This is a genomic window from Paenibacillus sp. J22P15 (genome assembly GCF_056269345.1).
This window is the reverse complement of sequence record NZ_JBWDNT010000008.1, coordinates 166510-214701: the sequence shown is the minus strand read 5'-3', so window position 1 is coordinate 214701 and position 48192 is coordinate 166510. Positions and strand designations below refer to the sequence as shown.

The following is a 48192-nucleotide window of genomic DNA, read 5'->3' as shown; positions in this document are numbered from 1 at the left end:
TCTATGATAAGACATTCTGGGATGTACTTACGGTCTGCGCAGCAATGGGTGAGGATTTTGTATTGGCCACGCACCCATTTGATTTTAGGAACACTATCTTTATGGGCAAGCCATACTTCCCGATCGCCTACGAATACGTCGTCGAAGACGAAAAGCTTGCAGAGGGAAACTATAACAGATTCAAGATGCAGTGGGCTCGTGAAGAAGGTTTATTCATGCTTCGCAAACCTTTCAGGCAAATCCACATGTATGATTCATGGACGAGTATCATAGACAACTCGATTAAGACAACAGAGGAGAACATGTATAATGTGGCTCTTGGCGTCTACTATGACGAGGGGAAGATGGCAACAACTCCACCCATTTATGTAGATACGAATATTTGGCCAGAGAAGCAAAAGACGGTGCAGATTGATACACAGGTAAATGCGCAGGGTGTTCGCTTAATCGAAAACGTTCCACTCGTCGGCCACTTATTAAACAAGCCGTTCAAGTGGTACTTCGATGAAATGACAGCTATTCGCATTGCAGCAGCCGGACTCCGCGACTTCGTGAAAGAGATGTACGATGGCTACTTAGCCGTAGTGGGTGATCCATCTGTGAAGCCTTATGATCAAATCATGATCAATGATACGAAGCTTGATATGAACGGACCAGCAGAAGTGCGGGAAGTGCATCACATCATGAACTTTGATGTCGGCTACATTACCATGATTAAGCCTGATGCTTGCGTCGTAAACAGTGATAAGAGGACTACGAACTTCTGGGTTATGGCTGGACACGCAGCTGCCAGCATATATGTCACCTATGTTTTGCAGGCTATTTTGAGAAATAAGATGAAGTATCAAGGCAACTTCCCAATCATTAATGCACTTTGGTCAAGCACAAAGCGTGTTACTGGGAAGATGACGAGTCGATTCCAAAGCAGCTGGATGGGCGGCAAGATTAGCAATATGGTCGGTAAATGGAAAGCGCAGATGGGAGACAAGATTAGTGACTGGGCAGTCAACAATGGTGTCAAAAAACCATCGGCAAGCTACTTTGAAATTGATCCCTCAACCGGTGAGGTTAGGGAATACGGTCCGCTCTCTACAGAAACAAGAGCTAGATGGAAGAAGTCCGATCTATTGAAGGAACTGCTAAATAATTCGGCTGATTTCACATTAAAAGATGCCGAAAACCTCTTTGATCACATCGATGCAGCTTTATACAATCGCAAGTTTCTCGGGTATCATAAAATTGATATAGGTAAAATCGAGAAAATGAAGCCAGCCATGTCCACGTTTATGGTTCGAGGCATTAAAGGAACCGGAGCTGTTGTTGGCGGTGCAAAGTGGGCGGGCAGAGGAATAAGAGCCATGCTAGGGGCTGGACTCATCATGGCTGGTCCAATAGGCTGGATCGCGTTTGCCATTGAAACGATTATCGTTGAGATTGCAACAGCCTGCATAGGTGAAATGATAGAGCGCTTCTTGTTTACACGTAAAGCTTGCCTTATCGCCCCGCTTCGAAAAGAGGGTGTCGAGTTCGCGGCAGGTATTAATGGACACCTTGGATCGGTTGTTGGCGACTCGCCAGACGCTTGGCAAACAGCGCTGACAGGAGGCATTGGAGGATTCTTCATGGCCATGCTTGGCGCAGACACGGCTAAGTATCGAGCGATGGATCCATCAGCAGCCGACGACCTATATCCAGACTTAAAGATGATGGCTGACGAAGATCCATATGAAGACCCAGCAGAAGACATGCACCTTGTTGTGAGTCGATTCATTCAGGCGCATCGAAAGCCAGTATATGTCGACGATGAAATGATCAGCAACTATGAGAATGAAAAGAAGCTGGCCATGGAAGAGATGGACGGTCATCTCAAGGAAAGAGAAAAAGAACAAAGTCGTGAGGCGGATTACGCAGAAGAGACAAGTGATCTGATCACCAAAGAAGATATATTAGGCAGCACGAGTGGTGGAAATTATTCAGCAGATGGCACAAGCTACGCATCCATGGATCTCAATCAGCCGAGCGGTATCTCTGTCGAGGCCATTGAATCCGCATTTTCCGGAACGCCTCTTGCAGGATTAGGCAAACACTTCGTACAGCTCGAGAAAGGCATCCCACTTGCTGATTCTCCAAAAGGCGAGAACACTTCTTATCAAAATACGTCGAGTGTGATCAATGGGTTATATCTAGCGGCTCACGCTGCATGGGAGACAGGATATGGCAAGTCTCGCATCTATCAGGACAAGAACAATTTGTTTGGCTATGGCGCATATGACAGAGATCCATACACACTTGCCTGGACCTTTGATAGCCCGCAACACTGCATTAACTATGCTGCACATAAAATAAAGCGAGACTACTTGACGAGTGGCGGAGCTTATTTTAATGGAGCTACTCTTCAAGGCATGAACGTGAAATATGCTACAGATAGTTCTTGGGCTGAGGGCATCTCCAGCATCATGGCAAAGATCGCATCCAAAGATCCGAACATGGCTAATCTGAGTGAAATGCCGGCATCGTCAGGTCGTGGTGGGGATCTACCAGCGGTTGTTGGCTCTGAGGGAAGAGTGAAGTATCGCCTCGCTTCAGCTGCACAAGCTGCACAGGTGTGCATTAACTTAAAGGATCAGTCACTCCAGAATGTTAAACTCACACTTGTAACGTCCTCCGTTTTCATTAGAAAGACTACCTATGAACGAGTTGAAATCATGGGTCGTCTGTATAGAGAGCGAACAGGGCAGACGGTAAACATCACTAGTGCCGTACGCATCGGTGATCCAAACTGGCATGGCACTGGCTATGCCGTCGACATCGACACGCCGGATGCTGGGCGAATTAGTGGTAAGGTTCGATTCGTCAAAGGCAGCAAGGCAAAGAGTGACCTGCGGATTCTGATTGATTGTGCAGTAGAAGCGGGATTCAGCGGTATCATTCATGGTGATGTAGATGTCATTGCAGAAATGAAAGCTAAATATCCAAATCGAATGTTTATGCAGATGGACGATCACTTCAATCACTTGCATTTATCGTATCCGGTATAAGGGGGAGGACTTATGGGGGCAATATCAGAAAGTATTAGTAAGCAGGGGTCACAGGGAGCGCTCGATATGAGCTCTCCTGGACTCATTGGCTATGTTGTAAAATACTATGGCAATGATCCAGCCTTCCCAAAAGAAGAGCGGCACACGGTGGATATTGAAGTTCCAACCGGCGGCAAGTCAGTTAACTACTACCGAGTACCATGCTTCGTATACGGGCAGGGTGTGATCGATAAAGGGCTAGAGGTTAACGATCGCGTCTGGGTTCAGTTTATCAACGGTGACCAGAAGCAGCCAATAATCACAGGGTATTACCGAGAGCCTGGTAGTCTCGAATTATTTTTCAACAATCTGCAGTACCGCATATCTGATTTTCTGGGAGGAGTATTCAAATGAAAACATGGATGGATGGACTCAACGATCTCATGTTCTCAGAGGAAAAGAATATCGACCAGATGGCTCAGAAAAACTCATTAGCTAAGACTGACGACATTGGAATGATTAATTCCAAGTCAGGTGCAGGCATTCTTGCACGAGAGGATGGCATGCTTGAAGGGTTTGCGCATTACAATCTAGGTTTTCGTTTCGACCCCAGTCACATGAGCCTATCGCTGTACGCGCCGCGAATCCAGTTGTTCTGTAATGAGTTCAAGGTTCATGACGGAGAGAATCCTGGTAAATTCGACCCTATTAATAAGAGCTATCAAGAGATTCTGGATCTGATAGGAGGCGGCAGTGCATGAAACGATACAATGAAAAGGATCTCTCATTTTATGGGGAAGACATCGTAGGCGATCTTGTTCTAGGAGTTCCCGACGAAAATGGGCTGGTTGATCTCAAGATGACCAAAGGTTTTGAATCTGCAAGGCAGGATATTACGAACAGGGTTCGCACACAGACAAGTGATTGGAGAAGTCACCCTAAAATTGGAGGCGACCTTGAATTGCTTGAGGGTGAGCCTAATACAAGACAGACGGCTACAGTCGGACTCAACCAAATGTTTGAGACTCTGACTTACGATGGGCGATTCCGGCAGCAGGATCTGAATATTCGTCCAGTGCCTGTTGAGCTTGAACAGATCGACTTCTATATCATGCTTGATACTGGTGAAGAGTTGCCAGAGGTTCAAGTGCAGCCATTAAACTTGTAAGGCAGGTGAGCGTATGGCTCTAATTAAACGGACAGTTAATGAGGTCATGAAGGATGCAATGACTCGGCTGCGAGAAAATACACCGATTACCAATATGAATGCAGGCGCTATTGGTCGGGCATTGGCGGAGGCTATGTCGCCTGAAATCCCTAAGCTATATGACTACGGCGAGGAAATTCTCTATGGAGGATGGATCACAAAGGCGAAAGGCGAGTATCTCGACTTGATCGGTGCACTCTTTTCGTATCCTCGGCGTGATGTAACAGTCATCAATCCGAAGACAGGTGTAGAAACAACCGAGAAGCTAGATGACAAAACCTATCGGTATGAGATTAGTAATCGAGTGCTTACTGCAGCCAATGCAAACTATGAATCTGTGCGATTGCGGTGTCTTGCAGTCCCTGGAGTTGCCGACGTGATCGGAAAAGAGTATGCGTATGGTACAGGAAGCTTCAGCATTATTGTGGTTCCTGCATTCGGATTTACGAACTCTTCCATTAAAGCAGGCGTAGAGTCCGCACTTCAAGATGCAAAGTCTTTTGGTGTCAAACCTGGCATATTGTTTCCGGTTCAGATCAAGCTTGATGTGAGGCTACAACTGGTGTTTCACGAATCGGCATCCAATAGTGAGCGGGCATCCATTCGTGCTGACACAAAGACAAAGCTGTATCAATACTTTGGCAGCTTCAAGAGAGGTCAAGGTTTTGTTTTTTACGACTTCATTCAGGAAATCAAAAATGTAAGCGAAAAGATTGCTGACCTAACCATTCAATCTTTCATGCTGAACGGTCAGCCAACACTTCTAACCAATCATGACATTCTCGAAGATGAAATGATTGTTCCAGCATATATAGAAATATTTTAAGGAGGGTTCATCATGGCTACAACAAAAATTCTTAGAGAAGATCTCGATGTAGATTTGCGATCGATTATCAAGCAGGTTGAAGATTCAAAAGGGAAGTCTGCGGATCTTCCTGCTCGCCTCACAGAAATTGAGAAAAGCGTTACTGATACTATCGGTGACATTGAAGCCGTGCAGGAAGAAGTGGATGCTGCAGAGATAGAAATCGCAAACCTAAAATCAGGTCTCGGGATGCTGAGTGAAGAAGGAAACTTCAATGAGGTCTATGCTTACGATGCTTTCGGAAATGTAACCAAGCAAACCGTGACGGGAAGCCAGGCTTATGTTGTCACTTACGTATATGCGGATGCAGCAAACGGAACCTTGAACTACTCAGAGAAGATTTACGCAAAGGATGGCAATACAGTCAAGATTAAAAAGACGTACACGTATGACGGATCTACTGGCAACATTACAGGTGTTGCTACGGTGACAACCAAAACACCAATCACGCCTTAAAGGACGGTGAGTCAATATGGATGCATTATCTTTGGGTAAGGCTGGATCAGCTCTGAATAAGATTAATCAGCTGGACCAGAACATTGTTGCACCTCTTGCCGAAGGTCATTTTCCAACCGTCGATGCACGGTTGGATTGGCTAGAGGGTCAAGCGAGTAAGATTAAAGTCATAGGCAGCAATAAATTGGATCTTTCTAAAGGTACCTTCACGAATACAGAAGAAGTTGGCGGCAAAATAAAGCTTTTAAATGTTAGTTCGAAACAATACCGATTCGATAAATATACAACAAGCTCTCAGTGGGGAAGTGAAAGGATTTCATTTAACGGTGAATCCAATGCAAATATGAGTGGTCCATTCTTTACTAGCTATTCATATACGGCAGAAAGCGGCTACGTAGGAAGTGGCACTTCATATGGAAATATTACTAGCCTGGTCGGAACGTTTCATAGGATAAGTAATACTGAAACCGACAGAACCATGAGGAAGTTTTCAAGAACAAGCGCGTCAAATTTATTTACCGAAGCCGTACATCATAGAGTTTACGAGACACTGAAAGACGTTTTTGTTGAATCATTGTATGGAGGCATGAATGATTACGTTGTTGGAAAAGTTACACCTGAAGGTTTTATCTATGAGCGGTTCGCGCCTCCTGTACAGTACGCCACTTCGGGCACATGGGAGTCTCCTATTATCGATTTAGGAGAAGGATGGCTGGATACGAAGCTGATGGATATCGTAAAACAAGCCACAGGTGCAAACGTCACTAACGCCATTCCAAAAATGACAGGAGATACGACACCAAGCGGGGCTGTATCTTCCACAACGAGTCCATCTGGAACACCAGCCTACTATGCATTTGATAAGAGCACGTCATCTGTGTATTCAATGATTAATCAGTCCACCGGATTTTTGGCCTATGACTTCGGAGCTGCTACTAAGAAAATAGAGAGGTATACGATCGAGATCAACCCTTCGTATCCTTTACGATCACCGAAAATCTGGACATTTGATGGATGGAATGGCACGGCTTGGGTCACCTTGCACAGCGTAACGGGATACAACAATTGGTCTGTATCTTCGAAAAATGATTTTTCGTTTACGAATACTGCCGCTTTCTCTAAGTATCGTATCAATATCACAGCTACCAATGACACTGCCGGCAATGGATTTCAAATTAGAGAAATTGAAATGATGGAAGCTCCGACTGGAACAGCTGCAGATATTCAAATGGCCACATCGCCTGATGGCGCTACATTTACAGGCTATGCTGCTCTCGATCCTGCTAATCCACCAGATGCAAGATACATTAAAATCAAAGCATCCTTGTCGGCAACACCCGAAGCATCCACACCAACGAATCTTGACTTCAATCAATCTGATGCACAGAATACCTTTACATTGGGATCCTATGCAGAAGCAGCTGGGCAGTTAAAATTGAAGACAAGCTACTCTAGTGTAATGACGGACGAGGGTTCAGTTGGTGCCGGCAAGGTTTTCAGTAGCGTAATCGACAAGTCAGCCTTCAAGGCAATAGAGAAGGTAGAGGTGAATTAAGATGCCAGTGCCAGCTACAACGGGAGTCCTGAGAACAAAAGTAAGTGACATGGAAATAGGGGATTATATTATTTACAGATTCGCAGGCAATTCACTTAAGGTATCTGAGCTTGGAGCATCTACAGATAAAGAGATGCCATTAACAGGTATACCACCATCTGATGGAACAGGAAAAACAGCATACTTTGTTAAAGTGGCTAAAGGCTTACTAGTAAGCGATAGGGTTGCTGTTCATAGTTATTCTTGGGATGTATTAAACACGTCTAAGGTGATTCAGGGTATTCCATGGGACTCTGGAAACATCATTCCCACCATGACAAGTAATACTTCTCCTAGTGGGGAGGCGAGTGCGAGTAGTGAAAGAAGTACAAGGCAAGCATATGAAGCTTTTGATAATCTAGTTGTGGATGCAAATGGATGGGCAACCGAGGATGGGATAAAGACGGGCGAGTTGCAATATGACTTCGGAAGAAAACAGCTTGTCAGCAAATACTCGATGAAAATTCAACTTACCAGCTATTTACAATATTCTCCGAGGAACTGGACTTTTGAAGGTAGTAATGATGGCGGTTTAACATGGGTGGTGCTGGATAGTAGGATTAACATAACAGATCACGCTACGCACATTGCAGGTTTTGTTTTAGATAAGCCAGCAAATTTTTCGAGGTACAAAATAAATGTCACACTAAATAATGGTGGTAATTTTATATCTATTCAAGAGTTTATAATGATGGATACAGCAGGTGCAATCCGATCCCTCACAGGTGGAGTGTCTTATGCAGATGCCAATGGGAATAGTTCGACTACAGATCATGGATATGGCGCATTTCCTACCAATAATGAATGGGATAAGTATATTGTGAATTTCCCAACTGATATGATTCAATCTGGAAAGACAGTAGACGATGTATTTCATTGGAAATCGAATACATGTTGGACTCAGGAGACTCCTGTGACATCAATTAATGCTAGCACATACAGGGTGGTTAGAGGAACTAATGGCGCTAATATAGTCAATAGATTTCTTTCAATAGTTAGTAGCACTGTGTCTGCATTAAATGGATTCAGACCAGTCCTAGAATATCAAGAATAGTAAGGAAGTGAGATAAATGGCAGAACCAGCAACTACCGGCCAACTCCGAACAAAGATAAGTGATATGGAAATAGGAGACTATATAAAGACTCACTTTCAACAGACTACTGGCGGTCTTATTGTAGATTTTAAGACCGATGGATTAAGTGAAATACCCCTAAGTGGTGGATCAAACAGCACAACCAATAACGGAGTTCTTTATCTCATTAAGGTTGCAAAAGGACTCCTTGTCTCTGATAGGGTTGCCATCAATAGTATTAGCTGGGATTCCCTAAATGCTGGTCGGGCGATTCAAGGTCTTCCTTGGGATTCAGGAAGCATCATTCCCATTATGACAAGCAATACTTCTCCAAGTGGGGTTGCGAGTGCCAGTGCTGTATTCGATCCGTATCAGCCGTGGATTGCGTTTAATGGTACAGCCACTGGGTATTCGGACAGGTGGCTTGCTGCATTCACTCCGGGGGCATGGATTCAGTATCAACTTGCGGCGCCAGCATTAGTTACTTCTTATAGTCTTACGGCTGTTGTTGGGGATAATGGCAATGGGGCAAAAAGAGCGCCCAGGGATTTCGTTCTTCACGGTTCGAATAACGGTGTTGATTGGGTGGTATTAGATACCCAAATCGGAATTGCAAATTGGGTTGACGGAATGACGAAAACATTCAACTTCTCAAACAAAAATCAATATTCCTTCTACAGAATCACAACTTCTGCGGTAAATGGAGACCCAGCATACATCGAGATAGCTGAAATCAAGTTGCTTGAAGTCGCAGGTGCAATCCGATCCCTAACAGGTGGAGTGGCTTATGCAGATGCCAATGGGAATAGTTCGACTACAGATCATGGATTTGGTGCATGGCCTACTAATAATGAATGGGATAAGTATGTTGTGAATTTTCCTGCCGATAAAATAATATCAGGGAGAACGATTGATGACATATTTCATTGGAATGATGTAGGGACTTTCATTCAGGACACTCCAATACTAGCCATGTCACCAAGTAGTAGCAGAGCAATGCGTGGGAGAAAAGGGTTAAAAGATAGGGCTGTGACAGCCAGCACTACAGCAAGCGTGTACTATGCATTTCGACCAGTCCTAGAATACCAAGAATAACAGGAGGTAATATAGATGGCTACAGTAGGACAAGCTTTAATCGAACCAGAAGCAGGGTGGAAGAGGTTTGATGATTCAGATAGCAATATTACGTATGCTGCTGGAAATTCAGTTGCTGCCGATGCAGGCTCTTATAATGGATCGCACCATAATGATGTAGCGTTAAAAGCACAATTTAACTTTTCTGGTACACGCATTAGGATTATTGGTTTAATGTCTTCAGGAAGGACATCAAATATTACAATCACTATAGATGGCGTACCATATATTTTTTCTGAATACTCGTCTGTGGCTATAAGGCAAGGATTGGCTTTTGAAAAAACAGATTTAGAAAACACGGATCATTTTGTGGTTATAACTTCTGGAGGTTCTGCTACATCCTTAGATGCGATAGACATAGACAGTTCAGGGATATTAAAACCATATAATATTCCAGTCGATGTGGGCAACCCTCTCACAGAACCTGAGACTGGTTGGAAAAGGTATGATAATAATCATACAGGGTTTGTTTATAGTGGATTAGCCAACTCGTCATTTGGCGGGTCGTTAAACAATAATGTTCATTATAGTGGTAATCCTTCTAACGCAAGTGTTAAATTTTCCTTTAAAGGTACAAAAATTAGATATATGTCCGTCAGGGAGACCAACCAAAACACTGAAGTTTCTTTTACTTTAGATGGTGTTACAGAGGTTTTTTCACAAAGAGGAGGCGCGCAACACCAAACACTTTTTTATGAGAAAACGAATCTATCTGATTCGGATCATACCATTGAGATTAAAGTGAAAAATGGTGAAGCTTATGCGTTTGACTGCATTGACATTAACGATACCGGTTATCTAGTAATACCTATTGGCGCTCAGCTAACAGCCCCAGAAGAAGGATGGAAAAGGTATGATGATTCAACAGGAATCATAGCATATGCAGCTACTAAGACCATAGCTACATCGTCTGGATCATATAATGGATCATATACTGAATCAATTGTACAGACCGCAGGTGCAACATGGTTCAAAGTGAATTTTACTGGAACTAGGATTCGCATTATTGCTAGAGCGAATGCAGGGTATGGAAATGGTCGAGTGTTTATAGATGGAATTGATAGCGGCGTTTATACTGAAAGCTATGGTTCGTTGAACACATTGCAAATGTTAGCATTTGAAGCAACTGGATTATTAAATAAAAAGCATTCTCTTGAAGTTAAATTCGAATCAGATGCCAAGCTGCACTTAGATGCTATAGACATCGACTCTGCAGGTCGCCTGTTTCATGTGGACGAAGTGAATGACGTAAAAGATTTAGCTGTAGGCAAGCGCATAAGATGTAATTATCAAGCAGCCAGTAACACAGTAGGCGTGTTTAGTGGACTTGGCAAAGAAACAAAAGACCCCATACCTGTAGTATCATCTGCTACGCCTAATGGTGACTTTTACTTTATCATGGTAGAAGATTGGAATGGGCAAAAACGACTGATTGCTGATAGAAATATTCAGCATAGTATTAGCTGGGATACTTTGAATAGTGCCGGGGTTGCAAGTGGCAGTGGATCTAAAATTGTCAATTTTAATCTCACAGATAACCTCTGTATAAATGGAGAACCATTAAGTGGTGGAGACAATCCTACCACGCCAAAATCAAACGCATTTGATGGTAAGCCAACAACATGGTATTCATCTCAAATAGGTGCTAGTGTGAAAAATACTGGTTGGATAGGATACGACTTTGGCGTAGATAAACATATTCGAGCGATAGGGATATTACAGCAAAATGCGACTAATGGCATAACAAGTGGTATAGTTCAACGGTCAAAAGACGGAAGTAATTGGATAGATGTTCAAGTTGTTTCTATTTTACCTAATGGCTTCTTGCAGATAATTGAACTTATAGAAACACAATCAAGTAGATATTGGAGGATTTTAGCAAACGATAGTCCAGATGGTACAAGTAATGCATGGGTTGTGTATGATGTGCAGATGATGGAGCTTAACGCATTAAGTTTAGCCTTCACAACTCGCCTTCTAACGGGTGGCATATCATCCTCAGACAAAGATAACGAGTGGGATAGGTACATTGTTAACTCTGCCCTTAATGGAGCTATTTCGGCAGGGGATGATAGTGTTTGGAATTGGAGTAGTGCAATATATTCTATTACCAGTACATCATTAGGTACAACAACTGCCAATAAAGCACTAAGAGGATATAACAATATAGGCTATCATGGAAGCACTGCAACAAATTTAGTGGCGGCGACAAGAGGTTTCCGACCTGTCCTCCTAATCGATAAATTGGAAGCTCCTGAAACAATCAAGTATCTCTTTGAAGATAATGGAGAGATAAAGAAATTTATTAAACCTAAATCACCGATTAGTGTAAATGGTGCTATTCCAAAAATGACATCAAATAGTGCGCCAAGCGGCAGGGCTTTTTCCTCTTCGAGATACAATGCGACCTATGATGCATGGTGTGCTTTTGATCAGATTGACAATAATGAAGGGTTTGCCTCAGCCAACGGAAGTGGCGGCGTTGGACACCTTGGGTATGAGTTTCCTACCGCAATTGTTATTGGTAAATATGCAGTGCGAAGTATGTCTGAATCCAGTCACTTATCAAATTTGCCGAAGAATTGGACTTTCGAGGGTAGTATGGATGGATTTCTATGGACTGTGCTCGATACACAAGTTAATCAGACTTGGACGACGACCAACACAGACAAAGAGTATGAGATCCCAAACAAAACCGCATATAATATGTATCGTCTAAATTGGACTGCTAACAATGGATATTTCTATTATACCGATGTCAATGAATTAAAAATGTTTGAGTCGGTAAACACAGCGGGGCGATGGATTTCACTTGGTCCTGCTCCAGCAACCGAAGAATTGTTTCTAACTGAGGGAATGGATAACCTAAATGGATTATTTGGAGAGGAGACTATTCTTGAAGTTCCTTTCACAGGATCAATTCCACTGGGTAGCGGGACTATGAGTAGATCGACTATTCAAAAGAAAGGCATTACAATAACGAAAGGGAGTGTTGAATAATGCCGGTTCCGAATACTGGGGGGTCTTTAAAGACCTCCATTGCTGACATGCAGGTAGGGGATTATATTGCTTGTCATTATTTATTTGGGCAATCAACTATAAATTTTGGACAAGGAAATGGAAATTCGGAGTCATCTGTAGTTGGTCAGTACGATATGTCTAATAAATTTTGGTATATGATCAAGGTTGATAAAGGTCTGTTAATTGCAGATCGTGTAACCTACCTTACTTCTTGGGACACGCTTAATAGCTTAGAATGGATTCAAGGTAAGCCAAATATATTAGATGGAATAAATGGATTTTTACGCTCTCTTGGTGGAGGCAACTCCTATGCAAGTTCTACAGGAACCTCCTCTGCGGCTGAAACAGAATTAGGCGCATGGCCTGTCGATAATGAATACGATCAGTATATCATGAGCAAAGATTATGGAACCGGTGCGGGTCGAGATGATGTATGGCATTTGAATAACATAACAATGTGGTGTCAAGAAACGCCCATAAATGGACTTGCTAGTATGGGCTCCGCAGCCACCAATACTGGAAGAATGGTAAGAGGCTTATACGACCCAGCAAAACAGATGGGTGGTCAGAGGGCTATCACTTTCGGAACATCTTCGCAATCATTTGTAAAAGTAGGATTCAGGCCAGTATTCCAATATGATGAGGTGACTCCATAATGGCCATTAAAACTAGATTAGAAGATATGGTAATAGGGGATAAAATAAGTGCAGACTATTATGGGAAAAATGGGGCAGGAGTGTACGGAGAATTATCAAATCTAGGAAAAGCGACAAAGGTATTTACCACTCCTTCAACCCTTCCAGATATAGCATTTTATTTTATCTATGTAGGAAATGATTTCAAAGGACGCATGTTGTTGATTGCCGAGCGAAACATTCAGCATTCTATTGGTTGGGATGCTCTTAACACTGCAGGGATAGCAACCATATCAGGTGTGGAAATTAAAACATTAGGTCTTGATCCTGCCCTATGGAAAACTAATATACGCCTGCTGACAGGGGGAGTGTCTGATGCATTAAAGGCTAATTCTGAATGGGATAAGTATATAGTGAATGGGGCTGCAGGTAGTGATGACGCTACTTGGAATTGGAGTGAATTATGGTCACTTTCTTCTACGGCCATCTCTGCTAATAATACTCAAAGAGCGATAAGGGGTCGTGGAGCAGCTTCAGAATGGAAGGTGGCTGGAACAACACAAATTCAAAATTCTATAGGATTCCGTCCAGTCCTAGCAGCTGAATCACTTGTGACCTCTACCCCAAATCTCTTCCTAATCGAAGAAGGATCCAACTTGAAAAAGTACGATGGATCGGCTTGGGTGACTGTCGGTGCAAATCCAGCCACGGAGGAATTGTTTCTATCCAATGGTATGGCATCCCTAGATAGCTTGCCGGCTAGTGCATGGAATGCCTTGCAGGACAACGCAAGCGTCTTGCAATATGCAACGGAAGCAGAGAAGTCCAAGCTTGTTTTGGATTGTGATCCCTATGATCCATTTGATTTACTCAGCCAATCACCAAAGTTTCTGATGTATACGAGTTACGCGGATAGGGCAACTGCTACCGCCAATACTACCGCTACTCCAAAAGACCAACTCATCATGCCTGCAGGAGATATTATTATTCCAGGACAAGGCATAGAGGATCTGACAGTAACGGCGACTAGTGTGATAATCATTGCTAGTGTTGACAGTGGATTATCATGGAGCACATGGAGTGGATCGGCATGGTCTACTGTGAATGCATCCGATCTAGCTGCCGTAAAGGCAAGTGGAATGACAGTAGAAGTGTTTAATGGACTCACAGGTGTGGAGTGGGACGCCTTGATAGGACGAAGAGGCAAGATTCGCTTCGCTTACTATTTAGAGCAAGCAGCCTCCACAGATACGGTTAATGTTGACCTGATCAGCTTCACACCAAAATCCGTTGCGACACAAACGCCATCCTTGGATTCAATAAAGGTAACTTATGATGAGTTGACGATCGAAGGCAGACTCAAGGATCTTGAGCTGATTAATGCCATCAATATTGCAAAGCTGAATTTCAAGAGCAACGCTCTTCTTTTGTCAGCTAAATACAGCTTGCATGATCTTGTTGTCGATACGTTCGAGGATACGAGTGGCGTAGTTGTTGCCGAAACAACAGCAGTCTATGATACAATAAATAAAGAATACAAAGGGTCTGGTATTGTTGTAATGTCCGACATTCTACCAATCACAAGAAAGAGAATCATGTTGGTTGCCGATCATACAGGAGCGACATTTGATATCTCCTTGAATGGCGGAGGGGCATGGATAGCATCTACCACAAACACTCTTATTGATCTGAGCAGTGTAGCTGGTGTTGATTTGAAGGTTCGAATCAATTTAGCTGATAGTACAAAGAAGGTAACTGCAATAGCATACACATGGATCTAGGTGGCTTCTGCCACCTTATCCTTACTTCATCTGCGAGGTGAAAGCAATGGAAATTATATCGTTATCAAAAGCTAATAAAGCAAAGAAGGCAATCAAATCATTAAATGATCGCTTAGGTGCTGGAGTACAAGACGTTCATGCGAACGTAAAGACACGACTGGAAGATATCGAGAAAAAAGACCCGAGTGTGGAGCTGCATAATCGAGTGTCTGAATTGGAAGCAAACACAGCGATCAACATCAGTAAGCATAACCTCCGTGTAAGTAGCATTCTTAATAAAAACAATTATAAGCTTACTGATATGGTCATTGACGACTTTGGAGATGCCTCTGGAATCGATTCAATTAAATCATCTGGGTATGTATTTGATGCAGCAGGGAAAAAAGTGAAGATTGCTTCTGGGCAATCACAGGCTGAAATTGTCACCACAGCAGAAGCATTAGATACTGACCCTACCTTGGTTGCTCTGTCTCAGGCCACCAATTCAAAAACAGAAGACACGAGAGTTGTTGACTTTGCTGCCGGCACACTAGTAGATGCAGAAGTGGTTGCAGGAAAGATTCAGTTGGAAGTGGTGGGGGTGCAAGGAGCGGGATATACGACTAATGTGGTTCCAGCTATGACAAGCAATACGGCACCAAGTGGACTTGTAGAATATAGTTCCGCTCAGGATCTTGGGTGGAAATCATTTGATGCCGGCAGTCCTGACATCGGTTGGACATCAGTGAACTTCATAACGACAGCGTGGCTCTCCTATCAATTTGTATCTCCTAAAAAAATTGAAAAATATACTTTTCGACCATACAGTGGGATCGTTGGAGGTGCACCAAAGAATTGGACGTTTGAAGGATGGAGCGAATCTCTATCTTCATGGATTATTTTGGATCAAAGAAACGATGAAACAGGATGGAGTGTTGGAGTGGTCAGGGAATATGTCTTTACCAACTCTACCTTATATTCAAAATATCGAATCAATGTTACTACCGTTGATGGAGGAACTCGCATAGCGCTTGGCCAAGTAGAAATGATGGAGTCTCTTTCTCAAAATCTATATTCCCCAACAGGTTCATATGAGTCACCTATATTAGATTTGGGGAGTAATTATAAGTCCTTTGTGAAACTTGATCAAGTGTCTTCCATACCGATTACGGAATATAAGCTGGCAACGCCAGTTATGACTAGCAATACAGCACCTTCAGGTATTGCTAGTGCCAGCAGTTTTTATAGTGCATCATTTGAATCATTCAGAGCGTTTGATCAAGAGTCAACGACAATTTGGCAAGCAGCAGTAGTTAACGCATGGCTTTCCTACGACTTTACAGCGCCAAAAGTAATAGGGAAATATGCACTTGGCGGATATCTTGGAAAACAAAGAAGAGCACCAAAAAACTGGACATTTGAAGGGTCTATTGATGGTGCCAACTGGACAGTTTTAGATACACAAACCAACCAAACGGGCTGGCTAGATGATGTGAAGAAAGAATATGAGATCATCAACAAAACAGCATATAGTAGCTACCGAATTAACATATCAGGCAATAATGGTGATAGTTCTTGGCTTGCAATCTCGGAGTTTGAATTGTTGGAGCCAATTGAAGAATCATTACCAACGATCGTCACCTCTACTTCGACCTCTATGGATGGCATTACATTTTCACCGTATGCACCACTTAATGCAGATGGTGCGATTGCTTCTCCGCAAGGGCGATACATCAAGATCAAGACAGATATGGTGGCTGGCGGAGAAATAAAAGAGAAGACACTGCATGACTTTACATCTGACGAGTCAACTAAGTTTCAGTCTGATAATCAGATTGTATTTAATGGAAGCCTAAAACTAAAGACAAGTTATTCGGACCAAATGGTAGCTGATCCTAGTTTTGCTGAAGACGGAATGTTATTCAGAAAATCAATCAATAAAAAAATATTCAAGTCTATTGAGAAAGTAGAGGTGAAATAAGATGGCGACAAGTTATGAAAATCCAGGAGGGTCCGGCAATCGAACAGGAACAGTAACTGCCACAGGTAGTCCAAGTAATATGTTTACTGGAAACCTAAATCAATTATTAGATGGACAAAACAAGACTGACGTTTATTTTGGAGGTAGCAGCCTAAATGGAAGTCAATACCTGTTATTTGATTTTAAGATTCCACGTTTGGTTGATGAAGCTATCTTCTCGAGCAGCAGCAGTGCAGCTCATGGCATATGGCAATGGTCAGGAAGCAATGACGGGGTGGTTTTTCAAAATATAGGTTCATCATTTACGCTTCGTAGCGGACCAGATGCTTCTCCGAGTCCAATCACTGCCTTGAATGGGAATACGAATAAATATCGTTATTACAAAATGACAGGATTAAGTGGTTCGACCAGCAGCAGCTCTTTTCTCCATGAAATGAAATTCAAAATTGATATTCCTGTTATAAACAAGTATCTCTTCCAAGATGGAAACGATATAAAGAAATATGCTGCTGGATATACCAGCCTTATTCCTCCGATGACAAGTAATAAGTCAGGTATTATTGAGGTATCCGCATTAAGCTTGGGTGGCGGGATTCAGGCCTTCCACGCCTTTGACGGAATATCACTTGATGTAGTTAAGGGGTATTGGGGGTCAGCGTCTGATGGATTCTTTGGTTGGTTGAAAGTCGATTTCGGTGAGCAAAAGATAGTGGAGAAATATGAGTTGCAACCAAGAGCTCCAGGAACTACCCCTGCACAAGAAGCGCCAAAGAATTGGACATTTGAGGGTTCGAATACAGGAAACTTCACAGGAGAGCAAGTCATTCTCGACACTAGAATAGACCAAGCTCTAGTTGGGTTCAGAGAGTTTGAAATCTCTAATCCACAGTCCTTCCGTTATTATAGAATAAATGTAGCAGCCGTCTATTACTCTGGTGCAAGAAGCACAACCATTGGCGAGTTAAAGTTGTTTCAAAAAAATGAGCCTTGGATTATCGTTGGACAAGCGCCTGTAACTAAGGACATGTTTGATGCGCACGGCATGACCGATCTGCCTACTATGGACAATGCAGCTTTTCAAGCATTAATCTCTGAATCACCAGAGTTATTGTGTTGGACAGATGAAGTTGTAACGACCACTTACACGAGTGACATTACACCAATCATGACAGGATCCAATACGCCATCTCCTTATGTTGTCACAGCCGATGCTTTTGCGGGAGCGGGCAACGATCCATGGAGAGTCTTTGACGGCGACTCTACTTCAACTACTTACTATTGGGCTACATTTGCTGCACGACCTGCTGGCGGTCACTGGATCAAGTTTGACTTTGGATCAGGTAATGCGAGAAAAGTGCGAAAAATGATGATAAGAAGCGCGGAGTCAACGTGGTATCATGCAAAGAATTGGGAACTATATGGTTCTAATGACGACGCTAGTTGGACCAAAATTACATCTGGGACACAAGCGAGCAATCTTAATAAGCAAGAATATACGTTTGCAAATGCAGTGGCCTATCGCTATTACCGCTTAAATCTATTAGATAACTATCATGCGACGGATACACAAGCTAGTGGACTAAGTGAAGTGGAGTTTATGGAGCTGCAATCGGAGACTTCTCCATCCCGCACCATGAACACTATTGCTATTCCTAACAATAAACTTGTTCTTCCAGTAGGGGACTTAACAGTAGGGGCAGTCGACAGCATAAAATTGGATACCACAAGGCAAGGGATTCTAAATGCTGTTCAGCGTATGACTGCAAGTAATGTGCCAGTTCCTTTTGTAGTCTCTGCATCCAATGAATCGAGCAGCACTTATGCTGCATGGAAAGCGTTTGATGGCATTGCAGATAATAGTACAACCTATTGGACTACAGCATCTGGCACTAAAACCGGTTGGCTAAAATTGGATTTTGGATCCCCTAAGATTATCAATCGCTATGTGATTAAAGATCGTGTGCCAGGTGGAAGTAGTGGTACGCCTAAGTCGTGGACTTTTGAAGGAAGTAGCGATAACACGAACTGGACTATTTTGGACACGCAGACTGGACAAGGTTGGAATGCAAGCACAGGTGTAAGATCATTCTCTTTCTATAATGCAACGAGTTATCGATACTATCGATTAAACGTATCTGAGAATAACGGAGCTAATAATTTGGACGTTGGGGAATTAGAGATGTATGAAATGCCATCATCAGATATCAAAGTCCTTGTAAGCGGAGATAGCGGAGTGACATGGAAAGGACAAGACATGACTTCGGTGGATGTAGCGAATCTACCTCAAGTCAAGGAGAAGGGATTCTCGCCAGCACAAATAAACGCACTGACCAAGATCGATTGGGAGTCTATTCTGACAGCAGGCAAAGTTCGCTTCGCCTTCTATCTGGAGCAAGACAAATCCACAGATATTGTCACCGTAGACAAGCTTACGGTAAATGAAATGACGTATACGATGACACCGAGTATTGAAAGCCTATCGGTCTTGTATAATTTACTTGCACCAGCTACTCCGCAGTACTCTGTCTCTCGTGATGATGGGGTTACATGGATGGAAGTAAAGCCGGATCAGTTGGCAAAGCTAGATACCCTACCAGACGGCCGGAGTCTGCGAGTGAAAGCAGTATTAAGAGATGGTCAAGAGCTTCACGGACTATCATACTCTTGGATATAGGAGGAATCGATATGGATGTAATAAGCTATGGAGCTGCAAATCAAGCAGCAAAAAGTGAAAAGCAGACTAGAACAAATGTGCTGGGGGCTGGCGTTGAGGGGTCAGCCTCCAGCGTCAGAGAGCGCATTGATGATCTAGATGCATCGCTGGATAGGGTGGTAGCCAAGGCCAATAAGCTTATAGTGAATGATGCCATCAATATCATGAAAGCTAATGCTAAGCTGAATGTCGTAGCAAAGACAATGCGATACAGGCATCAGAACATGGTGTTCGAGGACTTCTTGGATGCTAGTGGGATTGATGCCGCCAAGAGCAGCGGATACACACTTGATACAATCAATGGATTGGTTAAGGCAAGTGGATCAGGCAGCTATACAATTGTTACGACACAAGAAGTAGCAGATGCGATAGTTGAAAAGGCCGTCCTTGTTGTTGAAAAAGAAGTGATCACTGGCTTTCAGGATATTGTTCCTAAAATGACATCTGGCACCACCCCGGCCCCTTATAGTACATTGGGTTCAAATGGTGCAAGCAGCACCTTTCCGTGGATGATTTTTGATAAGTCCCCCGCCAGCAGCTACCAATCGGCCCAAAAGTACATGACTCCTGGCATCGATTTGGGTGCGGGGAATAAAAAAACAGTCTTCAAATATGCGGTAAGCGTAAATAATACAGCAAAAGCGCCCAAAACATGGGAGCTTAAAGGCTCGAATGATAAAGCAACTTGGGTTGCTGTTGACATCCGATCCAATCAGACAGGATGGATCGTCGATCAAAAGCGGGAGTATGACGTACAAACCCCTGGATCGTATCAGTATTATATGCTTGATGTCTCAGATTCAAATAATAGTTTATCCAGTCAGGTGAACGAATTAGAGCTTTACGAAGCATCGGACGTAGGAGATGTGGAAGAGGAGTATTATATATCTCGTGATGGAGGAGTCACCTTTGAGAAGATAACTCCTGAAACCTTGTTTTATTTTACAGCAAAGTCACCAGTTGAAAAAAAGATTGTCCTAAAGGCTGTACTGCCACCTAGCGTAAAGCAATTAAGCTACGGACTCACTTGGACTTAATTTTATAGTCCTATTGAACTATATGACGTATAGTATTATAATAAAGCAAGGCATTACAAAATGTGACAAATTGGTATTGTAACTCAATCATATTACTCAACTATAAGGAGGCGATTCGCTATGGCAAGAGAGCGAGTTAGCTTAGTTTCAGACGAGGTGCAGCGCGAAACCATTATTCGAGCGCAAATCGCTTCAGGTGAAATGACACCAGAGATTTTTGCGGCACTTGATCCGGAAGATAAGATTATCGTTAATGAAATTCTGTTCAAAATAGCGTCTGAAAAAATAGAGCCGAATCAGGGCATATCTGCAATTGAGTTCATCTTGTTTGCCTTCATGAGAATCACGAAGAAGAGGATGAATGGCATGAGCGTGACTGCTGAAGATATGGAGATCGAGTCTATGCTGGATTCGATCTTGGGTCTTCATGAAATCACGAATGGCGAAAAGCCAAAAGAAGAGTGGTTGTTTGATTACCTTGGGTATGCCTATGTGAAATCTAGCGAGTTTCTAGAAAATCGCAAGGAGCATATTGAGCGAAAGAAAGAGGCAATCGGACAAGTCTAATGGTTTGTTCTGAAATTGTCGATGCTGCCTACAACCACATCGACATAGATCTACTGGCAGAGCGGGATCCGGGCGATGTAACACCTGCCGACTTTGCCAGTAGCAATAAGCTTTACCAAATATTCTAATGGGAGTGAAGTTCAATGTTTTTGGAATCCAATCAGTCTCTTCCAATCATCGCAACTGCAAGTGATCTTCTTGCACCAGCACAAGTCCTGAACCTTGCCTACACAGTTCAACAGGGCAAAGTAATCCTGACTTGGGATCCGGTATCAAAAGACGCCAATGATGAAGTACTAAACGACTTGGCTGGTTACCGTGTATACCGCAAAGCAGTGCTTGGTGATTCATTCGCAGTAATCGCAACAGTTGCAGCAACAACAGGCTCGCAGGTTACAACGCATGAAGATACAACGATGCTAGATGGTGCAAGCTACATCTACGCTGTATCTGCAATCGACGATGAAACTACGCCAAATGAAGGCGCACTGTCTGCTAACCTTTCTGCAAAAACAATTCCTTCTGTACCTGGAAATGTGGCAGCAACTTCTGGCGATGGAAACATCCGTATTTCGTGGGATGCTGTTACTGACGGCGGAACTCCGAAGAAGAACGAAAACCTTGCTGGCTACCGCGTATACCGCAAGCTGACTTCCGATGGTGGCGCACACACCTTCCTTGGTCAAGTCGCTGCAGGTGTTAACTTGTACGATGATGCAACTGTCGCAAATGGATCAGAATACAGCTACTCTGTCACAGCAATCGACAACACGCTGTAATATGAACCACCAAAGAGCATTTCAGCCCATCAGGTTGAAATGCTCTTTATTTATGTCCGCCTTCTGATATAATAGTTTGTAACGCCTTGCAATAACAAATAGGTAAAGGAGCGGATTGTTTTGAGCTACATAACCGATCTTGGCGAGCTGTATCTTTCCAGCGAAAGGCCAGTTACGTCGTCGCGCAGCATTAGGGCAGACATCCAAGACAAGCCCGTCTTCTTAGAAGATAGTAGCTATGCCCACTATCATCCAACAGCGATGCAGTATGTCGTAGACCTCGATGGCTCAGGAAGCACGGATGTGGTTTTTCGATTCACAAACTTCATGACAGCTGTTGAAGTTAGGCACGCTGTCATTTGCATCTACGATGGAGTTAGTCTTTGGCGACAGCTGGATACGCATTTTGATGAAGAGAAAAGAACCTTGAGCTCCACCATGATAACCAGTGGATCTAGCATAATCGGCATCTTCATGAATCATTACTGGTACTCATCCTACACGCAGAGCATGGCTGATGAGTTTCCGACATGGACAGCGATCAGACAAAGCAGAGATAGTACTGGTCAGCAGTTCTTGAATCACTTTGGCATGTCACTGGATGAAGCGAAAGGCATGCTTGACGACATCAGGGATCAGAAGTTCATTGATGAAGTGGATGAAAGAATACTCGACTGGATCTATGTGTACGATCTGCCAAGCATCGATTCCAGTGACACACTGGAGATTACAAACACAGACGGTCCGCTGACAATCGTTACAACACTTCGAGAGTTCTTCTATAATCACGCAGGGGCATCCGGCATCATCGACTATGAGAGGCGCAGGCTATATGCCTTAAAGCAGTTTGGCCCTATAGATGTCAATGTAACGACATACGGGAATCGGCAGCAGTTTCGAAGTGAGGGGCGACCACATCACTTATGGAATGCCTTTGACGAGTTCGGATCACTTTGCGGCACACCTCGCCTCTATCTAGAGAAGAATGACAACTATAGGGAACGTATTAAAGATGTGTTTAGGTACGTTTCTAACTCAGGTGATATCGGATTAACTTATGCCATTGGCAGAGAGCTGAATCTTATCAAGCGCGTTACCTGGCTGGACGATACTAAAATGCTTTGCCTTCGTGGAGCCTATCTCGATCCACGGACAGTTCGCGTAGATGGCACTTCGATTCCGCCAAACGTGATGTCGGTCGACGAGTATGGACACCTATTGATTCAGCCACTAAATCAAAAGACAACGCACACGGTCACAGTCATCAAAGGCATTCAGAAATATGAACTCCATAATAAAGAAGATCAAACATTACATAGCATGATGTTTGAAGAAGATGGACAAGCCAGCCCGAAGTTAATGGAGTGGGTGAACTACATCAATCAAGTGGCTCCAGTTATGTGGGGAGACGTAAACTGGGATGAGGGATTCTGGGATACGATCGACAAGAGCCTTACCGGTCTCGGCTACCTGCCAAACATTTGGGACTCTGACATCTCGACATGGAAGAACTATAAGTTGAAATTAGACATGCGGAGGAGTGAAAGCGTATGGGGATCCTAAATTACGATTATAAAATCAAAGCCGGCATCGTGCCAATCATCACTCTAAATTTCGAATACGAGATCTACATGGATGTCGAGTATGGTGCGGGTCGAAAAAATGAATTGGCTTATGAAGGATTAGGTTGGGTTGACACAACAACAGGCAGCGTAGAAAGCCACCGCGTACTGACGGATGAATCTGTGCTGGAGTTATGCCGAGCAGAGTACGAAAATCTCCTTGCATTTCATCCAGAAGCCATCCTTCATGGATACGTTTTGAGATCCAGAGATCCGCAGGTGCAGATGATGTGTCTTATGGCAGACGGCAGCTCATCTCCGATTGCGTGGAGCAGCAGCCTGATGCGTCCGGAGATCGAAGTGGAAACCGATTGGATTCGCGGCCCGCAACTAAATGATGAACTAGTCAAAGACAGCAGTTCACGCATTCCGCTTTATGAAGGAATGATTGATGACATCCTGATTCGCAATGCAACCATTCCACTGCCACAAGAATGCATGATCACTTCCGTTCATGTTGTTTTCAGTGACGCCAGGATTGTCGCTGAGCTCGAGGAGCGTATTTATGTATACGCTATTCAAGGGGTGCAAGAAGTTATTCGTGAGGCATCAGCAAGCAGCGGAAGCATTCACGTTGTCCGAGGCATGACAGGATTGTTGTCTCTTCAAATTGAATCGTCTCTGCCATCTGGCGTTCAGCCGGATCTCATTCATTGGACACTGGATGAGAGTATTGCTACGGCATCGCTTGAATCAGATAACAAAATTCTGATTACCGGCATTGCAGAGGGCGAAGCTGCTATGCAAATCACTTACAATGGGCGAAATCTCGATCTGGTTACAGTCACGGTCGATCGTCCAAAGGGCCGAATCGAAATTGTGCGGGAAAAGGAACGATTCTTTGTCGGGGATCCTGCTGTCATTCATATTGAAGCGTCTTATGAAAATGATGAGCGATTCGAAATAAATGCCACAAGCCTGGAGATCGTGTCGGGTGCAGCGGTCATAGAGAAGATTAATGAGCTAAGTTATCGCATCACACCGGAGGCTCATGAGGTACTGGAGCTATCTCTATTCGTAGACGGTGAGCATGATGAGATAGATACAACTGTAAAGATAGCGACTTGGAAGAAACAACTGACCCGCTTCCATACAGTGCCAGAGAAGATATCCCTGCTGGCCAATGATAAAGCATCCGTACAGGTTTTCTATCAGCCACTTTATAAAGACATGGGTCACAGCGACGATGATATCAAGTGGAGCATCATTGAAGGATCAGAACTAGCCGAGGTAGATTCATATTCTGGGAAAAGCATTCAGGTGTGGGCTGCCAAAAAAGGTCGTGTCGTTCTTCGGGCCGAAGCTTATGGTGACTATTGCGATACAGTCATCGAGGTGTCTGGAGAAGCTGAACGTGTGCTTCGGCTTATTCCTGAGTCAGTGTCTATTGCACCAGGTGATGTGAAGACAATCTACGCACAGGTCTTGAATGGAGACTCGCCACGGGTGACTTGGGGTGTGCCAGATAACGGAATAGTTAAGGTCATTAAGCAAAGCGATTCCTATATTCAAATCGAGGGTATTGTGAACGGCTCGGTAAGCATATCCGCACAAGACGGGGAGCTTACACAGCAGGCTGCGGTCGAAGTCAATGAGACAATGATTACGAGCTTCGTGCCGATGTCTGCTAATGTTGACGCTGGATGGGTTCACGAAGATACAGGAGAGCAGTGGCAGGATTCAAAATATGAAAACAACTACGTGGACGGAAAAGGATTCTCTACGCTACTGTATCCAAAGGTAAGTGGTGGCCCTGAGGAAATACCAGCCTTCCATTCTGGTATCGGAGATCAAGATGACCTCATGGTGAAGAAACCTGATGCTGAGAATATGGTTCTTCCGTTTAAGTATGCAGCTCGCATGCGCGGAAAGAAGCGGCATTCGATTATGATCTATCCAGAGATTAAATTTCAGTACAGCATTCAGGTTCGAGGTGACCTGTATCTTACCTATAATGAGTCCCGATTCAAGGTCGGCATCGATGCCTATCCAGCTAAGGCATTCAAATATAAGATTGAAGAAGTGGTGAAGGTTCCAGAGACGCGATCATTTGAAATGAAGATGGTTATCGAGGGCGAAGTCCCACAGAAGAATCTCGAATATGCTGTTGATTGGAATGCAAGTGTCGAGAAGGAGGATTTCGGGGATGCAAAAGACCTCTTTACATCCAGCGCAGGAACTTACATTGGAGCAGGATCCCAAGATGTATGGAAGCTGAATGCTAATGGGTATGTTTATGAGACAGCAAACCGTAGCTTGTTCAGCGGTGTTATGGCCAACAAATATAAAGACTGGACGCACTATGAAGCAGAGTTTGACTTCAAGCCCATTCATGCCTCTAATGATGCAGGAATGCTTCGCTTTATTAATGGTAAGTGGGTTGTCGATAATGGTGCGGATGATGATATCGTAGGTCTGATTTTCAAAGCAAAGAGTCCTAAGGATTTCTACGTGATGTTGTGGGAGAGTAATGAACGAATCAAAAACTCTTACCGAGCTGGCGACAATCTAGAGGGTTTTGATATCTCCAGTACAACGATGTGGGATACGCGTGTTGTTAAATCAAGTCCAACTTATACGGCAAGTGACTCCATGTGGAATTTATATGAAACCGGTACAGGATGGAAAAAACAACATCGCCGCATCTACAAGGTGACGAATGGTAAAATGACACGCGTCAACGTAAATGAACTGGCCGGAGGTAATGGATGGGCACTCGATGGCATGCACTCTGTGCGAGTCCGATCCATGGGCAAGCACACTGAGATCGCCATTAAGCATCCAGATGAAATCTATGAACCATCTGCAAAATGGTATCCTATCTTCGTTTTCGAAACCGAATGGAGTTCAGGAAGCTTTGGGATGGCGACCATATCGCAAGCCGTTGAGTTTCATGCGGTCCGTGTAAGGAAGTGGGAGGAGCTTGAGGGCCGCGTTCCTGAAACAGGCTGGAGTGCTTTTAACGGGGTCGGATCAAAGGAAATTTCCGCTAAGGGAAGCGCCTATGTGGATGCCAGCGTAAAAGCAAAATTAGATATACCAAGTCGCAAATATATCATTAATACAGTCAGTGGCATTGTTAAAGATAGTTCTGCCGGAAAGATTGAAGCGAGCAGAGACGCAAAGATTATTGTTACAAACTACAATCCCGCCAATGCCGGACAGTTTGTTAAGACTACCTTCCTTAAAGGTGGAGCATTCTCGGTAACGCCTGATCACATTAGTGAAGCATCAGCAGGTGTAGTGTTTAACAACATCAAAGACTTCTTCAAGGAAGAGATTACAAAATTCAAGTCGGATAACCCATCGCTTGCCAGCGTGGAGCCGACATATACTTTGGTTGCGCCAGCCGATGGTGGAGAGAGCAAATATGATGGCACCAAGCTAATCATGTGGAAGTCGGAGCCAACAACCATTCATACAGAAAAGGACTTTGAGACAAAGGTTCATGCCTATGAAGGCTGGATCGCAGCGGCGGATCTCAAGGGTTTCACCGGTGGTAACTGGGCCACATACACCATTACATTCACGGATAATGTTGGCACAATCAACGAGAAGTACGATGCATGGAAGTGGCAACTCTCTGGTGTTGTAAATGAACACACGAAGACAAACGATGTGCTTCTAATTAAGACGACCGAATGGTATAGGGGCACGTTCCCTGCCGACATCATAGCGGAAGGCACAGTTACGAGTGATACTATTGTCTATGTCGACATCCCACCTAATCATGAACACTATGTGGAGCCTTATACAGGAGAGCCAATGCCGGCGATATTTGATGACGTTAATTATCTGCTGCATAAATTCCCAGTTGGCAAGCAGAGCTTTACTTGGATGTACTGGGAAGGTGAGCCGAATGTGACGACAAGAAATGCTGTCGATCAAGGAGCAGCCATTAACGTCATTAATCAAGAGCCGATCATCAAGACGAATCGCCAGAATGATCGTGCAGCTGTTGTCTGCGATATTGATCCTAGATACGTGCCATGGACAAGTGGAAAATACATTGGACACGGAAAAGTAAATGGGCAGCGCCCATTCTTTGGAGAGGGTGCAGGTAAGGCCGCGCTAATCGGAGTGCCAGTCGATGTTGTATTTATACCGGACAATCTCGTGAACATCCAGCCGCCAGTTATTGAGGTGAATGACAACAGGGTCGACTTCTACTATGATGCGTTCAAGAAGACAGCAAACTTCTCATCAGAATTTAAAGATGCCTACATTTGGTTCACAGACTGGAGCACAGACTGGGTTCAGGATACTCGCGGGTTTCATGCTGATATGGCAGGCACAACAGTCATTCCTGATACAGTAACGATTGATCCAATGAGGCAAGCTGATTACGATGATTCCGTTATGATGGATTCTATGAAGGTTGAAGTTATCACGGACAATCCGTTTGTGTCGGCGTGGGTTGAAGATGAGCAGGGGGCAGAGTCAGGTTTGCTCGGCGAATACTATCAGTACCCACAGGAGACTGCCGTCCAGCGCGAAGGATTCATTGTCACTGGAGACTACCGAATGAAAGAGCAGGTATTTCTAGTGGAGCAGGAGGTCGTCGGCACGCAGGAAGATGGAGATCCGTTTAAAGAAGGATTCTTCCTTGGGATTGCACCGATAAGAGGCATGATCGATCCGCTGCAATTTAGCACTGTACACACAGTGTATGTTCCAGCAAATACGCCGAATCTATCCGTGGCTGCCTCGTTCATGATAGAGGCGGGAAATCAGTATCCAGACATGATGATTGTTGCTCCAAATAACGAGTCCTTTGGCATCCAATACAATAATGGCACTTGGTCAGCAGAGCCCATTGACACAATCACTTTTGCTGACGGAACGAATATCACATCGGCTGATCGATATCGCTACAGTGGAGATGTTTCGATTGAACACATGATCTTTGATAATCCAAGAGAAGGAAATTGGAAAATCCTTATCTATAATCAAGGCATTGTTTCAGCAGACTACGTGGTTACAACAAACATGAGTGTGACCCCACAGCAGAGCGTAGAGCTCTCCTACGCGCCAGATCCATGGAGTATAGCAGTGAAAGTTAACGGAGCTCTTGTAGTTAGCGGAACGCATTACACGGTGTCGGGAAAAATCGTTACACTAATAGATGCGACGCGGACTAGTGATTATGTGGAGGTTAGCGGGACTGCGGGTGGTCAAAAGATAGTTGATCTTCCTATGCAGAGTGAATTTGAAATGCAGGATGATCCACCTTTTACAGTCGTATCCGTTCGCAAGAATAACACAGACATTCCGATGAGCAGCATCAACGGATACACGCTCGAAGGAAAAAGCTTTAAGCTTCACGGATCCTATCTGACACCTGGAACCTATTATGTGCGATACAGCACGGGGCAGCTGGATGCAGAATATACGCTCAAGAATCCAGTCAAGCAAGGAGCATCCGTGTATCTAAACGGAGTAAAGCTAGACGACACCAAATACGTGATCAGCGGAGACCAGATTACACTAGAGCGATCACTGCTTCGATCTAAAGATTGGATTCACATACAGTCTTATGAGGTTGTTGGAGAGTTCGATTCCGACAAGGCAAACTATCTTGGACAATTTGCTTTTTCTCGCATTGATCCACAGATTAACTTTAACTGGTCTTACTACTCGCCGTTTACAGATCCACAGGCTCCGGCTGCCGAAGCATTCCAGGCCATGGAAGCGATCAGTGATAACGTAAGCTTTATCTATAATCTGGACATGGAGATTTCCTATCCCGACAGTCAGCCGATTGATGTCAGCAACTTTACAGGCACCTGGTCAAAATTCGATGAGAATATCGGAACAGATGTAGGTGACTGGCACGGTCCACCTGAACCTGGATATCCGAAAGTAACCAACCTGTACAACACAAGCTATCGATCTGGCTGGTACAACCCAGACCATTTAAACTTAGACAACTACGGCTTCTCCTTTAAAGTGCAGGAGATCGACTCTGGAGACGACGACATGTATGGTGCGCTATTCCGGTTTGATCGGGTCACGCTAAACTACTATTCCTTTGAAATGGATGCCTACGTGTCTCGAGGCGGCACGGGTGGAACTGGCGTTAACGGTATGGCTATCTACCGAAACATATGCACAAATCCTTCGCAGTATGGCGTGGCGAGACTAAACTACAGTAAGATTCGGCTCGCACATCTGCCAGAGGGGTGGACGTTTGCAGCAAGAGAAATAAATGAAATTCGAGTGAAGCTGGTCGGACGCAACATCAGAGTGTATGTGAACAATAATCTGAAGTTCGACTTCAGTGACGAGTCGCCAGATGCGATCTTGCGAGGTGCATGGGGACCGCTGACGCATTCACAGCCAAAGACTTTCTTCTGGGACTTCGAAGCATCCAAAATGAAGCTCGCTACATTTGTTCAGGACAGCAGATACAGACACGCCATCACAACCAGCGTGCAGCGACCGACAGGTGACGGAATTAAATTATCGGAAGTCAAGACGCATGATAGGACGATGGATCAAGAGTTTGAATCGGAATTAAACGACTTCTTGACAGCTCATCCGCAAATCAGCAAATCCGATCTGACAGTAAACTATAAGATCACCAGCGACAACAGTGATCATAAGACGTACTTCAGTAACGACCACACCGTTCGTGTGCTTGAACTGCAGCCACCAGGACTGGTCACGCTAAGTCCTGACGGGAAGACTTCCATTCAGCAAGCAGTTGAGCGGTTCGGCAACTTTAGTCCGTATGAGCATATTGAAGTCACCTTGGACTTGTACGCCAACTACACAGCTCACGATGTTAATGATTACGATGTTCTTACGTTTACGGCAGTGGATTGCAATGTTCAGGCGGATTTCACTGATGCCGCAATGGCCGAGTTTGTACGCGAGTTCAAGCGCCGAGGGAAGGTTATCATCTTCACGCACGATATGGGCAGCAGCACAGCGAAGCCGATTATTCGTGGACTGCTCACCGAGTTTGGATTTACAGTATCCACTGCAGCATCCAATGGAGTCACATCTGTAATCAAGCCCAAGCAGGTCGAATCATGGATGATGTACCCGTACGACATGAGTCAAGAAATGACCATAACGCCTTCGCACACAGGCCATGTGTCTGGAGGAGTACAATACTATATGTTCAGTGCCACTCCAACATTTGCTTGGTTGAAGGGAGTGGGCAATGTCTTCTTTTCGGAAGCGGGGCACTCCACCATTACTTGCGCTGGAAATTTCGTTCAGCACCTCTCAGATAATGAGATGAAGATCTGGATCAACTTAATGATGAAGGTGGCCACTTGGCGAAACGATAAAGGTCGCAAAACGTCGACAACAAACAAGGATGCCAAAGTGTATGCGGGCGTTACGATCAAGCCACTCACTGCTCCGGATCGTCCCGACTGGATGGATTATCGAGAAATAAATCAGGATTACTTTGATCCTGATATGCCAACGGACATCTATACGCCTGACAAGCCAGAGCCGTATCTTCCTGAACTGGAGATTACAGGAGACGACAATCCAAATGACGGCTTCTCAGCAACATGGAAAGGGCACATCTTTGCGCCGACAACTGGCTCCTATAAATTCTTTGCAACAAGCGATGATGGCTTTAGGCTCAAGATCAATGGGCAGGATGTCATCGAAGAATGGCGCGATAGTAATGGAAGCACCTTTACAGGATCAATAGATCTGCAGGGTGGTAAATGGTACGACATATACGCTGCCTATTACGAGAGAAGCGGGTCTGCACATATCAAGCTGGAATGGCAGGAGCCAGCCGGCAGCCGGCAGCTGATTCCAAGCCGAAACCTGACCCCGTATCTAGGGTATCAAGTGAATGCGCGTGTGCGAGAACAGACACCACTGCCATGGCATCCCATGATTCACAATGGATACTATTACTTCGAAGAGAAGGAGTATGCACTTTATGCAGGCAAGGTTCGGCATGTAAAAACACCGGTTGACCATCAGATCTTGATTCAGCCGCGTCCGCAACAGGGAGCCGCAATCATCGTTCGAGACAATGAAGGAAACAACTTGCGAAAGACTAGCTTCTATGAAGAAGTCTTTAGTGAAGATGGTGATTTAGTATCTGTTCAGCCAACACTCTATTACACCGATCAGATGAATGGAAATGGATTTGCCAAATACTATTTAGCCTATCGTGATGTTGATCCTAACACATTGTCAGTCATTTTGAATGGTGTTACAATATCGACAGATAAGTATCTTCTTGATCCCGAATCATCCAGTGTTTCCTTCTTGAGCGCAATTGGGATCACAGACGAAATCATATTCCGATACATCCCAATGTACAGCTACTACATCGATATGAATCATGATGTAGTAAGCGATGTGGCTCATGTCGTACTGCACAGCAACTACGATCCTGAGCGGATGACGGATATGGAGATCATCTATGAAGGGGCTCTCGAGACACCTTTCTATCGGGCCGATGAAGTGAGCTTTAATCCAATCCTGAATCACAATCATCGTGGCTTCTTGTATCTTACAAACAAGCTGGATGAAACGGTCAAAGGGGTGGAGCTTCATATTTCACCGAAGACGCTACCAGCCAATGGCAGCAGCAAGGTGCTCGTAACTACAAAGGTTATCGATCGGTATGGTAATCCTCTGCAAAACAAGGATGTCATCATCTTCCGAGATGGCGTTCAGGTAACAGAGTTGATCACGAATCGAGCAGGAGAGGTTTACTTCTATGATCAGCCGCAGCCAGGAACAAGTCTCATGACCAAGTACCAGGCAATGTGTGATGACTTAACACATATGGCCTTGCTCAATTTCTACAAATCCGATGTGGCCAATCGATTCTTTGTCGACATGAAGACAAACAAGGCATCTGTGCTGGAGGGCAAGAATGACTCGGCAACAGTAACGATTACACTGCGGGATGAGAACTGGGTTGTTGCTGGCAATCAATCACTGCAAGTCATGATTAAAGATTCAAAAGGAATTGTGCAAAATCAGACACTTACTACAAATGTAAGTGGACAGGCGCAAGTGACCATTTCAGGTCTTAATGAAGTGGCCGGTGCTGTTACAATCGAAGCCAATTATCAGTTTGGCGTCGAAGATATCAGTAGCTTTATTTTCATCAAAGTAATTGGGGCGTAATGCCCCTCTTGCTTTTTACATACCACAAAGGAGGAGATTATCGCGTGATAGATTTTTCATATCGCATCAGCTGCATTATCAGTGTGCCGTCTGAAGAGCTTTTAGCTCACGCCTTTCATATCGAAAGAAAACGGGTAACGATTAACGACACTTACAATCGACCGACAGCTTCACTTGCACTGGAGGATGGCCTTTCTGTAGGCGAGTTGTTTGAGCCATTGATTCAGGCGTACGCAGACGAGTATGGTATTATGCGAAGCAGCATTGTGATCAATAAGTATCTGACTGCATCCGGCAGCCCAGATGTCATGGTCTCGTTTTGGGATGGATCTAATGAGGATAAGTTTGAAACAAGCGTATCTGCCATGAAGACCATTGCCTACAAGAAAGAAAAAGTAAATCTAGGCTACGGACTTGAGATCTACGAATACATCTCCAAGCTGCCCAACAATACCTTTGCGCTTCGTGTAGGAACACGGGTGCCGGCCGGTGACGTCAACCTTGCCTATGTGCATACACCAAGGCTCGATGCAGAGGAAAACATCTCTATGATCGATACAGCCTATGTTAACGAAAATGTCATTCCATCGGATCAGATCGAATCCATCGTCGTTCCAGATGAAAATGGCGTACTGTCCTATGTGGATGTACTCGGGCCCGATCAGCCGATCGTCAAGAGGCCACCCTACGACCGATTCCCTTCCAAGAACATTAATCTCACGCGGAGATTTGCAGGTGGCAGTGGCGTGCTGGAGTCCGCCTTGTTCTATAAGATGGACCTGAAATACCATTATGATTCCACGGCTGGTGAGCCTGGAAAAGTCGTTCGATACGGTGGAAATCAAATTCAAGTTACAGACGAGAACGGAAACAATTTGCCAGACACATTCAAGTATCGAATCTTTGTGCAAGCGTCTGATATTAATCCTAAAATATACTGGGTGAAAATTTACCTGCAATTCAATACGGGAGAGATTGATACATTCAAGGTTCGTTACAATCATGTTGATCGCCCAGTTGAAGACAGCCTACTCAAGAGCGTCAATAAGACCGTGGAGCTTTACGGAAACGTAACCAATCAAGACTCGGGCAATGATGGACGTGTGAAGGATGTTTATGTTGAGGGAGGAAAGCTTCGCATTATCAATGGTGTAAGTGGATATGAAGAGTCTTCTCTTGCAAGCGTTCGGGCAGCAGATGGCACGCAGGAAATCTATGCTATTGAAGAGCATCCAGACCGAGACGGGTACCGAATCACCGTGCCGCAAAAATCAATGCGAGACCCTCGGCCGCTTAACATGTTCAATCATAAAGTATCTGCCTCGTTTACAGACGGAGAGGGAAAGCAGCAGAAAATTACATTTGGCTACGTGACGGACTGGGTGCTGAACAAAGAAGCACTCATCGATCATGAAAAGCTAGACTACGAAGAAGATAAGAAAATGATTGGACTTCGCATCGGCAACGGATTTGCCAGCGGGCGAGATATGATCACAATGATGCTTCCGATCACAACACCAAGCTTGCCGCCTGATGCTGTATTTGAAATTAGAGATGCTTCCGGCACGTTGCTCTATACGACAACAAACAGCTCTGACAATAGTCTGATTGTGACAAGCGAGAACGAATCTGGCAGCGATATTCCTACGGCCGTTGCAGTGAATGCCGCGAAGCCTTGGGATGGAGTGAGTGCTGGGAATGTTCGAATCAAAAGTAATCCGATCCCGCACATAGCAACGATCTTCCCTGAGCAACAGAAAAGCGAGTATGACTTTACCTGGGAGGCATCCGGTCAAGGTGAAACAACCACATCCCTTTCTTATCAATCCGAATGGCGAGTCTGTCAGGATGTTCGCATCGTAGAAGAGAATAACACAACGGCCATTCAGGCATTTGAAGGATGGGACTTTATCGGCACGAGTGCGACCAGGGGGAGGTGGACATACAGCAAATCAACTGACGAGCTGCAGTGCACCATGAACGCCATTGAGGTAAGTGGATATTACAATGGCACTCATAACAGCAAGAAAGACTATATCTTCTCATCTTGTGTTCGCATCACAGATCCAGGTGACGATGATTTAATCGGACTCCTATTCCGCATACAAGACAGTAATCATTATTATATTTTCGTGTGGGAGAAAGAGCAGCTTCTGGAGCGTCCCGATCCAGTGACAGGAAATGGCGTTGGCCGCGTTCTTATCGGTCCTCGTGGCGTATCAGCAGCAATGTTCTATGATAAGTCTCTTGGACACACGCAGGATAATGTAAACAAAGCATACGAAGCGGTGTGGGACAAGTCCATTTACAAGAACAATACAGGACTGGCCCCAAACAAGGTTCGCATTTTCAAGGCATCACCATCCGACCTGCCTGCTTACAGTGACGCACTATATCCGAACTGCAGATATAAATCAGATGTAACGGGTCTTAAATTCGAAGATATTACAGATACCGTTAGCGCTTCTGCTAATCGTGGATGGGTCAAAGGAAGCCAGTACAAGATCCGGGCTGTGGTGGAAGGCTCAAGATTCGACGTCTACATTGGCACTGATACGGATGATGATGCGCTTGGCACATTGATTTGCTCAGCTAAGGATTCTTCCTACGAGACAGGATCATATGGTATGCACAATATCTCACAAGCAAATACTTTCTGGTCTAAGATGCGGTTTACTGAAATCAAAAGCACACAGGTTTGCAGTCCTTGGGAAGCTGTAACACTGACTTCTAATAATCAAGTGCAGCTCTCAAATAGATCAGCAGAGGATATCCTCAAGCCACTTGTCGACAAATACGTCATGGATACGTATGGTCAGCTCTTTAAAACCATCGTCAGCGAGCCTTACGGTATCGGCAAGGATCTAGACTTCGTAGTGTCTATTCGAAATAGTGGCGGAGGTTATGTGTGGGGGTCAACCCGAAACCCACAAGCAGGTGGAACGGTTACTGCACCATGGAAGACAAGTGATAATGATAAAAATATTCGAGGAACCGGAAAGGTGAAGCTGCTTCTTGATGGCACACTGTCTGTGACTGTAGTTCCCAATATGCTATCTCGAGCGGGTATTCCAGCAGGCGTGCTAGGATTCTCTTGGAATCGGATTTGGCAAACCAGCGGAGATGCGGTAACCCTGTCTATTGGAAGCGGAGATTCCGTTAAGGCTCTCGGAAACGTTCCACCTATCAATCCTGTGGGCAATCCATACACTATTCCAGAAGACATGATTCTCAAAAACGAGGGAATCAAGAAGATCGCCGACTTGTTTGATGCCGGAGGAATCTACGAAAAGCTGGGTATTCCATCTAGCACTCCTAAGAACCAGGTCTTGCTGCGAATTGAGCGTGGAGACGAATCGGGCAATAACAAAGAGTACCGCGTAAACTACAGGTGGCGATACCAGCAGGGGGGATTGCAGCGATTCGAAGTTGACCAAGCAAACGACGGCGTGAATCGTATGCGTGTTATAAATACACTAAAGGAAGACGGCAGCCAGCTCGACAATTTGCACATCGATCTTGTCGCATGGACGGCGTTTGAAGACCTTGAATCTATGCCCGTGCTCGCGATTAAACTTGACGACAATCGGAAGATTGAAGCAGAGAAGCCGAAGGTTGAAAACAAGAACATGGAAGTAGATAACTGGTATGTTCGAGTGAAGAACGGACGAGTGAAAAGACGAATCCGACTACCGTTTTATGAGCCAAGTGAGCAGATCCCGAGACTATATATCAGCTATCCGGATCTTGTCTCCTATGCGCCAAGGAAGACCGATGAGGTCATGGAGGTTATATTAGACTACACGACACCTGAATATACGAATCAGGAGTTCATGCGCCGGCCAGTCATGCTGGTGGAACAAGAAACCCCTATGATCCTAAATGAAAAAATGATTCAGACTCGATTTTCTCCACTTGTTTTAACAAGCGAATCTGGCATCAGCTATCTGCAAGTGCAAGCGCTGCGGATGAGCGGAACCAGGAAGCTTCGCATATCCGATGTGGATGCAAAGAAGGGAATCATTTATCTTCATGATCGGGTTCGTGATGAGGATGAGGTAGTCGTACAATACGCCTACAGGGAAGACTGGTATACCTATCGAGGCTATGACTTGGCCACGACACAGGAAGCTGTCAAAGTGGGAGAGCCAATCGAACTCCAAATCGATTACTCGGCATCCCTAGAAGCTAACGGCACACGTATAGAAGAGCAAGAAGAAGCTCCAAAGAAAAAGGCATTATTGCTTTATCAAGATGATCCATACAACTATAGTCCGACAGGTGCGTTTTCTCAGTTCTCGGATCTGCTTCGCTCCAGAGGAATGACGGTCGATAGCGATAAATGGACAACCGGCAAGGCATCTGCCTATCAAGAATATGATTTGATTGTGACGCTTTTCATGACAGATTACGTTGATCCGATATGTAAAGAAGCGCTCGCGAGCTACCTTCGGAGCGGGGGATCTGCAATTATAACTGCTGAACACAGCGGAATGCATAGTTGGAACGCAAACTTTTTGGCCATAGTGCGAGACTATCCGGATATGAGGCTGGAGCCTGCAATGATCAAAACGACATCGGGAACATTTAATCCAGCGCACTCACTATCAGAAGGGTGTACGAGCTTCAATATGACAGATGCTTCTTATTTTACATTAAGCGGATCTAGCATATTGCCGGTCGCCTATGCAAATGGATATGTGGTCGTAGCCGCTATGGAAAAGCCTGATCAACGAATCGTCTTTATGACGGATTGCAATTTCATGGATAACACCAATGGGTTTTCGAACCCAGGAAACCGTAAGATGATAGAAAATATTATTGGCTGGACTGCCCCAGAAATCATTGTGGTTAGCGACTCGAAGGTAGGCTCGTTACAGCAGAAGTTTACCGAGACACTCTACTCTGGCGAAATGATTCGTGAAGAGACGTTGCTTGTTGCAAGCATCAAGGTCCATGACGGATTCGGAGAAGAAATGAAATCATTCATCGATCTCTACACATCGAAGCCAACAAGCACGCTTACGCTTGCAGCATCTGCAGGCATTCAGTTGTCAACCTTGACTGTGAAATCATCACGCATCGTATTCAAGTCCGACGGAAAGCTGGTTGGCCAGCGTGCTGCGACTGTTGGAGATATTATCGATATCTATGCAACAGTGGTTGTTCCTATTGTTAAAGGGGAAGTCATCACAGAGAACACAAACTTTCATTTGGATCTAAATCCAAGTCCGGGGCATCAATACACAGTGGCCAAGACTGGATTCAGAGAATGGATTCCTGGCGACATGAAAGAGCGCAGTTCGTATGAGATTGCAGATCGATCATCAAATCAACTGCTGGTGAAACAGATTCACCTGTACCTAAGGCCGACAAGCATATGGATTCAAGAGGAGAGTGGGCCTCGGATCATCGACGGAACAACAAGGAATCAGTCCATCTATCACACGGATCAAGGTGAATACTTTGATATTGAAAGCAGCGAGTATGATCCGACGATGATGCGACTTGGGAAGTTCATCACACAGCCTAATGCTAGAATCGACAGTGACATGATCATTCTGGATACGCGTACGCGAGGCGGTGGACTAGATGAGATGATTGAGCGGAATGTCATCGCCCAGGTAAGCAAGGAAAGCCTTCATCACTGGGATATTGGATTCTTTGATGGTGAAGCTTACCAAGAGAATGGCGTAATCATTATCCGTTTGCCAAGAGCAATCTTGCGCAGTCCAGCGAACCCTTCTGGCTTCCATGAATCCGAAGTGCAAGCAGCCATAGCAAAGCACAAGGGGTACGGTATTCTTCCTATCATCGAATACTACGACGATGTGCCAATAGACTACAACATCATTGGTAATGATGAGTTCCTTCTAGGCAAGCACTGCGAGTTTTACAATCCACTCATGTCTAGTGGCGTATACTTCATTGAATATGACAACACAGGCACAGGAGACAACATGCTGCTCAAGATTCGTGATGATGCCAGCTATGGCGTATCCATACCAGGAGTACGATTGCAGCATAGAAGCTATCAGATCGACGTCAAAGCCAAGCTACGAAGTGGAGCAGATCCTCGCAATGCAGGGGTCGTTGTTGTCACTTATGAAGATGACACACAGGAAGTCTTGCAGCTTGGAATCATTGATTCCGCCGACTGGCTCGTACACAGGGTAACCGCCCAGTTAAGTAAGCCGGCAGCAAGGCTGGATGTTCGAGTCTGCTACGAAAATGAAGGCGCTAAAGGTGATGTGGACATTGACTACATCAAAGCAATCTCTGTGCTCACCGATTCAGATGATTTAGAAATATTTGATCTATAGTGTTTTTGTAACGCCTTGCATATGTTACAATGTGTAAGAAGACACCTTACCTCCCCAACACGCTTGCAGGCATAAAGACTTCATGCGGGGCAAAGCATGAAGGAGCAATCGGCCTCCAACTTCCGTTGACCGCAGACGGGGGCAATAAGGATAGGTTCGCGGCGGCGGGCCCGGCAGCCGAAACATTATAATGCCGGGTTTACTTACTTGATTGAAAGGGGATTCACCAATGCCCATTACAAATACAAAAGACCTAATTCCATTCGTAAATGGACTGGAGCAAAAGATAGCTCAATTAAATCAAGAGGCTTCAAGTTGGACTCAAAACAAAACGCAGATATTATCTGCTGTGCCGCAGGTTGAACGAAACCGAGTCAATGCCTTGTCTGCCATTATAAAGGCGGAGGACGCGCTAGGTGAAATCAATACAGCAACTTTTGGTGTAGTGGCGGGAAAAGGACAGAAGCTTAAAAAGCTGCTCGACGATCTGAAGAGTCAGGTTATTGAAATCGCAGAGAATGCCAAGGGTAAGGGTGGAGCAGAGCCCTACATTCGAGATGAAGTAAACAATGCTATTGCATCCGTAGATAGCGCAATTCCTGATGGACTCAAGTTAGACTTCCGGATTCGGCGCATTCAAGATATGGCTCAGCAAGGCATCGACCTTAAAAATAAAGATGTTGTTATGCCTTATAAGAAAGAGTTTGAGACTCGCCTTGTGACGGATACAGTCGTGATTGAACCAGAAGAGGGAATTGAGTTTGTAGAAGGCATCGTAACTGTTCTTGATGAAGGCAAGCTAGGCGGCATCTTGGGCACGAACAACAACATGATTACAGGAACTATTGATTCAACTGGAACAATTGTATTGACTGAGCCTCCTATGCAGCCTTGTGTATTGTACTATCCAGTTCGCATGGCTTTTCATGACATACCTGAGGACTTCTTATATTATGTTATCGATATGGTCATTGCCAAGAATAGTCCAATCATGGAGATGCTATTGAAATTTGAAAGCATCATGAGTGGTGTCGTTTCAGACATCGCATCCATGAAGGGGCAGAACTGGACTGTCGACCACAGCATTATGCGCAACCACAAAGAGATTGTCCTAGAGAGCATCACGCCAAAAGGGCTTTCAGTCAGCGTTCAAGAAGGCATGGCTCATCTCACTTTTAGCTACAATGATCATCCTAATCTTTCACACTTCGTAGCCGAGAAGCTTGATCCAGAGACGAATGAGTGGAAGCCAGTAAACGAGGATGGCGGGATCATTAGTAAATGAGTGAGCTGCTGGAGCAGTATATTAGAATGCCAGTTTCCACAGCGTTGACCTACACACTTACCGAAGAGATGCCGATCGGTGCGCATGATCCGTTGGCAGGCATGATTATGAGTGCGGGGCGGCGACGACTGGTAGACAGGTCGCCGGAGGCTATCACCGAGCGAGTAATGGAAAGAACCAGGAGCGAAGATGATACAGAAGAAGATCCATCACCAGCAGGTGAAGCGGGTCCTGAGAATGATTGGTTTGCGGGATATAGTACTGGCAGGATACTCTTCGCAGAAGAATTAAGTCCACCACAGCCAACCTCCTCCAGAGAATACCCACGCTTCTACACAGCTGAAGAAGTAGCAATGAGTCAACTGCTCGAGACGCAGAACGGGCCTGACCAGCAGACGTACCCAAGTCCCTTTACGTCCTTCAGCGGAGCAGACATTACCATTCAAATCGGTGACGCCTATATTGGTGAAGCACAGGCTATCAATTTTACGGAAACTTTCGGCAGCGATCCCCCCATAACAGGGAATATGATATTGGTGCGATTTGACCGTGAGTCCTCGCTTTACGAAATTGCAAGGCGAGGAGATCCGGTCCGCGTGCAAATCAGACAAGCCAATGAATTTGGCCAGCAGTATGTTAGACATCTCGAAGGAACGCGCTTCCTGAATCGCGAAAGTTCCGTGTCGATCGACAATGTGGTGGAGACGGAGCAGTTCAATTTTACATCGGAATCTATAACAAACGGTGAATAGAGGCAGCCCTTGTGGCTGTCTTTACATAAGAGGGGGAAGAGAAATGAAAGATCGCCTCAAGCTATTCATGAAGATGCCGATATTTTGGCTGATATTCGGATGGAACATCATGCTAGTTATCGGAGTCATTCGAGGCACCATTGATTTCGCAAAATTCCTGCTCGGATATTGGAGATGCGCCAAGTGCAATAATTTGATGTCAGTAAAGGATGAAAAGGTAAAAGGCGGCGTAAACAACGCTTATACAAATTGTAGGGACTGCCATGACAAGATGATGATTAGGCCGCCAGGATCGCCACCAGCAATTGGATCATCTGTCGTTAAGCCAGCCGAGCTTCGATCGAGGAGGGAGTAGCAGATTATGTCGATGTTCTTAGATCAATTCATACGTACGCTTCCATCTGCCCAGAGACAAAAGCTTCTGGAGATGTTGGAGTTGAAACAGCAAGAGGGCCTTATCAAAACAGAGTACGAATTTAAAGCAGAGCTTGACCGTCTATTGAAAGAGATGGATGGCCATAATGGCACGCCGACATTTAAGGCTCGTCACCAGTCCGGCATGATTGCCAGCGAAGACTACAATAAAAACCTTGAAGAGATCGATTTCGATTTAGCGACTCTCTTTTCTGCTTCTGGGCAGATTGATTCCTTGCTGCAAGATAACCAGCAGCTTATGCGATCAACGCTTTCCGACTTGCGCCGTAAAATTTATACACTGGATGCAAAGGTAGAGCGATACAAGATCATTGTCAAGAATACGACCGGATTGGTCGAGGGGCTTCATGAGCAAATGCGCGCCCCACAATATACAGAGACACAAAAAGATGTCTTGCTGTTTCTTCGCAAAGAGCGATTCGGCAAGACGCTGGGCGATAACGAGCAGGCGGAAATCGTAAGTGGAGCCCTTCAGCTCTCATCGTATGAGACTGTCGACCAACTCAAGACAAGCTATGGTCGTAAGCTGTCCAGCATGAAGGTGCTGAACCGAACCGGCAGCGCAGCAACGAATCCAAATCATCCTATTGATTATGCCATTGATGGATCGTCGCAAAGCTTTTGGGCAGAGAATGTATTGGCTGATGAGCCGATTACGCAAGACATCGATAATCTGTGGACGCATGACTACACAAACTATCCGACTGATGGCGCAATGGTGGAGCTAGAGATCACACTCAATGGCGTTACGACAGTTTCCGAAATCACACTAGATCCCTACGCGGCCTATCCACTCGAAATTGTTTCTATCCACGGATACGAGTCAGCGGATCGGGATGCTAAGCGATACGTCCTTGCATCACCAGATCACAAGAATCCGAATCAGCGCAGCAAGAAAAGCGTCGGACCTATCACATTCCAATTTGAATCCGTTGATATTTCCAAGATTCGAATCCTCATTCGGCAAGAGAATTATGTACGAGAAAGCTACATGGTCAGCATGGATCAGCTTAATCAAATGGAGCTTTGGAATAAGATATCGGGATCAGACCTTACACCTCTCTCAATGGGCAGTATTCGCGACAAGAAAGAACCTGGCGAAACGATGGCTGAGTTTGATCGCAAGAATCAATTAACTGGATGGACAACCTACCTTGATGCCTTAACCACATGGGCTAAGAATCAGGGGGATAAGGCGAAAAGTGTTGTGCAGTCCGCAAAGGCTGCCATGAATATCGTCAAGACCGGCAACTATCAAAACCCGCTTCAATTGGCTCTTCGGTCGATGACAGCAGCTGGCGAAGAAAAGGTGCAGGAAGAAGGCGAGTTGTCGAAAGAGTGGAGATCGGTTTCCAAGCTTAGCTACTTATATGGTTTGTATGATGTCAGCGTGACCGGTCGCAAGTATAATCAGCGATCAATCTACGTGACGAAGCCGCTGCCTATCAGTGGAAACGTGAAGGCAATCAGCCTCACAACCAATGAAAGCCATCATGATATTCTCATCGATACCGGCGAGAAGGTTCGAATTACAGACATTGAGTATTATTTAACATATAAAAAGAATCCCGACATGGAATCATGGAAGCCAATTCTGCCAACAAACAAGATATTTGTGGAAGGCGAGATTCTTCTAGGCTCCAATGCTGATGGATTGAACTATCCAGAGCTACAGAACACGATTCAATTCTCATTTCGGTTTCCGTTCATCTCGTCTGAAACCGTTGTTCTTCGCCGTGATGGCGTTGTTGTGGACAAGAACTACTATGCACTCTCATCAGACGGTAAACGACTTGGAATCAATCAAGGGTATTATTCTGCGGCAAGCATCTATACGGTCGATTACAAGCCAGTGGACAGTGCCTACGTGATTAGTATCGAGGATCTTGATATCAAGCCGATTCAGTATATCGATCATCGTGGTGAAACAGGAGAGAGCTTTGCTGAGGTAAACGATGACAACACGCTCACACTTAGACACTCACCATACGTTTATCGCAAGAACCTCTTTACCTATGATTCTTCAACAGGCCGATATAACCAAGATGATTCACAGCTTCAAGCTGAGGACTTATACTATCCGATTGTTGTTCGCGTCAAAGGCGTCGAGTATAAGAACATCACTGATTACGCAAACAACGCCTATGATGCTGCACGACTGCAGACTGAAAATGAAGGAAGATGCTTTGCGCAAATCGGTAACAAGATCTATCTTCCTATCAGCTCCTCTCAAAATGAGCTGAAGCAGATTACAGTCGACTATCATTACCTGACTACAGATATCAGAATGAAAGCTGTTCTTCGTCGAAACAGTGCAGGATACGAAAGCGTAACACCGCAAGTGTTCGACTATACACTCAAGTGTCAAACCTTTGACCAAGAAGTTAGGGATAAATAAAAGGAGGGGTAGGGGCCACATGGCAGACCTAATAAAAAACGATTCACAGATGCTCTACCTTCAAGCCAAGAATCAATTCGATCTGGCCCAGAAAAAGTTTGAAGACGGATCGATTAAGACAGAAACCAAGCTGGTTCAATCCGTCTTCCAGGCATTCCAAGACTTCTTTGTTTCCATTGGTAAGCCCATGATGAAGCCAAGATACATGGTTGACGGTGGACCGCCATGGAGCGATGACTTTAATAGTATGATGGATGAAATTAAAAAGGATCTCGAGCTCCTGTATCAAGAAGCAGATATAATCAGCAAGGCGATTTATACCGACTTCAATCATAATGCGATGCAGGCTCAAATCCTTAACTACGACTATGAAGTGGTAGCCGACAAGCTCAAGGATCTTGAGCTCCTAGCCACCAACATGAGTGCGAATGGCCGAATTGTCTTCCATCGAAATGACTTCGTGAATAAAGAAAAGATCGACTATGATCGCATTGTCGGAACACCAATGGACATCGAAAACGGATCAGTAACACTCAAGCAAAAGTCATCGAAGAATGTAGCTTCCGATGCCAGTGTCACAATCATTACGGGCAACAAAGAGTACTCCAGCTTCATCTTAGGGAGTGAATCCAACGGGTTTCCGGGGAGCAATTCCGAAGTAAGCGTGCTTCCTGGCAATGGCGATTACTCCTATCAGTTTGTTGGAGGAAAAAATAATCACTCCAATTATGGATCAGTGCTAGATGGCAAGGCGAACAGTTGGTTTGAATACGAACTCGTGAACTTTCGTGAGCACGACAAGCAGACGATCGCTAAAAACATTGGCTTCGATTATCAAGTTCACGGTAGTCAGCGAATCACATGGGCTCGCGATCCGCAGGATGGCATCTTGCGTCTTAACATGCAAATCATTTTGAAGGAATCCACACTCATTAATAACATTAATGTTAGCATGTACACGCCACCAAACTATGGAGCGAAAACCGCAACGATTCGAAATATACTTGTGTCAGATGGCAGCGATGGACCAGCTTCCATTATGCCTAGCAATGCCAGTCCAGATCAGTACAACTTCTACTTCACGCCAAGACTCGCAAAAGTAATTACGATCCTGTTCGAACAGTCGGAGAAATACTTCACGGACATTGGTCACATCTATTATGAGCAGAAGAGAAGGATCGATGATACGAGTGGATATGTGCTCGACAGTGTAACGAAGAAGGAAAAGAGCAGCAATCTGCCGCGCGTAGATGGACCACTGATTTCGCTTCAAGACATTGGCCTTGAGGTTCGGGCGAGTGATACGAATGTGGAGGCATACTACCCGCTTCGTGAATCGGGAGAGGGCAGTGTTGTACTCGAGAGTGTCATCCAGTCCCTGACGCGAAACGTCGGCAGCGAGAGCATAGACTCTGGCATCGAGCGGTTCGAGGGGTGGCGGTGGTGCATTGGTGTTCGTGACATTGAAATTATCAGTTGCGAATATGAGGAGCAAGGCGAGATTGTAACAGAGCCATACTACTTCGATGCGCCATTGCAGAAGATCACATTGAATGTAGATGAAGACATCCCGCTTCCATTCTATGCAGATCGTCCTGAAGAAAAATACAAATGGATTCAGTATTTCGTATCCATTAATGACGGAGCCACATGGCACCCGATTACACCGATGGAGAGACAAGTATACACAAACAGCAGCGTGGCTTCTGCACCAAAAATCTATACAATTCAGCTGGTTGACAGTCCAAGCCAAAGCATCAATGAACGACCTGGCTACATTGAATCCCAGTATCCCGTATACAGCATGCGAGTGCGCATCCTATTTCAGCGCCCTACGGAGGATGAGTCCCAATGAATAATTTCACGAGTCCTATTCTACGAGGATTTCAAATTAAGGCTTATTTAGAAGAGAATAGTTTGGATAGCATATCAACTGCTCGCACATCAGGAGGGGGTCCAGCTGGTGGAACTGAGCCAGATGAGGATGACAATCCGCCATACTATCCTCCAGATCCCATTGATCCAGAGCTTCCAGGAGGAGAGCCGGAGGAACCAGAAGAGCCTCCTGTAGATCCTCCACCGGAACCTGCGCCAGGTGATAAAGATGGAGATGGTATACCGGATGAAGAAGATCCAAGACCAGATATTGAAGACAAGCTAAGCATTCGGTTGCAATCAAAGCCCGCAAAGACTTGCATTGAGGATCTGACCACAAGTATTTCAGGTGTAGCTGAAGGTCCGCACCCGATTACAAAGATCTCATTGATCATCAATGGACTAGAAACAGAATCGATGTCTCCTGTTGCTGGCACTAAAGAGCAGGCGTTTGCGTTTAAGGTTAACTTGGCTAATTATCCAGACGGATTTGTGGCTGAGGTTAAGGCTTTCGATAGCTTTGGCGTTGTTGCTGTTGACAGGCACACTTTCAATGTTATGGTGTGCAGTGTCGTGACGCCGCCAAAAGTGAGAGATTGCTTGCTGTTTGATAGCCTGACTCTCGAATACTTTGATGATGTTCAAATGGATATAGTCAGTTTCGATATTCCTAGCAGCTGGCTACCATATGTGATCACAAATAAAAATGGATCAGAGATCACGGTTGGATGGGGCGAGAGCGAAAGTATCTGCCTATGGTTCAGCGGAGGAGCAAATGACTCAGGGTTCGCCTTTATGCCAAGCTCAATCGGCATCAACTATCTGGACGAAGATAATAATGCTAAGACGGTTTGGGCTTCGAGTATTGTGAAGGCATCCGGTGGTGCCAAGAATACAAATAAGATACTGGGCGATCCTGCATCAAAAATCTACCCGTGGGCAGACACAATCAGCTCACGCGGTGACTATAGTGCAGCACCAACCGTTGGGAAATTAAATGACTATGTGAATATTGGATTCGGTAGTGATTGGAACAAAAAGCAGTGTTATCTAAATAAGCTGATCTTAAAGCCAGTTTCAAATATTAAACCAGTTCCTGACCCTACGCATCCCGTTATTCCGCCATATGATCCAGAGAAAAATCCGGAGCGGAATTGCTTGGATATCGAGAGTGCAATCATTCAGTTTTATAATCTCGACGACAGAGAGCTCGACACGCTAATCATTCCGAAGGCTAAGTTCAATCAGACCATTCAGGCGCAGAGTAATGTAGGAATCAAGGTCGGCTGGTCGGAGTATTTTAACGGACTATCGGTTCGGATTGACTCGGGATCAGGACAGGCAAATTTCCCTATTACGGCTACAGGGATCATCGTGAAAGATTACTATGGAAGCAAGATTTCAGCCTGGTCAGATCAAATCATGTATAGAGATCCAGCAGCCAGCAGGAACTTTGATCAAGTCGTTGGCGGCGCCAAGGCAGCAAGCAGCCTTACATGGATCAGCGAAGTTAACGCTGGCAACTTCACGAATGCACCTTCTATTGGGGGCGTTGGACGATATGCTGTATTTGGATTTGATAATCAAATTGAGAATGGACATTGCCCTTTGCCAGCTGATGCAGGTTCCGATGGCGATAATCAAATCGATCCAAACGATCCGCCAGATGCACCGAAACTCTATATAGAGCCATGGCCAGCAGAAACCTGCATTGGTGATCAGCTTCGTGTTCGTGGATACGTGATTGATCAGTACGGCTTATCGTCGATACGATTCACAAGCAATGATGAAACAATTCAGTCGCAGATGCTTTTATACGGTGTCAGTGAATTAAATGGCGTGCTGCGTTACGACTTTAGCTTTCTAATCAGCACCAGTCACCTTACTCCCGGATTCAAGTTGAAAGTTATAGGATGGGGTTACAACATACATGGCAAAGTGAGTGCGACCTCCATTTTCAGGTGGGGTGAATGGAACCCTTACGCAGATACGACGATGAAGGATTGCTCGCCACCGCCTCCGCCGCTACCTGAGATGACACTGAATCCGATTGGCGTGAAATGCGATAATGCATCATTCTCCATTGGAGGAAGAGCAGAAGCGCCAGGTGGAGTGGCCAGCATCGTTGTTGTTGATCATCTAGGCGTCGAACGATTTAGATATACTGGCTTAGGGGAAAGCGCAAAAACATGGGCATTCACATTACCTCAAAGCACCTACTCATCAGGAAGCACGTTCACGATGACGGCCACAGTTACCGATCGATCTGGGCAAACCAAATCGGATACGAAGGAGGGCAGAGTTGTGTATTGTGATCCAGGTGCACCAGATCCCATTACCATAACTACACCTCTAGTCACCCTGCTTCTCTATGATGGGCAGTCTGTCGACGATGACCGAATTAATGTATACCTCAATGGTTCACGAATCGTTACAGAGCACAGTCTTAATCGGGAGACCGAAGGGTACTATGTAGACATCGTGCTGCAGAAGGGTCTAAACACAATCGTCTTTGAGGGCGTGCGAGATGGCGGCGG

26 protein-coding genes (1 of these 26 only partly in view) are annotated in these 48192 nt (G+C 44.9%); all 26 read left to right on the top strand.

From position 1 onward, the window contains the following. The coding region (locus tag AC0YN6_RS18610; protein WP_475748629.1) for a glucosaminidase domain-containing protein at positions 1-3038 on the top strand (3038 nt) is incomplete at its 5' end. 12 nt (positions 3039-3050) lie between these two features. After that, the gene (locus tag AC0YN6_RS18605) at positions 3051-3431 is read left to right on the top strand and encodes a hypothetical protein (RefSeq protein WP_475748627.1); all 381 of its coding nucleotides are present in this window, start codon (positions 3051-3053) and stop codon (positions 3429-3431) included. Beyond that, positions 3428-3778 (top strand): hypothetical protein, encoded by a 351-nt coding sequence (locus tag AC0YN6_RS18600; RefSeq protein WP_475748625.1) that lies wholly within the window; start codon positions 3428-3430, stop codon positions 3776-3778. The genes AC0YN6_RS18605 and AC0YN6_RS18600 overlap by 4 nt, the downstream gene beginning before the upstream one ends. Next, positions 3775-4185: a hypothetical protein gene (locus AC0YN6_RS18595; RefSeq protein ID WP_475748624.1), complete on the top strand. Its 411-nt coding sequence runs from the start codon at positions 3775-3777 to the stop codon at positions 4183-4185. The genes AC0YN6_RS18600 and AC0YN6_RS18595 overlap by 4 nt, the downstream gene beginning before the upstream one ends. A gap of 13 nt (positions 4186-4198) precedes the next feature. Next, positions 4199-5050, top strand: coding sequence for a baseplate J/gp47 family protein (locus AC0YN6_RS18590; protein WP_475748623.1), 852 nt, complete (start codon positions 4199-4201; stop codon positions 5048-5050). Positions 5051-5062: 12 nt separating this feature from the next. Further along, the gene (locus AC0YN6_RS18585; RefSeq protein ID WP_475748621.1) at positions 5063-5545 is read left to right on the top strand and encodes a hypothetical protein; all 483 of its coding nucleotides are present in this window, start codon (positions 5063-5065) and stop codon (positions 5543-5545) included. 16 nt (positions 5546-5561) lie between these two features. Next, entirely contained in the window at positions 5562-7100 is a 1539-nt protein-coding gene (locus AC0YN6_RS18580; RefSeq protein ID WP_475748620.1) for a hypothetical protein, read from the top strand. Between the two features lies 1 nt (position 7101). Further along, positions 7102-8193, top strand: coding sequence for a discoidin domain-containing protein (locus AC0YN6_RS18575; protein WP_475748618.1), 1092 nt, complete (start codon positions 7102-7104; stop codon positions 8191-8193). Between the two features lie 16 nt (positions 8194-8209). Then, entirely contained in the window at positions 8210-9307 is a 1098-nt protein-coding gene (locus AC0YN6_RS18570) for a discoidin domain-containing protein (protein ID WP_475748617.1), read from the top strand. A 15-nt stretch (positions 9308-9322) separates the two neighbouring features. After that, positions 9323-12346, top strand: coding sequence for a discoidin domain-containing protein (locus tag AC0YN6_RS18565; protein WP_475748616.1), 3024 nt, complete (start codon positions 9323-9325; stop codon positions 12344-12346). Next, a complete protein-coding gene (locus AC0YN6_RS18560) occupies positions 12346-13023 on the top strand; it encodes a hypothetical protein (RefSeq protein WP_475748614.1) in 678 nt (225 codons plus the stop codon). Before AC0YN6_RS18565 ends, AC0YN6_RS18560 begins: the two co-directional genes overlap by 1 nt. Further along, the gene (locus tag AC0YN6_RS18555) at positions 13023-14783 is read left to right on the top strand and encodes a hypothetical protein (RefSeq protein WP_475748612.1); all 1761 of its coding nucleotides are present in this window, start codon (positions 13023-13025) and stop codon (positions 14781-14783) included. The genes AC0YN6_RS18560 and AC0YN6_RS18555 overlap by 1 nt, the downstream gene beginning before the upstream one ends. A 46-nt stretch (positions 14784-14829) precedes the next feature. Then, a complete protein-coding gene (locus tag AC0YN6_RS18550; protein WP_475748611.1) occupies positions 14830-16743 on the top strand; it encodes a discoidin domain-containing protein in 1914 nt (637 codons plus the stop codon). 1 nt (position 16744) lies between these two features. Further along, positions 16745-19417 carry a discoidin domain-containing protein gene (locus tag AC0YN6_RS18545; RefSeq protein ID WP_475748610.1) on the top strand — a complete coding sequence of 891 codons (2673 nt, stop codon included), beginning with the start codon at positions 16745-16747 and terminating at the stop codon, positions 19415-19417. Positions 19418-19428: 11 nt separating this feature from the next. Beyond that, entirely contained in the window at positions 19429-20493 is a 1065-nt protein-coding gene (locus tag AC0YN6_RS18540) for a hypothetical protein (protein WP_475748609.1), read from the top strand. Between the two features lie 120 nt (positions 20494-20613). Then, on the top strand, positions 20614-21060 hold the full coding sequence (locus tag AC0YN6_RS18535; RefSeq protein WP_475748607.1) for a hypothetical protein: 447 nt from the start codon (positions 20614-20616) through the stop codon (positions 21058-21060). 143 nt (positions 21061-21203) lie between these two features. After that, complete coding sequence (locus AC0YN6_RS18530) at positions 21204-21839, top strand: hypothetical protein (protein WP_475748606.1); 636 nt, start codon at positions 21204-21206, stop codon at positions 21837-21839. A 120-nt stretch (positions 21840-21959) separates the two neighbouring features. Next, entirely contained in the window at positions 21960-23402 is a 1443-nt protein-coding gene (locus AC0YN6_RS18525) for a low copy number virion structural protein (protein WP_475748605.1), read from the top strand. Then, complete coding sequence (locus tag AC0YN6_RS18520) at positions 23390-32587, top strand: PA14 domain-containing protein (RefSeq protein WP_475748604.1); 9198 nt, start codon at positions 23390-23392, stop codon at positions 32585-32587. Before AC0YN6_RS18525 ends, AC0YN6_RS18520 begins: the two co-directional genes overlap by 13 nt. 44 nt (positions 32588-32631) lie before the next feature. Continuing rightward, the gene (locus AC0YN6_RS18515) at positions 32632-38910 is read left to right on the top strand and encodes a hypothetical protein (protein WP_475748603.1); all 6279 of its coding nucleotides are present in this window, start codon (positions 32632-32634) and stop codon (positions 38908-38910) included. Between the two features lie 229 nt (positions 38911-39139). Continuing rightward, positions 39140-40195, top strand: a complete 1056-nt coding sequence (locus tag AC0YN6_RS18510) for a hypothetical protein (protein ID WP_475748601.1) — start codon at positions 39140-39142, stop codon at positions 40193-40195. Then, positions 40192-40947, top strand: a complete 756-nt coding sequence (locus AC0YN6_RS18505; protein ID WP_475748600.1) for a hypothetical protein — start codon at positions 40192-40194, stop codon at positions 40945-40947. Before AC0YN6_RS18510 ends, AC0YN6_RS18505 begins: the two co-directional genes overlap by 4 nt. 43 nt (positions 40948-40990) lie before the next feature. Then, on the top strand, positions 40991-41302 hold the full coding sequence (locus tag AC0YN6_RS18500; protein ID WP_475748599.1) for a hypothetical protein: 312 nt from the start codon (positions 40991-40993) through the stop codon (positions 41300-41302). A 6-nt stretch (positions 41303-41308) separates the two neighbouring features. Beyond that, positions 41309-43780, top strand: a complete 2472-nt coding sequence (locus AC0YN6_RS18495; RefSeq protein WP_475748598.1) for a hypothetical protein — start codon at positions 41309-41311, stop codon at positions 43778-43780. A gap of 19 nt (positions 43781-43799) precedes the next feature. Beyond that, positions 43800-45635, top strand: a complete 1836-nt coding sequence (locus AC0YN6_RS18490; RefSeq protein WP_475748597.1) for a hypothetical protein — start codon at positions 43800-43802, stop codon at positions 45633-45635. After that, positions 45632-48192, top strand: the 5' portion of a protein-coding gene (locus AC0YN6_RS18485; protein WP_475748596.1) for a hypothetical protein. The gene runs 157 nt beyond the window's last position; 2561 of the gene's 2718 nt are visible here — the first part of the coding sequence; its start codon is at positions 45632-45634; its stop codon lies beyond the right edge, outside the window. The genes AC0YN6_RS18490 and AC0YN6_RS18485 overlap by 4 nt, the downstream gene beginning before the upstream one ends.

Bases quoted from the DNA above. Each gene is read 5' to 3' on its own strand.
- AC0YN6_RS18520 (WP_475748604.1), top strand. From the start codon at position 23,390: ATGGGGATCCTAAATTACGATTATAAAATCAAAGCCGGCATCGTGCCA.
- AC0YN6_RS18555 (WP_475748612.1), top strand. From the start codon at position 13,023: ATGGCCATTAAAACTAGATTAGAAGATATGGTAATAGGGGATAAAATA.
- AC0YN6_RS18510 (WP_475748601.1), top strand. From the start codon at position 39,140: ATGCCCATTACAAATACAAAAGACCTAATTCCATTCGTAAATGGACTG.
- AC0YN6_RS18500 (WP_475748599.1), top strand. From the start codon at position 40,991: ATGAAAGATCGCCTCAAGCTATTCATGAAGATGCCGATATTTTGGCTG.
- AC0YN6_RS18495 (WP_475748598.1), top strand. From the start codon at position 41,309: ATGTCGATGTTCTTAGATCAATTCATACGTACGCTTCCATCTGCCCAG.
- AC0YN6_RS18605 (WP_475748627.1), top strand. From the start codon at position 3,051: ATGGGGGCAATATCAGAAAGTATTAGTAAGCAGGGGTCACAGGGAGCG.
- AC0YN6_RS18530 (WP_475748606.1), top strand. From the start codon at position 21,204: ATGTTTTTGGAATCCAATCAGTCTCTTCCAATCATCGCAACTGCAAGT.
- AC0YN6_RS18545 (WP_475748610.1), top strand. From the start codon at position 16,745: ATGGCGACAAGTTATGAAAATCCAGGAGGGTCCGGCAATCGAACAGGA.
- AC0YN6_RS18540 (WP_475748609.1), top strand. From the start codon at position 19,429: ATGGATGTAATAAGCTATGGAGCTGCAAATCAAGCAGCAAAAAGTGAA.
- AC0YN6_RS18600 (WP_475748625.1), top strand. From the start codon at position 3,428: ATGAAAACATGGATGGATGGACTCAACGATCTCATGTTCTCAGAGGAA.
- AC0YN6_RS18490 (WP_475748597.1), top strand. From the start codon at position 43,800: ATGGCAGACCTAATAAAAAACGATTCACAGATGCTCTACCTTCAAGCC.
- AC0YN6_RS18580 (WP_475748620.1), top strand. From the start codon at position 5,562: ATGGATGCATTATCTTTGGGTAAGGCTGGATCAGCTCTGAATAAGATT.
- AC0YN6_RS18590 (WP_475748623.1), top strand. From the start codon at position 4,199: ATGGCTCTAATTAAACGGACAGTTAATGAGGTCATGAAGGATGCAATG.
- AC0YN6_RS18560 (WP_475748614.1), top strand. From the start codon at position 12,346: ATGCCGGTTCCGAATACTGGGGGGTCTTTAAAGACCTCCATTGCTGAC.
- AC0YN6_RS18550 (WP_475748611.1), top strand. From the start codon at position 14,830: ATGGAAATTATATCGTTATCAAAAGCTAATAAAGCAAAGAAGGCAATC.
- AC0YN6_RS18505 (WP_475748600.1), top strand. From the start codon at position 40,192: ATGAGTGAGCTGCTGGAGCAGTATATTAGAATGCCAGTTTCCACAGCG.
- AC0YN6_RS18575 (WP_475748618.1), top strand. From the start codon at position 7,102: ATGCCAGTGCCAGCTACAACGGGAGTCCTGAGAACAAAAGTAAGTGAC.
- AC0YN6_RS18570 (WP_475748617.1), top strand. From the start codon at position 8,210: ATGGCAGAACCAGCAACTACCGGCCAACTCCGAACAAAGATAAGTGAT.
- AC0YN6_RS18535 (WP_475748607.1), top strand. From the start codon at position 20,614: ATGGCAAGAGAGCGAGTTAGCTTAGTTTCAGACGAGGTGCAGCGCGAA.
- AC0YN6_RS18565 (WP_475748616.1), top strand. From the start codon at position 9,323: ATGGCTACAGTAGGACAAGCTTTAATCGAACCAGAAGCAGGGTGGAAG.
- AC0YN6_RS18585 (WP_475748621.1), top strand. From the start codon at position 5,063: ATGGCTACAACAAAAATTCTTAGAGAAGATCTCGATGTAGATTTGCGA.
- AC0YN6_RS18595 (WP_475748624.1), top strand. From the start codon at position 3,775: ATGAAACGATACAATGAAAAGGATCTCTCATTTTATGGGGAAGACATC.